This is a genomic window from Pedobacter sp. MC2016-24, assembly GCF_015223055.1.
Classification (GTDB): Bacteria; Bacteroidota; Bacteroidia; order Sphingobacteriales; family Sphingobacteriaceae; genus Pedobacter.
The window spans coordinates 173015-230163 of the sequence record NZ_JADFBX010000001.1 but is presented as its reverse complement, the minus strand read 5'-3'; the positions used below and the strand labels follow the sequence as shown (position 1 = coordinate 230163).

63 protein-coding genes, 1 tRNA gene and 1 pseudogene (2 of these 65 running past the window's edge) are annotated in these 57149 nt (G+C 38.5%); 43 read left to right on the top strand and 22 right to left on the bottom strand.

The features are described 5' to 3' along the window. The 4 genes from IM797_RS01145 to IM797_RS01135 form a co-directional block, all read left to right on the top strand. A protein-coding gene (locus IM797_RS01145; RefSeq protein WP_194125253.1) for a TonB-dependent receptor crosses the window boundary here: on the top strand, positions 1–2117 show its 3' portion. It extends 280 nt beyond the left edge of the window; the window shows 2117 of its 2397 coding nt (coding positions 281–2397); its start codon lies off the left edge, out of view; it ends in the stop codon at positions 2115–2117. A 257-nt stretch (positions 2118–2374) separates the two neighbouring features. Further along, positions 2375–3142, top strand: a complete 768-nt coding sequence (locus IM797_RS01140; protein WP_194125252.1) for a hypothetical protein — start codon at positions 2375–2377, stop codon at positions 3140–3142. 40 nt (positions 3143–3182) lie between these two features. Continuing rightward, on the top strand, positions 3183–3317 hold the full coding sequence (locus tag IM797_RS28485; RefSeq protein ID WP_255526703.1) for a hypothetical protein: 135 nt from the start codon (positions 3183–3185) through the stop codon (positions 3315–3317). Between the two features lie 99 nt (positions 3318–3416). Further along, positions 3417–3812 (top strand): hypothetical protein, encoded by a 396-nt coding sequence (locus IM797_RS01135; RefSeq protein WP_194125251.1) that lies wholly within the window; start codon positions 3417–3419, stop codon positions 3810–3812. Between the two features lie 375 nt (positions 3813–4187). On the opposite strand, the gene IM797_RS01130 is transcribed toward IM797_RS01135, so the two are convergent. From IM797_RS01130 to IM797_RS01105, 6 genes are all read right to left on the bottom strand, one after another. Beyond that, the gene (locus tag IM797_RS01130; protein WP_194125250.1) at positions 4188–4409 is read right to left on the bottom strand and encodes a hypothetical protein; all 222 of its coding nucleotides are present in this window, start codon (positions 4407–4409) and stop codon (positions 4188–4190) included. 1 nt (position 4410) lies between these two features. After that, a complete protein-coding gene (locus tag IM797_RS01125) occupies positions 4411–4896 on the bottom strand; it encodes a hypothetical protein (protein WP_194125249.1) in 486 nt (161 codons plus the stop codon). 93 nt (positions 4897–4989) lie between these two features. Continuing rightward, the gene (locus IM797_RS01120) at positions 4990–5715 is read right to left on the bottom strand and encodes a hypothetical protein (protein WP_194125248.1); all 726 of its coding nucleotides are present in this window, start codon (positions 5713–5715) and stop codon (positions 4990–4992) included. Between the two features lie 169 nt (positions 5716–5884). Then, positions 5885–6631, bottom strand: a complete 747-nt coding sequence (locus tag IM797_RS01115) for a hypothetical protein (protein WP_194125247.1) — start codon at positions 6629–6631, stop codon at positions 5885–5887. Positions 6632–6841: 210 nt separating this feature from the next. Next, positions 6842–7429, bottom strand: a complete 588-nt coding sequence (locus tag IM797_RS01110; protein WP_194125246.1) for a hypothetical protein — start codon at positions 7427–7429, stop codon at positions 6842–6844. Positions 7430–7433: 4 nt separating this feature from the next. After that, positions 7434–8345: a HEPN domain-containing protein gene (locus IM797_RS01105; protein ID WP_194125245.1), complete on the bottom strand. Its 912-nt coding sequence runs from the start codon at positions 8343–8345 to the stop codon at positions 7434–7436. A gap of 375 nt (positions 8346–8720) precedes the next feature. On the opposite strand from IM797_RS01105, the gene IM797_RS01100 reads away from it, so the two are divergent. From IM797_RS01100 to IM797_RS01050, 12 genes are all read left to right on the top strand, one after another. Beyond that, positions 8721–9041, top strand: coding sequence for a hypothetical protein (locus IM797_RS01100; protein WP_194125244.1), 321 nt, complete (start codon positions 8721–8723; stop codon positions 9039–9041). Between the two features lie 22 nt (positions 9042–9063). Continuing rightward, positions 9064–9255: a hypothetical protein gene (locus IM797_RS28290; protein WP_228098667.1), complete on the top strand. Its 192-nt coding sequence runs from the start codon at positions 9064–9066 to the stop codon at positions 9253–9255. A gap of 9 nt (positions 9256–9264) precedes the next feature. Next, the gene (locus IM797_RS28285; RefSeq protein ID WP_228098666.1) at positions 9265–9531 is read left to right on the top strand and encodes a hypothetical protein; all 267 of its coding nucleotides are present in this window, start codon (positions 9265–9267) and stop codon (positions 9529–9531) included. Positions 9532–9567: 36 nt separating this feature from the next. Further along, entirely contained in the window at positions 9568–9870 is a 303-nt protein-coding gene (locus IM797_RS01090; RefSeq protein ID WP_194125243.1) for a hypothetical protein, read from the top strand. Positions 9871–9892: 22 nt separating this feature from the next. Beyond that, on the top strand, positions 9893–10381 hold the full coding sequence (locus IM797_RS01085) for a hypothetical protein (RefSeq protein ID WP_194125242.1): 489 nt from the start codon (positions 9893–9895) through the stop codon (positions 10379–10381). Between the two features lie 65 nt (positions 10382–10446). After that, complete coding sequence (locus tag IM797_RS01080) at positions 10447–10998, top strand: hypothetical protein (protein ID WP_194125241.1); 552 nt, start codon at positions 10447–10449, stop codon at positions 10996–10998. Positions 10999–11165: 167 nt separating this feature from the next. Continuing rightward, positions 11166–12131 (top strand): hypothetical protein, encoded by a 966-nt coding sequence (locus IM797_RS01075; protein WP_194125240.1) that lies wholly within the window; start codon positions 11166–11168, stop codon positions 12129–12131. Between the two features lie 140 nt (positions 12132–12271). Continuing rightward, positions 12272–12943, top strand: a complete 672-nt coding sequence (locus IM797_RS01070; protein ID WP_194125239.1) for a hypothetical protein — start codon at positions 12272–12274, stop codon at positions 12941–12943. Between the two features lie 108 nt (positions 12944–13051). Beyond that, complete coding sequence (locus IM797_RS01065; RefSeq protein WP_194125238.1) at positions 13052–13474, top strand: hypothetical protein; 423 nt, start codon at positions 13052–13054, stop codon at positions 13472–13474. Positions 13475–13489: 15 nt separating this feature from the next. Beyond that, on the top strand, positions 13490–13633 hold the full coding sequence (locus IM797_RS01060; protein ID WP_194125237.1) for a hypothetical protein: 144 nt from the start codon (positions 13490–13492) through the stop codon (positions 13631–13633). Then, a complete protein-coding gene (locus IM797_RS01055; RefSeq protein ID WP_194125236.1) occupies positions 13630–13797 on the top strand; it encodes a hypothetical protein in 168 nt (55 codons plus the stop codon). Before IM797_RS01060 ends, IM797_RS01055 begins: the two co-directional genes overlap by 4 nt. A gap of 16 nt (positions 13798–13813) precedes the next feature. After that, the gene (locus IM797_RS01050) at positions 13814–14107 is read left to right on the top strand and encodes a hypothetical protein (protein ID WP_194125235.1); all 294 of its coding nucleotides are present in this window, start codon (positions 13814–13816) and stop codon (positions 14105–14107) included. 347 nt (positions 14108–14454) lie between these two features. Here the strand turns inward: IM797_RS01050 and IM797_RS01045 are convergent, their stop codons facing one another. Beyond that, on the bottom strand, positions 14455–14814 hold the full coding sequence (locus IM797_RS01045) for a type II toxin-antitoxin system HigA family antitoxin (RefSeq protein ID WP_194125234.1): 360 nt from the start codon (positions 14812–14814) through the stop codon (positions 14455–14457). Beyond that, positions 14798–15175: a type II toxin-antitoxin system HigB family toxin gene (locus IM797_RS01040; RefSeq protein ID WP_228098665.1), complete on the bottom strand. Its 378-nt coding sequence runs from the start codon at positions 15173–15175 to the stop codon at positions 14798–14800. Before IM797_RS01040 ends, IM797_RS01045 begins: the two co-directional genes overlap by 17 nt. Before the next feature lie 793 nt (positions 15176–15968). Here IM797_RS01040 and IM797_RS01035 point away from each other — a divergent pair. Both IM797_RS01035 and IM797_RS01030 read left to right on the top strand, forming a co-directional pair. Then, the gene (locus tag IM797_RS01035) at positions 15969–19061 is read left to right on the top strand and encodes a class I SAM-dependent DNA methyltransferase (protein ID WP_194125233.1); all 3093 of its coding nucleotides are present in this window, start codon (positions 15969–15971) and stop codon (positions 19059–19061) included. 101 nt (positions 19062–19162) lie between these two features. Beyond that, positions 19163–19720, top strand: coding sequence for a hypothetical protein (locus tag IM797_RS01030; protein WP_194125232.1), 558 nt, complete (start codon positions 19163–19165; stop codon positions 19718–19720). A 239-nt stretch (positions 19721–19959) separates the two neighbouring features. On the opposite strand, the gene IM797_RS01025 is transcribed toward IM797_RS01030, so the two are convergent. Then, on the bottom strand, positions 19960–20376 hold the full coding sequence (locus tag IM797_RS01025; RefSeq protein WP_194125231.1) for a hypothetical protein: 417 nt from the start codon (positions 20374–20376) through the stop codon (positions 19960–19962). A gap of 8 nt (positions 20377–20384) precedes the next feature. Next, a complete protein-coding gene (locus IM797_RS01020; protein WP_194125230.1) occupies positions 20385–21239 on the bottom strand; it encodes a ParA family protein in 855 nt (284 codons plus the stop codon). A gap of 363 nt (positions 21240–21602) precedes the next feature. On the opposite strand from IM797_RS01020, the gene IM797_RS01015 reads away from it, so the two are divergent. The 10 genes from IM797_RS01015 (at position 21603) to IM797_RS00970 (ending at position 28544) form a co-directional block, all read left to right on the top strand. Then, positions 21603–22565 (top strand): hypothetical protein, encoded by a 963-nt coding sequence (locus IM797_RS01015; protein WP_194125229.1) that lies wholly within the window; start codon positions 21603–21605, stop codon positions 22563–22565. A 58-nt stretch (positions 22566–22623) separates the two neighbouring features. Then, the gene (locus tag IM797_RS01010; protein WP_194125228.1) at positions 22624–22929 is read left to right on the top strand and encodes a helix-turn-helix domain-containing protein; all 306 of its coding nucleotides are present in this window, start codon (positions 22624–22626) and stop codon (positions 22927–22929) included. Between the two features lie 408 nt (positions 22930–23337). Continuing rightward, on the top strand, positions 23338–23601 hold the full coding sequence (locus IM797_RS01005; protein ID WP_194125227.1) for a helix-turn-helix domain-containing protein: 264 nt from the start codon (positions 23338–23340) through the stop codon (positions 23599–23601). A 1-nt stretch (position 23602) separates the two neighbouring features. Next, a complete protein-coding gene (locus IM797_RS01000; RefSeq protein ID WP_194125226.1) occupies positions 23603–23920 on the top strand; it encodes a hypothetical protein in 318 nt (105 codons plus the stop codon). A gap of 11 nt (positions 23921–23931) precedes the next feature. Beyond that, on the top strand, positions 23932–24480 hold the full coding sequence (locus tag IM797_RS00995) for a BfmA/BtgA family mobilization protein (RefSeq protein ID WP_194125225.1): 549 nt from the start codon (positions 23932–23934) through the stop codon (positions 24478–24480). 3 nt (positions 24481–24483) lie between these two features. Further along, positions 24484–25461 (top strand): DUF5712 family protein, encoded by a 978-nt coding sequence (locus IM797_RS00990; RefSeq protein WP_194125224.1) that lies wholly within the window; start codon positions 24484–24486, stop codon positions 25459–25461. A gap of 479 nt (positions 25462–25940) precedes the next feature. Beyond that, a complete protein-coding gene (locus IM797_RS00985; protein ID WP_194125223.1) occupies positions 25941–26900 on the top strand; it encodes an AraC family transcriptional regulator in 960 nt (319 codons plus the stop codon). Between the two features lie 174 nt (positions 26901–27074). Continuing rightward, positions 27075–27575 (top strand): hypothetical protein, encoded by a 501-nt coding sequence (locus tag IM797_RS00980; protein ID WP_194125222.1) that lies wholly within the window; start codon positions 27075–27077, stop codon positions 27573–27575. Between the two features lie 229 nt (positions 27576–27804). Further along, on the top strand, positions 27805–28101 hold the full coding sequence (locus IM797_RS00975) for a hypothetical protein (protein WP_194125221.1): 297 nt from the start codon (positions 27805–27807) through the stop codon (positions 28099–28101). A gap of 80 nt (positions 28102–28181) precedes the next feature. Beyond that, entirely contained in the window at positions 28182–28544 is a 363-nt protein-coding gene (locus IM797_RS00970) for a hypothetical protein (protein WP_194125220.1), read from the top strand. Between the two features lie 76 nt (positions 28545–28620). Here IM797_RS00970 and IM797_RS00965 read toward each other — a convergent pair whose 3' ends face one another. Genes IM797_RS00965 through IM797_RS00955 form a run of 3 tightly spaced genes read right to left on the bottom strand, consistent with a single transcriptional unit; the run spans position 28621 to position 34498 of the window. After that, positions 28621–29982 (bottom strand): RagB/SusD family nutrient uptake outer membrane protein, encoded by a 1362-nt coding sequence (locus IM797_RS00965; protein WP_194125219.1) that lies wholly within the window; start codon positions 29980–29982, stop codon positions 28621–28623. A gap of 11 nt (positions 29983–29993) precedes the next feature. Continuing rightward, the gene (locus IM797_RS00960) at positions 29994–33194 is read right to left on the bottom strand and encodes a SusC/RagA family TonB-linked outer membrane protein (protein WP_194125218.1); all 3201 of its coding nucleotides are present in this window, start codon (positions 33192–33194) and stop codon (positions 29994–29996) included. Beyond that, entirely contained in the window at positions 33194–34498 is a 1305-nt protein-coding gene (locus IM797_RS00955; protein WP_194125217.1) for a TlpA disulfide reductase family protein, read from the bottom strand. Before IM797_RS00955 ends, IM797_RS00960 begins: the two co-directional genes overlap by 1 nt. Before the next feature lie 817 nt (positions 34499–35315). Between IM797_RS00955 and IM797_RS00950 the strand changes: the two genes are divergently transcribed. From IM797_RS00950 to IM797_RS00940, 3 genes are all read left to right on the top strand, one after another. Next, the gene (locus IM797_RS00950; protein WP_194125216.1) at positions 35316–35705 is read left to right on the top strand and encodes a helix-turn-helix domain-containing protein; all 390 of its coding nucleotides are present in this window, start codon (positions 35316–35318) and stop codon (positions 35703–35705) included. Next, positions 35702–36115: a helix-turn-helix domain-containing protein gene (locus IM797_RS00945; protein ID WP_194125215.1), complete on the top strand. Its 414-nt coding sequence runs from the start codon at positions 35702–35704 to the stop codon at positions 36113–36115. The genes IM797_RS00950 and IM797_RS00945 overlap by 4 nt, the downstream gene beginning before the upstream one ends. Before the next feature lie 368 nt (positions 36116–36483). Then, entirely contained in the window at positions 36484–36873 is a 390-nt protein-coding gene (locus tag IM797_RS00940; protein WP_194125214.1) for a hypothetical protein, read from the top strand. A gap of 121 nt (positions 36874–36994) precedes the next feature. Here the strand turns inward: IM797_RS00940 and IM797_RS00935 are convergent, their stop codons facing one another. After that, on the bottom strand, positions 36995–37384 hold the full coding sequence (locus IM797_RS00935; RefSeq protein ID WP_194125213.1) for a hypothetical protein: 390 nt from the start codon (positions 37382–37384) through the stop codon (positions 36995–36997). Between the two features lie 93 nt (positions 37385–37477). Next, entirely contained in the window at positions 37478–37666 is a 189-nt protein-coding gene (locus tag IM797_RS28620; RefSeq protein ID WP_194125212.1) for a type II toxin-antitoxin system HicA family toxin, read from the bottom strand. A gap of 318 nt (positions 37667–37984) precedes the next feature. On the opposite strand from IM797_RS28620, the gene IM797_RS00925 reads away from it, so the two are divergent. Then, positions 37985–39316: a C10 family peptidase gene (locus IM797_RS00925; protein WP_194125211.1), complete on the top strand. Its 1332-nt coding sequence runs from the start codon at positions 37985–37987 to the stop codon at positions 39314–39316. A gap of 32 nt (positions 39317–39348) precedes the next feature. Next, the gene (locus tag IM797_RS00920; protein WP_194125210.1) at positions 39349–39789 is read left to right on the top strand and encodes a hypothetical protein; all 441 of its coding nucleotides are present in this window, start codon (positions 39349–39351) and stop codon (positions 39787–39789) included. A 195-nt stretch (positions 39790–39984) separates the two neighbouring features. On the opposite strand, the gene IM797_RS00915 is transcribed toward IM797_RS00920, so the two are convergent. The 3 genes from IM797_RS00915 to IM797_RS00905 form a co-directional block, all read right to left on the bottom strand. Then, positions 39985–40521 (bottom strand): ORF6N domain-containing protein, encoded by a 537-nt coding sequence (locus IM797_RS00915; RefSeq protein ID WP_194125209.1) that lies wholly within the window; start codon positions 40519–40521, stop codon positions 39985–39987. A gap of 57 nt (positions 40522–40578) precedes the next feature. Further along, complete coding sequence (locus IM797_RS00910) at positions 40579–41796, bottom strand: site-specific integrase (RefSeq protein ID WP_194125208.1); 1218 nt, start codon at positions 41794–41796, stop codon at positions 40579–40581. 248 nt (positions 41797–42044) lie between these two features. Then, positions 42045–42117, bottom strand: a tRNA-Lys gene (locus IM797_RS00905). Between the two features lie 295 nt (positions 42118–42412). Between IM797_RS00905 and IM797_RS00900 the strand changes: the two genes are divergently transcribed. The 4 genes from IM797_RS00900 to IM797_RS00885 all read left to right on the top strand — a co-directional run bounded on the left by IM797_RS00900 (position 42413) and on the right by IM797_RS00885 (position 48664). Further along, on the top strand, positions 42413–43024 hold the full coding sequence (locus IM797_RS00900) for a TetR/AcrR family transcriptional regulator (RefSeq protein WP_194125207.1): 612 nt from the start codon (positions 42413–42415) through the stop codon (positions 43022–43024). A 111-nt stretch (positions 43025–43135) separates the two neighbouring features. Continuing rightward, positions 43136–44509, top strand: coding sequence for a TolC family protein (locus IM797_RS00895; protein ID WP_194125206.1), 1374 nt, complete (start codon positions 43136–43138; stop codon positions 44507–44509). Positions 44510–44519: 10 nt separating this feature from the next. Further along, positions 44520–45599 (top strand): efflux RND transporter periplasmic adaptor subunit, encoded by a 1080-nt coding sequence (locus IM797_RS00890; RefSeq protein WP_194125205.1) that lies wholly within the window; start codon positions 44520–44522, stop codon positions 45597–45599. Further along, complete coding sequence (locus tag IM797_RS00885) at positions 45596–48664, top strand: efflux RND transporter permease subunit (RefSeq protein WP_194125204.1); 3069 nt, start codon at positions 45596–45598, stop codon at positions 48662–48664. The genes IM797_RS00890 and IM797_RS00885 overlap by 4 nt, the downstream gene beginning before the upstream one ends. A 65-nt stretch (positions 48665–48729) precedes the next feature. Here the strand turns inward: IM797_RS00885 and IM797_RS00880 are convergent, their stop codons facing one another. Then, the gene (locus tag IM797_RS00880; protein WP_194125203.1) at positions 48730–49317 is read right to left on the bottom strand and encodes a DUF4142 domain-containing protein; all 588 of its coding nucleotides are present in this window, start codon (positions 49315–49317) and stop codon (positions 48730–48732) included. Positions 49318–49375: 58 nt separating this feature from the next. Further along, complete coding sequence (locus tag IM797_RS00875; protein WP_194125202.1) at positions 49376–49621, bottom strand: hypothetical protein; 246 nt, start codon at positions 49619–49621, stop codon at positions 49376–49378. A 151-nt stretch (positions 49622–49772) separates the two neighbouring features. Between IM797_RS00875 and IM797_RS00870 the strand changes: the two genes are divergently transcribed. Both IM797_RS00870 and IM797_RS00865 read left to right on the top strand, forming a co-directional pair. Continuing rightward, positions 49773–49997: a CDGSH iron-sulfur domain-containing protein gene (locus IM797_RS00870; protein ID WP_194125201.1), complete on the top strand. Its 225-nt coding sequence runs from the start codon at positions 49773–49775 to the stop codon at positions 49995–49997. A gap of 141 nt (positions 49998–50138) precedes the next feature. Further along, the gene (locus tag IM797_RS00865; RefSeq protein WP_194125200.1) at positions 50139–52358 is read left to right on the top strand and encodes a catalase; all 2220 of its coding nucleotides are present in this window, start codon (positions 50139–50141) and stop codon (positions 52356–52358) included. 61 nt (positions 52359–52419) lie between these two features. On the opposite strand, the pseudogene IM797_RS00860 reads toward IM797_RS00865, so the two are convergent. Next, a pseudogene (locus tag IM797_RS00860) lies at positions 52420–52902 on the bottom strand (ankyrin repeat domain-containing protein); the annotation flags it as partial. A gap of 110 nt (positions 52903–53012) precedes the next feature. On the opposite strand from IM797_RS00860, the gene IM797_RS00855 reads away from it, so the two are divergent. Then, entirely contained in the window at positions 53013–53870 is an 858-nt protein-coding gene (locus IM797_RS00855; protein WP_194125198.1) for an NAD(P)-dependent oxidoreductase, read from the top strand. 79 nt (positions 53871–53949) lie between these two features. Beyond that, positions 53950–54705: a DUF72 domain-containing protein gene (locus IM797_RS00850; protein WP_228098664.1), complete on the top strand. Its 756-nt coding sequence runs from the start codon at positions 53950–53952 to the stop codon at positions 54703–54705. Here IM797_RS00850 and IM797_RS00845 read toward each other — a convergent pair. Beyond that, positions 54702–55598: a LysR family transcriptional regulator gene (locus IM797_RS00845; RefSeq protein WP_194125196.1), complete on the bottom strand. Its 897-nt coding sequence runs from the start codon at positions 55596–55598 to the stop codon at positions 54702–54704. The two genes, IM797_RS00850 and IM797_RS00845, sit on opposite strands and share 4 nt — an antisense overlap. Before the next feature lie 75 nt (positions 55599–55673). Between IM797_RS00845 and IM797_RS00840 the strand changes: the two genes are divergently transcribed. Together IM797_RS00840 and IM797_RS00835 are read left to right on the top strand one after the other, a co-directional pair. After that, on the top strand, positions 55674–56738 hold the full coding sequence (locus IM797_RS00840) for a saccharopine dehydrogenase C-terminal domain-containing protein (protein WP_194125195.1): 1065 nt from the start codon (positions 55674–55676) through the stop codon (positions 56736–56738). 3 nt (positions 56739–56741) lie between these two features. Continuing rightward, positions 56742–57149: the 5' end (the start) of a DUF1338 domain-containing protein gene (locus IM797_RS00835; protein WP_194125194.1), read on the top strand. Its footprint extends 498 nt past the window's final position; the window shows 408 of its 906 coding nt (coding positions 1–408); its start codon is at positions 56742–56744; its stop codon lies beyond the right edge, outside the window.

The window sequence follows — 57149 nt, the reverse complement described above, 5'->3', positions numbered from 1 at the left end:
AGCAACTGGAATTGAATTTTACCTTGAGCGAAAGTTACGCACAATTGCAAGAAGTAATTATAGGCGGCGGCAGAACCAATAAGTTTTCTAGACCGGCTAGTGTAACTGTAGCTAAAATGCCTTTGAAGGATTTAGAAAATCCTCAGGTATATACTACAGTGAGCAGGGAATTGATTATGGACCAAATGATTGTTACTTATTCGGATGTGCTGAAAAATGTACCAGGTGTAATTCTGCAATTGCAAAACAATGGCAATGGACCGGGCGGTACGGTTGCCATGCGCGGTTTTACTGGTGCTTCATATTTGAGAAATGGTGTACCTGGTATGACGGTAGGCTACCTGGATCCGGTAAATCTGGAAAGCCTGGAAGCGATCAAAGGCCCGTCAGGTGCTTTGTTTGGCAGCAGCAGTTTAACGTCGTTTGGTGGCTTGTTTAACCGCGTGACCAAGAAGCCCCATGATGTATTTGAAGGTATAGCAGGTTATTCTATCGGAAGTTTTGGCCTGAGCCGCTTAACTGCGGACGTAAATGTGCCTTTAAATGCCGATAAAACCTTATTGTTCCGGTTATCTGGAGCCAAACATTACGAAGGGAATTTTCAGGATGCTGGTTTCTTGTCTTACGGCTTTGTAGCACCGTCCTTAACTTATAAAGCCAATGATAGGTTGACGCTCACGTTAGAAGCTGAATACATGAAAGGCAAAAATAATGGCTTTTACCGGTTATTTGCGGATGCCTCGAATGCGACAGGCGTACATACCCCGGCCGAACTGAATTTTGATTTTAAGCGCCGATTTGTTGGCGATGATATGGAAAGCAACGTAACCACGGGTAATATGTATGCCCAGGCAGATTATGAAATGGGTGGAGGCTGGAAATCGCAAACTAATTTTTCTTTTTCAAGTACCGATGGTGATGGGGCATCTGCCTACCTGAGTATGGCTGCCGGTAATCTGAGATTAACAAGGAACGCTACATTATCCTTATATAGCAAAAATGCCATGGCCGATTTGCAACAGAATTTCACTACAGAATTTAAGTTGGGCGAAATACGCAACCGGCTACTGATCGGGCTGGATTACCTGCATACTGAAGCCAGGGCAAGTAGTGCATTTGTGGCTTTTGACCAAATTGATGCCATTAATCCGACAGCGGCTGAGTATGGCGCCTTGACTAAGGTCGCTTTGACGGATAAAGTAAAGGGAATTGTGCCAACACGTACACGATCTTCGCAAGACACCTACAGTAGTTATGTACAGAATGTATTGGACCTGACACCGGAGTTAATGGCTTTGCTGAGTGTCCGGGTTGATCGTTTTGAAAATAAGGGTACTTTTAATCTGAATACACGCTTAACAGCAGCGAAGTATGACCAAACTGCTTTTGCGCCAAAGTTTGGGTTGGTTTATCAGCCGGTTAAGGATAAACTTTCGGTATTTGCGAATTATATGAGTGGTTTTCAAAACGTGGCACCTGTAACACAACCAGATCAAACCATTAGCAGCTTTAAACCCAGACTGGCAAATCAGGCTGAAGGTGGGGTAAAATTGAGCCTTTTAGAAGGTAGATTGACCAGTACAATGAGTTATTACTATATTAAAGTAAACAATACGGTGCGGTTGGACCCCGATCGTGCAGGATTTAGTATTCAGAATGGGAATCAGCTGAGTAAAGGTTTTGAGGCAGAACTGGCTTTTAATCCAATTCCTGGTTTTAACCTTATTGCGGGTTATGCCTTTAATGACAGTAAATATTTAAAAGCTGCTGCCAATGTAGATGGCCTGCGTCCTGAAAGTGCCGGACCTAAGTCAATGTTGAATGCCTGGGCAAGTTACCGCATTAGTGAAGGTTCATTGAGGGGGATAGGGATTGGTTTAGGCGGAAACTACGCCAGCAGTAACATTACAGCAATTACCACCACCAGTTTGTTTACTTTACCTGCGTATACAGTCATCAATGCTTCGTTGAGTTATGATCAGCAACGATACAGGTTAGGCTTAAAAGCCAATAACATTACCGATAAAAACTATTTTATTGGCTGGGGAACCACGATTCCGCAAGCACCTGCTAACTTTATTGCAGAGTTTGCCTACAAGTTTGGAGGTGTAAAATAGGAAGCTTGCTTCCTCTCCTGTAACTGGCATCTGCTGCTGTGGTCACAGAGCGGAAGGTACTTTAGAGGAAGCAAATTTTTAGTATTGCCTCATTTTCTGTCTTAGAACAGGAATCCCATGGGCTAAGATTTCCTGGCTTGATAAAACATAGCGGGGAGAACATTGTTATTTTAGAATGAGATGTGCCAGCTGTTGCTCTAATTAAGATTAACTGTGCATATCAAGATGTGATGATCTAAAACACTTAAAAAATCTGAATGTATAAATATCTGCTCTTAATACCTGCTCTTCTACTTTCCCTGGTCCGTTGTAAGGAACCAAAAGCAAGTCCTAAAAAAGCCATTGGGATTGGCTTACTTACTGTTAATACCAGGTATGATATTCCATTGTATAAAGGTGATACGGATCATACGGCATCTGATATCTTAAAATTTGAAGTTGAAAAGTCGGGTGTTACTAAATTCGTCTCCCGGATTAAAATGAAGCCTTATTTGATGAATGCCGGCGATAGTGATGAAGCAGGCCGGAAAGATATCAGTATGGGTTTAATCCGTTTTCCGGCTGAATTGAAGTTCCGGGTGGTGGATACAACTGCAAAGTTTTTTGAGGTCGTTACCAATGAGGATACCTGGGAAACCTTTTTTATCAAAAGAGATGCATTTAGCTCTTATTACACCACTGAGCGGGAGCTCTGGGACAATAACTGTAGCAATTGTCCTGGTTCCAAGTACAATCCCAGGTGGTTTATTTTTGAAACCTGGGAGCGGTATCTGAAAAGGGTGGAGTTTATAACGAAGGATAAGTTGGTGATTTATGATCAGCCAGGTGGTAAAGCTATTTTTGAGCAGAAAGAGCATGACTTTTTACCTTTTGGGGTAGCCGCAGTAAAAGGTGAATGGATCAAGTTAAAAAAGGGTTTCGGTAGGGAATCCAATTTTGATGATAAGATAAATTATGAAGGCTGGACGAAATGGCGGGAGGGGGAGCATATGGTCATCGAAGTTGTAGAACATACCTATGAATAATTTTTTTGCATTTTAACAGCTCCGCATAAATACCATACCAATGAAGACATACGTATTATTACTGTATGATCGAAAGAACAATACGATTTTAATTCCGCTGATCAGTAGCGATGGCAGGGTAACCAAAAGCAAAATACAGTATAAATTTGGCGGAAAGTATTTTGAAAAGATTTAGGACATCTGGCTAAATCAGCATGTATTGCGTTGTGATTTGGGTATTTTGAAATAGATGGAATTTTCGTTACTTTTATCATACACACAAATATTAAATCTTATGATCAAATCAATTTTATGTACCGCTCTGGTACTTTTCCTGACCCATCAGGTGGGAAGGACGCAGGTAATAGTAAATCCGGATGGCAGTCATTCCGTTGTGACAGGAAATGTCATTGTCAATCCTGATGGCACCCATTCAGTTGTGGCGGGTAACGTCATTGTCAATTCAAACGGGACGCATTCGGTGATTGTTGGTAATGTCCTGGTAAATCCAGATGGCAGCCATACAATTCTTCCGGGTGTTGAGAAACCTGTAGATGCAACGAAGCGTAAGTCTTCGCTGAGGTCCTCAAACAGCGAAAAGGGAGATTTTGAAAAATCGATATTTCAGATTTTCCGCAAGGCCCGGAACAGAAATGTGCAAGTAGATACCCTAAAGTTTAGTAATAAATGATGATTCCAAAATAAAAAGCCTCAATTTACATTGAGGCTTTTTAGTGATCCCGCTGGGATGTGAACTTCGTTCAATTTTCAGCGTTTAATGACTATCTGGAAGGTTTTTAAAAAGCGACTCACCGAATTACTCACCTTTTTGTCTGTATTTTTTAGTTGCAATTGCTATCAAGTAAAGCAGCTTTTAAAGGGTTATTGCTCTGGATCATTATCAAGCTTATTTTTTAGGATTTCTATCAGGAGGAGTAGTTCCTGATCCTCTAAGATAGATTTTTCGTCATCCTTGGTCAGTTCATCAAATTTCCTGAACAGTGGCACTAATTGACCTGCTTCCTGTGGATTTAATAACTTTTTTAATTCGTCTAGGCCTTTTTCTCTAAGTTTTGCTATCTGGGCGAGTGCTTTTTGAAAGCGGTCTTTGTTTTCCAGAGCTTAGTTTTGCTGATAATTGTTTGACCTTTATTAAATGTTTATCTACTTGCCTATTTGATTTTTGTTGAAGTTCTTCTAAAACTTCTTCATCTAAACGGTGATAGTTGATCTCCATCATTAACCCGTATAGATTACTCAAAACTTGCTTTGCGTTTAACGTTGCCATGTTAATTTGTTGAAGATTGTGTTTTTTGAACCCGTCGCATTAGCTTTTCTCTTAATTTATCCAGCTGCCGGACATTAATTCCTAATAATTCAGCTATATCTGATCTTTTCTTTCCCTCTTTTAATCCTTCGATCATAAATTCTAAATTTTCATCCCCAGCAGCAGCGTCTTCTATCTGCTTTAATCTATTATCCATTTGCTGGTTTTCATTCTCATCATTTGGAGGTTCTGCTAGATCATAAAATTCTTCTTCAATATCAGTGTATTCTATCTTTAACGCTTGTCCTTTAGGGGATGTTGCTTTAACGACTTCTTTACTGATATAACTATCAGCAATCCTTATCAACTGCTGCGATAAGGTAAACTCGTCTTTCCATTCCCACTCTGCGGTTAGCACTTTCTCATAAGCGATGCCTAAATAATGCTCTATCGGATCAGCGCCTAAGTTAGCTGCCGCATGAGCTCCAGACAGCGTCTTTTGTTTCAACTTCCATTTAATATGCTCTTCACATTTCACCAGCGCAACCTTCCAATCATTATCTGGTGTCTACGCAAAGAATTGTAGTACAATATGGGAAGTTTAGTTTTCCATATCTATAGCCAGAATCTTATCGGCAATCCTTAAGCATTTTTCTATATTTCCTGCCAATCCCATATTGTAGGTTTCAATCTTGAACAAAGTCTTTGCAATGAACATTCTATCAGTATTTGATTTGACAAGACCAAAGATTTGAGGCGTGTAGCTTTGATATTCATCGCTCGGTGCCATATCATTAATTCCTATTGGATCCCAATCGTACCAAAGTATATCGTCTATTTGTTGATAAAGGAGAATCTCTCGCGCTTTTGATAAATCTGTCTTTAGGTTTTTATTTCGGCTAAATAAAAGTAAAGTTGTTTTTATATCCTCTTGAAGCCTTTCATCCTGAAAAAACTCTGCTGCCTTTAGGGCTAAACTTGGAACGTAATAACCGCTATCGAAGTCAAATGGTGCAGGCTCCCGTGATGAATTGTAAGTGATTTTGGCAATACTTTCTGCTAAAAGTATATATTCTTGGGGCGTATAATTTGTGTTGTCCAGTAAAAAACGTCTGATTAAGCCAAATTGTTCATGGGCTTCATGCCAGCGATCAGACTTTTTAATTATTTCAGTTAGTTCTTTTATTTCTGGAATTTCTGTGATATATCTATTGAATTTATTTAAAATTATTCCCGCCCACTTCGGTTTAAGGCTACTTGGAACGGCTTCAAAAATTTGTTCACCTATTTTAATGTTAGTTTTTATATCGTGTAGTTCAGTGTTCATTTCTCTTTGACGTTTGCAGGTTTGCTAATTGAAAGGTAAGCTCACGAATGGCATCAAATACCCTGAAACGTGGCGAAGGTGACATGCTTGCGTTAAATTTTTATTCAATATAACAAGCTGAGGTTAAATTTTCGCAACTTATGCCAAACCGTTGTTACAAGTAAACCTATTAAAATTGAACAGGTATCTCGAAGTCTACCGTTCTGACCCCATTTTCAATTTCTCTTCCTTTCAAACTCATATATGTTTTTCCGTTCTTCTCGAGTTTTCCTATAGTGAGTTTATATTGTTTCATTTTTAGATTATTTAAATCTTTCAGTTCCTCCGGATTTAAATCTTTTGGTTGCTCTAAAATCCAGCTATATCCTGTCCACTTACTCTTTAAAGCGTTTTTATTGGATATTATATTTAAAGTATCTCCAAATGGCAACTTTAAATGGCCAAACAGTACAACATTATTCTTCAAATCTATTTTTAATGAATCTAACAAGGAAAGCTTATTATCTGATTTAAAATGTATTATGTCATCTTTGTTCTGTATTGAAATTTGTTGAGTTCCTGTAGAAATTACTTCTATATTGTCCATAAAACCCATAAGTTCAGCATATTCTTCTTTTGTTACCCCTAGGTTTATGTGATAAGGCATTGGTTGACCTTGAGGAACAGTTTTCATATAATCTACAAACCAAGCATAATTTTGCTTTACAGCAGACTGAAGTTTTTTTGATAATTCAATCTGCCTAGGTTCTTGGAGAACCCCATCCATAACATCCGCATTAATCGTTCCAGTTGGCAACAGAAGCTTCAAGTCGTTTTTAATATTACCTGTTAGTTTTTCGTGTGAAGTGTTTGTTTGAGTATGTCCGCAACTGGTTAATGATACTAATAACAAAATTAAATAAAGTATGCGTTTCATAAATACGTTTTACAGATATGGGTTTTGAGTGGCTTATAAAAAGTGTATTTGAAAATCCTATTGGCCTTGGACATTTATGAACGAATATAGTAGTTTATATTTATTATTGAATGTTCCAGTTGAGCAAGTTAAAAGCTAAAAGTATGATACTTTATTCATGCCCAACATACCGAGCTAAAGTTTGGACGGTTAGAGGCAGTTGAAATGAATTTAAGCGTCTGTCTTGATCCGCTGACTAATCAGCCACCTAGCCTCGAACAGTTTGACCAATTGTTCGTAAACTGTGATTACTTCAGATTTGGACAGGCTTTCTTCCATAAAGGAGGTACTCAGCGCTTCGTGAAGCCATGTGTTCAGGATTTTTTTGTATACGTCCAGTTTATAGATCTTGAACATTTTCTTTAGTACAGATGAAGGCTTTACGATCTCCCGAATGCTCAGATTTTCTGGATAATCCCTTAGCTTCTTCCTTTCCGTTTTGATGTACCATTTTGCGATATTACTTTCCTGTTTGTCATCGAAGTCAAGTCTTCCAAGCTTATGGCTCTTTAATAGCCAGGCGGCCTCTATCAGCTTTATGGTCAGTTCGTAATTATAAACAAGGTAGTCTGGGCTACATTTTTTTGATTCTTCGGATTCAAGTGCTGCATCGTTTCGCCAGCGTTTCAGCATCTTCAAATGATTGGGCAACCATGAGTGACTGAAAAAATCGTATACCACTTTTATCGGATCTGTTATTTCATCATTGTCAAGATAAACAATCCTGTTATCTGATGTATCTTTTGTCTGCTTATTCATATTTTCAAATATTGGTCTGTAATATTTTTTCGATCTGTACATGATCAGCGTTTTTTAAGACTGCATAATCTGATGCCGATTTAGCCAGCAGTTCTATTTTTTCGTTGCACATCTCCTTTGCCAGCAAAAGAAAAGATGCGACCAGTTGATAAAGACGCTCTGCATCCTGCCTGGAAACCGTAAAATCATCTTTATAACGTGAACCAGAATAACTTTTTGCCATTACATCAAATAACCGCTCATCTTCGGGAGTAGACAGGAAAAGCTGAAAAGGCTTTTCAGAAAAGCATTGACACAAACGGAGCAGGCGGTAAAGGTTATGGAACTCCGAACGGTAGGCGATATGAACCCTCACCAGACAGATACAAGTCTGTTCTACGGCCTGATGGAGCATAAAGGCACATATTCCAAACTGTTCCTTCTCCAGACATTCGGATGCGCACATCAGAAATCCGTCAGCCAGCGGTATACGATGTTCATAATGTCTTATTGCCTTGATCGCGCCCTTTGTGGGGATAAACATAGATATTGGATCACTGTCTAACAGTCCATCCTTACTATAGAGCAGTTTTCCATAGGTAAGCACGCTGATAAAAAAGCGGCTGTTTTGCTGTACTGCGTCCATAACGGATTGCCAGCCATGGGAGATCACAGTAATCGTTCCATGCTGGTAATAGCTGTTGGCGAAATCCTGCATTTCATAATCTATTCGGGTTGCAGTTTCGGTAACTACCAATAGGCAATAGTCGCATTTAAAATAGCATTGATTGTCATTAAAGCAGCCTTGGGAATTATTAGTGTAGCTGTTCTGCGAAAAGCTGAAGATCTGTAGCGGTTCGAACTTCTGGGCAAGTCGTTGGATAAATTCCCTGAAATGGACAGTGTGTTCGGCCTCTCGTGATAATTTTGGTTCCATATTGATCTCATTTAAATTTCTTTCGAATGAGTCTTGGAAGTGGACGGCACAAAATAAGGCGTGAAACCCACTTCCCGTCTTAGTGGCCCTGAGAAGCCTTGGATACGGAAAAGCAGGCTCACGCCTATGACGTGAGCACTACACTTACCTCTCGTATCCATTTGAAATTTCTCAGGTTTCTAAGACGAGACTCGAAGTGCGAATGCTTCAATATTTTGTGAAGTAATCGCTAAAAATAATTCTTTATTCTTTCATACCCAAACGTAGTGAAAAGTCCAGACAAAAACAAACTATTCGTATTTTTAAATTTACTAATAGTTCTTTTTTATAAATGAATAGTAATCTATTGACGACTTTAGTTATAAACGTAGTAATATGGCTAATTGGAAAAACAACAATAATAATCCCGAAAAAGACCTTTCGTCAATAGGCGCAATGTTTGAAACCAACAAGATCAAAAAGATGTATGATATTTCTGAGTTGTATCCGACTAAGATTATTAAATTGTTAGGCATCAATTCGGAACGGTATTCTGTAAAGTTGGCTGATCCGGAAAAGTTCACCGTTTCTGAAATACTACGTTTAGCATACATACTAAATATTGACCCAAATCTGATCATCAATGTGATACAGGCAGAAACAGAAAAGAAGATAATCAGCATGATTGGGGTGAATAAGGCTAAGCACACGAAATAGATCAACTTCTTTAATAGAATAAATGGATATTAACTATCTAACGGGCGACGCCACTAATCCTGCATATAGCGGTAACAAGATTATTGTACACGTTTGCAACGATATCGGCGGGTGGGGAAAAGGTTTTGTAATGGCAATCTCAAAACGCTGGAAAGAACCAGAAAAGAGATATCGTGAGTGGTCCAAATCAAAAACTGGTTTCTCCCTTGGCTAAGTCCAGTTCGTGAAAGTTGAAGACGACCTTTGGATTGCGAACCTGATTGGCCAACATAAAATAAACAAAGACGAAATGGGAAATGCACCAATTCGGTACGAGGCGATATCCAAGGGTCTAGAAAAAGTTGCCCAGTTTGCATCTGAAATTGGTGCAACGGTGCATATGCCTAAGATTGGATGTGGTCTGGCTGGCGGTACATGGGACAAAATCGAGCCATTGATCAAATCGGCTTTGGCTGAAAGAAATATTGAAGTAACAGTTTACGACTTTTAGCATGTGGACACCGATTTCATTAGCTGAATTAGAAGAATGGATTTCAAAGGGAGAATCAAACTCGAAGGTGAGCCATTGAAATTTTGGAACCTGATTAAAATTGCGCCCCAGAAATGGCAGGAAAAAGAATATGGAAACGAAGGCGGAGAATTTTGGGTAGTCGCAATCTTCGGTAATGCGGTAGTTTTTTACAATGACATTGAGGAAGGCTTTAACGTCTCAACATGCCAGACTTATGGATATATAAGTGAATATTGGTGTGAGCAGAGCGAACTTGATTGGATAGTTAAACTCGTTTACAGGAGGATCAACGAGGAAAGCAAAAAAAACCGTAAATAACTAACAATAAACCCCTTAAAAAGTGAACTTATTAAACATATTTTTTAGAAACAAACCTCCTGTGGTTGACTGGGAGATGGTAAAATATTCGGATCAGATATATCCGAAACATTCTTTTACCCTCTTAAAGCTAACCATGCAAAATGGCAAGCTAGGCACTGGCTGGGTTGATAAATCATATAGAAAGTACGGGTTCAAAGAATTTTGCCCTTATCATATCGGGATAAGTATTGATCTCACTGATAAAGTTGCCGAGAATAGTCCCGACTTGGATATGGGCACAATTGAGGATTTCTTTTCAGATGAATTGAAGAGGATATGCATTTGCCACTTGGTTTCTAGGCTGGTATCAGATAGAGGAATGGAAATCGAGTGTTATTCGGAAGAGAATGAACCTATCGAGCAATTTTTAAGAAAGGTTAGTCTGGCAGAAAACAGATTGGTATCTTTTACCTACGAAATAGATTTTGACCCGAAGTGGAAGCAAGTTAATACGTTACTTAATATATAACCTATTTTGCTTTTATTGAAGATATCAATAATTGAGCTCCAGTGCCTGAAAAGAGCGATCATACTATGAAAACCGAAATCGACATTTTATCTGATAAAGAATTAGAAATTTGGGACTATGCTGAATCTCAAAATGGAACAATGGACTTTGTAACCGAAAAACTTTCCACAGAAGGAATATTTGAACAATATCTAAATATCCATAGATCTTATCTTGAACTTTATCTTCGTATTGATGATGAAGCAGCAAAGCTTGAAATCTTAAAGCGGCTGATATTTTTAAATTGGTATGCACAGGTGGAGCCCAGTTGTTATACAGGAATTGAAGATCTTGACAATACAATCGTATCTGAATCGTATTCCATTTTAAATCAATATTTAATCGATGGAAAAATCGATTCAGAATTTAATTGGATGTTGTCTTTTTATTCCAGTTGGGACTACACGATACTTCCATTTTCAGAAAATAAACTTGAAGCCTTAACTGCATTTGTAAAAGGGGTAGATACTTCCATTTTAAGCTGTCCTAAAAATCAGTTGCCAAAAGGCGTAATGGATAACAGGGGGCAGATGGGAATTTACTGGATAAGTATGTCGGTTGAAAAGAAGATTATGTGAGCCCCAAAACAAAAAAGATATACAAGTCCTTATGCTTAGCTATAAATTAATATATTAGAGATACAAAACCAGCAAATTTATGGCTCAAATACTACTCCTTACAGCTGCATTGGAGAATGTTTATGCCTGGTATATATAAGTTAGGCACAATATTAAAAGAAAACTGAATGAAGAAATTAATTATTGGAATCTTATTTTTCTCAACTTCTGTTTATGCACAGGAATTTAATTTTGAAATTCACAACACGAAGCTTACTGACTACTTGAAAATGGAAGAAAGATTGGGAAGTAAAAGAATTCCAACAACTTCAAATTATGTTTCTTTTGGTGGAGAAGCACAGCCAATTAAATTTTTAAGAACAGAAAAAATCATTCCTAACTTAACAGTGTATTATTTTTTCAAAAAAACAGACTCAACTATGTCCTATGTTCTTTATGAATGGGACGTGTCAAATTTTGAGAAACAAGATAATAACCAAAAATCAAATATTTTTCAAAAAGCCTTAATTGGAAAATATATAGAACTAAAAAAACATATTTCAAAGAATTTCGGACAGCCAGTGGTAAAAAGAAATTATTCTAATATTAGTCAATTGGATTCTATAAACACATTTGTAGAAAATTCTACATGGAAACCTAACGACAGCACTGAAATAGAAATGTATGCGACTGTTTCTAATTATTACGAAAGAAAAGGTGCAATGACTATTAACCCAGCTCACCGACTAAGACTTTATATTAAAAACCAAGCTAAAGGAAAAGAAAAGGAAGTGCCAAAATTGAACGATAAAAAGTTGTCCGATTTAGAAATAATTAAAACCGAATTTTTCAAAGCCTTAAAAGCAAAGGATTTACCAAAATCAAAATCGTTTTTATCTGACTTAATCCTTGAGAAGGTTACAGACGGACAAATTAATATATTAATTGACAATATTGATTTTGATAAAGAAACTAAATTGGTTTATAGCGGAATTCAAATGGGTCTTGATGGAAGTATGTTTACCCTACTTCAGTATAAATATTCTGACGACAATTCTAATCCTCCAAGTGAAATTATAAAGTTGACTTTTGACGACAAAAACAAAGTTGTAGGAATACAACCGATTAAATTGCAAAAGAAAATTAATGATTAAAAATACTGTGCCTAACAGCGTCTTGGCAGAAGTGACGGAAAATTCTTTTACAACCTTTCGAATCTTTTAGTAATTTTATCAAAACCGCCAACATTCGCAAAGCCACAAAACGTTACCGGTAAGCTTAAGAAGACAATACAGTGGACAACAAAATTGAAACATATTCGACACTTTGGAATTTGGTTGATCTCGACCGGACAGATCATAAACTGAAAGAAATCGCGGTTCTCTTCCTAAATGCAATGAACGACTGGCCGACACAAGACCAGCACAAAATTGCAGACTTTGATAAAGAACTTAAAGAATATTTCGGCTCACCATTGACAATTGAGAAAATACACCTAAAGAAGTTTAACGAAAAAAATGCTTGGCAGGTTGAAGCGGGCAGTTCAATAGTTGAAGTCATTGACACTTCGGCAAGATTTTGCAATGAAAGTAACTTCGATAATATATTAAAAAATATTCTTGATTTCTATGAACAGGAATTTAAGAAGACTGACTTTATTGCACAACTGAAATATAGGACAACAGAACAAGGTGGTAGACAGACTCCAGCTAAAAGCGGTTACAGACCACAAATAAAGTTTGACTTCATAGAAATGCAGACATCAGGACAACAAACTTTTATTAACAAGGAAACTGTTTTTCCTGGTGATGCAGTTAACGCAAAAATTAAAATATTATCACCAGACTATTTTTCAGGTCGTCTGACAGAAGGAATGGAGTTTGAATTTAGAGAAGGTGAGACAGTTATTGGGGCAGGAGAAATAAAATATATCGTAAATGACAAACTTGAAAAAGCCAACAGGTAACAGCACCTACCCAGATGGCGGGGCTTCGTGTTCCTAAGACAGTAATGATGAAAAATCAGTACTAAATCATAAATTGCTTTCAATTAACCACACTTTGTTAGAGCCTGTATGAACAGAAATTATATGTTATTTAAGTATAAATCAGCCAAGCATTTCATAATGCTGTTTTTTGCATTCTTTTTTATTTCATGTGCTACGATTTTCGAAGACAGTCCTCTTACGCTCTTGAAAGAGGCTTATAATCATAAAAAAACAAGAAAAGCCATGGTGTTTATGAACGATGGGAACGCAACAACTGATAATTCGTTACATGTAATTCTGGAAAATGCGGATTTTGAATTAACCGAGGCGGAGTCAGGAAATGTTTTTATCGTAGATTCTGATCATAACTCTGCAAAATTGGATTTAAATGCGATAAACTTAACCTGGTTAAGTGAAAAAACTTTGGAAATCTCATTCGATTCAAAATTGAGGGCATTTAAAAAAGCTGATGAAATAGATGGAGTGAAGATTGTATATAAAGAAAAATAGAAATAACCATATGAAATGTATCTATACATAGACAATGATAAGATTGGTAAAGTTGATTTCAAAATAATTGATGAAAGTATGGGAGCAATATCGGGCGACCTAATTACTAATGAAAATTACGGAAAATACAAACTAACCATCAACAACATTTTCAGTTGAAAGGCATTTCCAATATTGAAGATTTTAATTTCAGAATTATCTTAGAAAATGGAACAGAACTAAATCCCGCAGGTGGCATAGGGGTTATTGATTCCGCAGAATTCAATGAGTTAAAAGTTGAATCGGCTGGGCTGGATTTATCGATTTTTAGAAGTGGCAAATAATTACTGTAGTTTATCTATGAAAATTGACCAAATATCAGAGATTGGAATAGACATCGAAGAAAGGCTGTGCATAAAACCCTCAATAGCTCGTTTTGATCTCATTTATAGAAAAGCAACAGAAGTACATTGGGATGCAAACGGACTTTTCCTTTTTTCACCGAAACCGAGAGAATTGACTTATCTTGATTGGTATATTCACATTGTAGCTGTAGTAAATGATGAATGTGGTTACAAGCTGGTATTGAGTGATAAAACTATTTGGACAAACATTCTTATTGAATTAAAGCAGCAAATTCTAGAGTTGGGATAGCACCAATCTAAAACTCTCTTTAAGGCTCATGCATCAATTCCTTTATAGCAATTTTGTACCTTAATATGATAGAGGTTATCACAATTTGTGATAACCTCTATCAGTATTTTTTAGAATCTAGCGCCCCATTCCTCTGCCACGGTCATTTTTCTGGCTATTTTTTGCTTCCTGAAGCTTACGGTATAATTCCCTGCTTTCTAATACACGGGTATAGTATTTAGTGTGGTTTTCAAATTTGACTCACCGAATCCCTCACCATTTTTTTCGATACGTTTTAGCTGCAATTGCTATAGAATGAGTATAGGGACTTTTGGTCGAAAATTATTTAATTATTCATAATAGAACGATTAATAAGCTTGGATTAGGACTTCAGCTGGTATATGAAGTATATCCGTTAATTTCCGAATCATAGAAAGACTTAGTTTTCTTTTCCCTGATAGGACTTCAGACTTTCTTGAACGTGTACCTAACAAGTCACTTAGTTCATTTTCAGATAAGTTCATTTGTTCCATTCGAAACTTTATAGCTTCTATTGGATTTGGATAAGAAACAGGATAATGTGCCTGTTCATATTCTTTGATTAATAGGCTTAAGATTTCTAATTCATCAGAAATTGCAGAGCCCTCTACGATATCAGTTTGCATCAACTCATATACATGAGCCAGAGCATCATCGTATTCTTTCTCAGTTTTAATTGGTTTTAACATAACTAATTGTTTTAGCGTTTATTTTATCATATTGATTATGCGATCCAAACCAGACAATAAAAACAATTTTTAATCGATATTCTATGTCTACGATTAAGCGGTAACTATTACCATGGATATTAAATACAACTCTTTTTTCATTAAGTATAGAAGCATTTTTATATTGTGCTTTTAATTCATTTGGATTATTCCATAGTGCAGAAGCAGCCTCTTCATACCAGCTTAATAATGCTTGTTCTGCCTGATGGAATTCATCAATATAATCTTTTAGAGTTTTTATTGCTATCACTCGCATATTTGACAAAGATACCAAAACGTTCCCAAAACGGGAACGTTTTGTTTTATTAATTTCTTTTTTCAAATTTATGTATGTATAGGGATAGCGATCTTAAAAACTCAATAATAAAGCTTCTTATTTCAAATGCGAATTTGGCAGAGAAAATAAGCGACAATTTGATCAGAAAAAACAGCACATGGGAGTTAGTCGATCAGTTTTCTAAGAATCAAGAATTAATCAAAGAAATTGATTACAATTAGATTGATTTAAGTTTTACTTAGCTCAATATTTTTTAATGCAAAATGCCCCAATTTGCATTGAGGCATTTCGTGATCCCGCTGGGATTTGCACCTAGTGCTAAAATCAGCATTTAAATAGTATTTGAGGCTGTTTTGTAATTCTACTCATTGAATTACTCACTGTTTTTTTAATACGTTTTAGCTGCAATTGCTATAGTTAAATTTAAGCATAAAATTTCATTATTCAAAAGGTGCAAATTTAAAATAATTTTGAAGACAAATAAATCATTCATTATAAGATAACTGCACATAATCTAGCGTTTGCTTTTGATGAGTGTTTTTATGCGCATATAGATATTGATGAAGTTAATATGTACTTTTGTTGAAAGTACACTCTCAAATTACGGGAGATCCAAATATTAAAATTATATTAAGATATAAAGAGAAATCATTCGTCAAATTAAAACTAAAGTAAATAGCCAAAAATACGATTTACTATTTTTTTTAGTATATTTGATAGGTAGATTCATTATAGAAGAAATGGCTAAGATACGAGATCGAAGATTATTAACAGGAGATGAACCAATAGATGTTATAGGTAAACAAATTAAACTCAACATGAATTAAGCTGGGGCGAAATGAAAAAGTTACAAGAAATATTTCTTAAGCTCGGTTTAGGTCAGGAAAATGGACTTTTTATTACTAAGGATAATAAATGGAAAGCCGAAACATCATTCCCAAATCGAGTAAAAAGACTGCTTGAAAAAAGAATTGAACCTGATGCTATTTTTGTGTTTGATAATAAACCATTGATCTTATTTTTTGATAGTCCAGTTAACAAAACGGTATTACACGAAGCAATATGGAACTTTAACGAATGCCCTATTGCCATAATAGTAGAAAATAATATCGTAGAGATCTTTAACGGATTTTCAATTAATGAAGATACCAAATTATTGAAATCTTTAGGAGGTGAAAGTAAGTTGAATGACTTCTCCTATTTTGAATTAGTAACTGGTAGAACTTGGGAACAATATAAAGATGATTTACATTATAAAAATCGTGTAGATTATCATTTATTACAAAATATAAAAGGCGCAAGACAAGTTTTGGTTGGAAAGGACGAAACTAGAGCTAAACTTGTAAATGCGATGTTAGGTAAAGTTATCTTTATAAGGTATCTTATCGATCGCAAGGTTAAAATGAAATTTGACGGAAAGCTTCGTCCTTGGACTAATTCAGAATTTTGTGATCTTTTAGATCATCCACACCAAGTCCAGCAGTTTTTTAAATATCTAGAAGACAAGGAGAAAGGATTTAATGGAGATTTATTTCCGCTTTCAGAAGCTGATTATCAGAAAATAACAATTGAAGATTATAAGGTTTTAAATAATCTGTTACGTGGATACGATTTCGCAGTAAATCAACCCTCTTTATTTGAGTTATACGATTTCTCGATAATTCCAATTGAATTCATAAGCAATGTTTATGAAATGTTCATAGGAAAAGATAATCAGAAAGATGCAGGGGCTTATTATACTCCTTTGTTTCTCGTCGACTATATATTGAAAGAAACGGTTGAGAAAAAATTATATAAGTCTAATGAGCCGATCAATAATTCTGATGATTATTCATATTGCAAAGTTTTAGATCCAGCCTGCGGATCAGGAATTTTTTTAGTAGAGACCCTTCGAAAAATCATTGAAAAATATATAGATGATACTGGAATTGAAATTAAATCTGAAAAGTTTAAAACGGTTATAAAAAATTTAGCGAAGGAAAATATATACGGTGTTGATAAGGATTTGAGCGCAGTTCAAGTTGCTATTTTTTCAATTTACCTGACTTTACTTGATTATTTAGAGCCGCCTGGAATAGAAACATTTAAGTTTCCAATCCTATTTAATTCGAACTTTTTTGAGGGTGATTTTTTTGACGTAAATGCCCCATTTAACGAAAAATTGAATGAAATCGAATTTAGTTTCATATTAGGAAATCCTCCTTGGAAAGGGAACGGAATGGATAAGGTGGGAACTGATTATTTAAAGATAAGGAAAAGGAGTGAAATAAAGTTAAATAGAAAGTATGAAGTTGCCATCAATAATAATGAAATAGCGGAAGGTTTTGTATTAAGAGCCAGTGATTTTACCAGAAAAAATACACAAATTGCTTTCATTATAAGGAGTAGTAGTTTATATAATTTAGGGTATAAAAAGGATGAATTTAGCGCATTTAGACAGTATTTATTGGAAGAATATTTTATTGATAGAGTTTTTGAGTTAGCTCCAGTAAGACATGAGGTATTTGAAAAATCCAATCAGCCAGCGGTTGCGCCAGCCGCAGTTATTTTCTATCGTTACGCCAACGGAGAAAATACAAATAATCACATTCTCTATCACATCTCTTTAAAGCAAAGCCGATTCTTTTCCCTATTTAAAATCTTTACAATAAATCGGAGTGATTATAAAAAAGTGCAACAGTCAAAGCTTAAACAATTTGATTGGCTATGGAAAGTATTAGTATATGGTTCCTACTTAGATTTTAATTTTATAAGGAGGTTGAAGGAAGACTATTTTAGTATAAAACAAGTTATAAATGATAAAGAAAGATTTATTTATGCAACTGGTTTTCACAGTAGATCAAAACCTTTAGAGAATCCCAAAGACACCTCAAGAATTGAAAATATTCCTTTTATAAAAACAAGTGCTATTGATTCCTTTTTTATCAATTACGAGGACATTGACGTTTTAGAAACTGAAAAGATTGATATTATTAAGGATGCAAGAATTTATGATGCTCCAATGCTATTAACCAGAAAAGGGCTTAATATGAGCACACTTACGGTGAAAAATTCTATTTCTTCAAGAAATCTTCTATTTAAAGATGGCATTACATCGGTAAAAGCCTTAAACGAGGCTGATAAATCGATACTTTTTGATATTTCCTCTATTCTTTCATCAGATTTATTTGCATACTATGCGGTAAATACTTTTGTGTCTATTGGGATCGAAAGAGAGCAAGTTCAAAATTATAATAAATTCAGCTTGCCTTACCTTGAACTAGATACAAGTGAGAATTGCAAAAAAATCGAACAGGCGAAAATGGGAATTCATTTAGCAAAAAAAGAATTCCTTGTCGATAATTTTAAGATCGGGAATTTTGAAAAAGAAATAAGCACAGAATTAGAAAAGATAAACCAGTGTATTTATAGCAGGTTGGATTTAAATGACGTCGAATACTCATTAATTGATTATTCTTTAAAAATCAATAGAGAATTGATTATTGGAAATGAAATGAGTAAAAACCGTCTATTTTCTTATTTATCTTTTGAGGACGAGAGTTTAAATATTTATGCTCAGACATTCCTTAATCGCTTTAAATCTAATCTTGGGAATGATAAAAGGAAGTTCATTGTTGAAATTTGGCATACAAAACAAATTATAGGAATGTTATTTAAAGTAATCCCTGTTGAAGAATATTTAAAAGATATCGTTTGGGTTAATCGACAGGATCAGGATAATACTATTTTGTCTTTTTTAATCAAAATCAGTTCAGAAAAAATAACTGATCAGCTATTCGTCCAAAAAGACATAAGAGGTTTTGAAATTGATCAAAATTATTTTTACATATTTAAACCAAATGAAAGGTGCTTATGGCATAAAGCAATTGGATATTTAGATGTCCAGGAATTTTCTGATGCAATATTAAAAGCTGGGAGGAAGGGAAATTGATGTTTGAGGAAATGAACGCGGCCGGTTATGAGTATAATAGCATTTTCTATAATTCTGAACTAGAGGATATCTTATCGAAGGTAATTATATGTTATAAATTGATGTTAGAGGATAATGTAGTTTTAAGTAATAATGAAAATCGCATTAGGGATGTGCTTTATCTTAACTATCTGAATGAAAACTCAGTAAGAAATAAAATTAAACTTAAAAATTACTATTTCGATAGAGAAATCTTAGAAGATGAAACAAATGGCAGAACAGATATTAGAGTCCTTTCACCATACTCTTTTGAAGATACAAAAGCGTATTATATCCTTGAATGTAAAAGATTAAATGCAATAAATCCAGATGGAAAAAGCGGGCTCAACTCCGAGTATACAAATAATGGAATATGTAGATTTGCTTCTAAAACCTATTCAACCTATTATAAAACAAATGGAATGATTGGTTTTGTTGTTGAAGAAATTGACATACACCAGAATACTGCTTCAATTAATAAATTATTGAAGTCATGCACACAAAGTAATACGTCCCAAGTTTTAAAATTTAGAGAGATTATTCCAGATTTTGAATATACATATTGTTCTAGTCATGATTTAAATGGAGATAATATATTGCTATACCATTTAATGCTTGACTTTTCTAAGCATATTGGATAAGCTAATCTGTTTGACAAATATGGATTTTTAAAATGCTTGATACTGTCAAAGAAGGAATAATAATATTAATTGTGACGAAATGCAAAAAGAGACTTGTTGTCTTAGGGAAATAAGCTACTCCAATTAATTTAAAATTTAAAGCCAGAATCAGACACTGACAGAGAAGCCATTGAAAAAATCGCGATCTCCTCATAATGAGTCATCGGCGACTAAACCAACTATTAACTAAGAAATTGGTTTCATTCGCTCATCAATCCGTTATCCTTGTTCTCAATATTTGATTCTTGATTGGCACCCTGAATTTGAAAAACGTCCGTTTTCCTTTGTTTCAATTGATTAATTATAAATCCTCTTATTTGACTTGTAGATCTTAACTTTGAAGGGCTTCCAAAGCGATATTTTTTCAGAATCTCTCTTAATTCTTTTATATTAAATACTTCTAGGGCTATATCGAGTTCATCCTCAGTTTTTTCTCGAATTAATTTGAATAAATCAATAGAGTTGATTTTCTCTTCATCTATAGATTTTTCCATTTCTATGTTCTGGGATTTGTCTAAAAACTCATCTAATTCATACAAAAATGAAGGATTTTCGTTTAATATATTTCCAAGTTTTATTAAGACTTTACTAACCTGCTTAACCTCTTTTTGTCCCATGTTACTTATTATAGTGTTTTTGTAATAAATTCATCAACTATGTTTCTAATGAGCTGTTGAGTCGCTCTCCAATCTGCTTTCGTTTTAGCAGTTGGGGATGACAAATGTGGTTTGTTATCTATCGGCGATTCCGCGATTGAAATCCTTTGAGGTAACTCATTATTAAAAACAAAGTTACTTAGGTGGTAGGTAGGATCCCTCATTTCGAATTGGGTAGATGCGTGTAAATTGGTTCTATAATCCACCTTCGTGAACACAATACCGGCCAACTTAATTATGCAATCTTTTCTTACCTTTTTAAAGGTGTCAATTCTATTTGAAATAAGGCTTATACCTATTTTTGATAAAATATCAGGTGTAGTTGGGATTACGTAATAATCACTCATTATTATACCATTTAGAGTAATTGCGCCTAAATTTGGAGGACAATCGATCAAGATATAGTCGTACTTATCGACAATTGGAGCCAGTTCAGTTTTTAATACGTCTATGTGACTAACGAATGATTTAGAACCGATCTCAATTATTCTATCTTGAATCTCAACTAAGTTGAGGCTAGAGGGAATAAGGTCTAAATTCTTAATTCCACCCACGTTTTTGATTATAGCTTTGTCTAAATCGAAATCTTTTAGGTTATTCAGTTTATCGTTAAATAAATGAAACAGTGTTTGCTTTTTGATATCATTAATATTTTGCCAATCTGTTTGAGATATCAATGAAACCGTTGCATTTGTTTGGGGATCAAGATCAATGACTAATACTTTCTTGCCATTTATTTTAGCAAGTACAGAGGCGATATTTACTGTTAGTGTTGTCTTACCGACCCCGCCTTTTAAATTAATAAAACTAACTATTTTTGTCATAAGTGCCTTAATTTATAATATCCTGCAATTTAAAAATTAAATACAGCTAATTACATATCTAATGAAGTTATTTAGGCTGGTCAGAAAAAATGTAGAGCTAACACCATATAACTTTTTAATTATTTTTGTCTATCAAAACTATTATTTATGTTTTTTCACCACCTCAAAAATTTCAGTCCTTATTCCGGTCATATATATGATGATATGAAAGTTTCTTTCATCCATAAAAAGTCAGGTCATCTTGGGAAGAAAGACAGCCGTTTTGACTTGATTGATAAATTGGGCTACTTTCCGTTTAGGGAATTGATTAGAGATGGTAAGGCTTATTTTATCAGTGATACAGACCTGTACGATTTCCTGAATATGAACGAAATTACCAGTGTCAATTATACGAATGAATCTTATGGTGAATGGGATATAAAACAAAAAGAAATTTTTGAGCCATGCTTTTTCGATGGTTACAATGAGGGCATTAATGCATTTGAACTTAATCTGGGCGTATCTTATCCGGCACTCCTGCATGAACAAAAAGTGCAGTACCTAAAAGTGTTTTGCCTGCATTGCCTTGATTTTCTATATTTTGATGGTGATCTTGATAAAGATTTGTTTTATAATTTGGGCTATTTGCAAGCCAGCCTGTACAGGGGGTTTATAGAAATCAATAATATTAACAGCAGTCTGCCTGAAGGAAGCCCAGGATTACGGTTACATTTTGACAGCCACCTAAAGGTGCTTGACATTTCAAAAATCCCTGAAACAGAGAAACCCGCTATAATTAAAGCGGTGCCAGTCGAAAAACCTAAACCTGAAAAAAGCACCCCTGCTATAGAAACAAGTCCTTCACTTGCTTTTCCTCGCATTGAACTGATGTGCGATTTGGAAGAGGTCGAGGCAATATGGCGTGTCTTAACTGCACCAATGAACACTAGTAAGGGCAAAGAGGAAGCTGCACTAAGCAATAAAGAACTAACAGATTTCTTAGGATCTGCATTTAGTTCGAATGCATTTCCGCAAATATTAAGGCACCCAGAAAATCCGTTTGTTAAAAGAACGTCAAGGGGTGATATGCGTAGTGTACTGAACGCATTAATGTATAGCACCTACAATTTAAACCATGAATACAACCGGAGCGTTAACCAAATTGAATATGTCACTAGCTTAAAACGGCATTTTTCTGTTTTTGATGGCTCTAAACCGGAAAGTATTAAAAACGTCATATCAGCCAACGCCTTGAAAGGCATGAAGGTTATCAAGGAAAGCCGACCGATAAATCCCCATATCGAAGAAATGCTAAGCATCCTTAAAAAACATAAATTATTACATTAATGTCATCGCTTTTGTAAGGGATTTTTCACCATTCCTTTGTATCCATAAAACAAAATTTATGGAAAAAGAGAAAATCCTATTTACAGCGTTATCTGTCAGCGAACTTTCCAGCCTTATGGAAAATTCTGTCAGGAATGCCATTTCAAGTGGCGACCTGAAAAGGCAGGATGTTGACCAACTGCTCAATACCAGACAGGCTGGCGCATTGATTAATTATAAAGCATCGACGCTTTACGGTCTGGTTAAACAGAACAAAATTCCCTTTTCAAAAACAGCTGGTAAATTGCTGTTTTCCAGAAAGAAGTTATTGGCGTGGGTAGGCGCAAAAGGCGACACTGCGGAGAAAATCCCACCACCAACATAACTACATATCCCTATGGCCAAGCAGATATATCCATATAGCAACATAGATATATATCCAGTTTATGTGTAACAAAAACCACTAGCACAGCATGATAATTCGGGACAGCCCAAAAGGTTGTGGTGCGGTCGTTGGCTGTAGAAAGGCGGTTCAGGCAGTCAGTCCCCTTTTCAGCTGAGCAAGCGGAAGTTGGGCAGTGGCCCTACTTGCTTGCCCTGTGCTAGCGCTACAGGGGTTTCAAGTAGCCTCCGGGGCTACTTGTGGGCTCTGCAAGCCCTTTAAGAACCATAATTGGTATACTTTCAGGTATACCAATTAGCTAGCTAAATAACTAAGCAGTTGGCCAGCTAATTACACATACGATTAGCCAGCTAATGGACTAATTCAGAACATCAGAAAGGAACCAAATTTATGAAGATTGACATCATCACAACCGAAGACCTTCGCCAGTTCAAAATAGAACTGTTGCAGGAAATGAAAGGCATCATCAGCCAGGGGAGGGAAAGCCAGCAGAACGGGGAATGGCTAAGGAGCGCACAGGTGCGCAAAATGTTGAACATATCGCCGGGCACCTTACAGAACCTGCGCATCAACGGAACATTGCCCTTCCGCAAGATCGGCGGAACGATGTACTACAGCAAGGCACAAATAGAAAAAATATTGAAAGGAGAATAACATGAAAAATTATCTGAACATACAACAACATGCCCTTAGCGGTTATTTTGAACGGGTGGCACTGGAGAGCCAATTTTACGCCACCCACATCAGCCTGCTGATGGCCTTATTCTACTATAGCGATAGCGATACACCCGAGAAATCCTTTCAGGTCAGCAGGCCAAAGCTGATGCGGTTCTCCCGTATCAAATCTGTTGCCACCTACCACAAGAACATAAAAGACCTCGTGGATTACGGCTACATAGAATACAATCCCTCATGGCATCCTCAACGAGGTACCCAGATAAGGCTGATTATCAAACCGGCAGGCAACCCTTAAACATCCGGGAGATGGAAGATATCAATACAAAATCGGTGCGCTACCCTGTAGCCACCGATATTAAACTCGATAAAATCGCCCTTAAATTGGGCAGGACAAAAAAGACCACCGTCATACAGATGGTAGACTATTTCTACAGGAGCAAGAAAGACCCCTTAGACCTGAACGATGAACTGCTGAAAAAGGAACTTGTTAATGGGAACAACCGGATCATCGGCTTTTTCAAGACGCAGGAAAAAGATTTCCTGTTGCCCATCTTCAGCGATTCGGGTAAGCTGGTCATCATCGCAAAACAGCACACGTTGTACTTTAAAGAGGTTGGAACATATCTTAAACAGGAAATCGAAAATTCAAAGAAGCTTGCAGAGGGCATGACTGCACTGGAACGTGGCATTGCAAGAACACAAACCCATCTGGAAGACAAAGCGCTGCTCAAATTACGCTTTAGCAAGATACTTGAATATTACATCGCCCAAAGGGAATCACTTGGCTGGACTACGGCCAATGTCAAAAAAGAGGAACTACAGGCACATGTCAGGCAGTCACTGGAAAATCTATAATCTATGTTCATCAACATCACCACATCAGAAACGGGAGGCAACAAGGGCAGCAGCGGGGCGCTGGTCAACTACCTGGAAAAGGAAAACCACATGCAGGTCGATAAAGGCAAGGGTCTGGGGCAGGAAAACTGGTTCAACGGTACGGGAAATGAAATCAGCAGGCAGGAAGTCAGGGTAAAGATAGACCATAACATTGCCAAGCTCGGGCGCAACGATGCTAAATTTTTCCTGATCAACATCAGCCCCAGCCAAAAGGAACTGGAGTACCTCTACCAGCATTTCGGAAAGGAAGGGGCAAAAGAAAAGCTGAAGGAATATGCGGTAAAGGTAATGGATGAGTATGCCAAAAACTTTAAAAGACCAGGGATAAATAGCCATAAAGATCTGCTGTGGTACGGCAAGCACGAAAACTACCGCTATTACAAACATACCGACAAAGAAGTAAAGGACGGCACACGGCAAAAGGGTGAGCGTAAAGAGGGACGGCAGGATCATATCCAGATCATCGTGAGCAGGAAGGACATTACCAATACCGTTAAGCTCAGCCCTCAGAACAAATCGAAGGGAAAGAACAGGGAACATTCCGCCAAGCTTGGCGAATTTAACCGAACGGCCTTTAAACAATCCGGTGAAAGCCTGTTCGACGATTTTTTTGATTTCGACAGAGGTCTGAAAGATACCCTTGCCTATGCCAACACCATGAAGAACGGGACGGTCAGTGAGAAAACGCAGATGCAGTTATTGGACACCGTTCTGCACCAAACTGTTCAATCCGATGCCATCAACGAATTGGGCAAGAACGTAGCGGAAGGACTTTTTGCAAGCGTCGGGGAAATGATCGGTGCAACCGGAAAGCTAGGCGCCACTTTGCTCAGTGCACTTTTGGAGCCTGTCTACATTGCGCCCGAGCAAAGCCCGGCAGAGACACCGAAAAAGAAAAAGAAAAAAGGAAAATCACAGGGATACGGTTACAGCCGATAGCCAATTAAATTTAAATGTGGTAAGTCTTAACTGTCAACTTATGCTCAATCGGTACTTTAACAGTCTTATATTCAATCAAGGAGGCAAGGATTCCGGAAATCTAAAAATAATTTATGTCATGTAAAATCCTTTCTCTTGAAGGCACCAAGCCCGCTTTTGGGGAAACATGACACTTTCTGGGCAGAAAGTGTCATGCAAAATTTTTCTTCAAAAGTTGTTAATTGCATTTAAACAGATCAAGATGGTCTGTTAGATGTAAACGAAAATTAGATTTTCCACAAAGTATTCCGGCACGTATTACCTGAAAAACGCAGGCCTTTTTTTGCTTGAATTGATATGATAGTGGAATATTGATAAGGATAACGAAATTTCTTACCTTCGCTTGTAAGGAATTTTAGAGAAGAAAAAAATGGACATCAACCAGTAAGGCAGGCTTTCAGTTAAATGTGCGGCTTGCCCACAATTAACGAAAACTCAATATGGAAAGACCCGTGACCTACAAATTTAAAACGCCCACCCTCACAATCGATATCACCGGAAACATACCCAACTGGTGCACTTACCGTATCCCTTATGCCAAGGCCGAACAGATCAGCATACAAGAGGGAACTGTGATCTGCCAGTTTCACAGCCATGTCCTATACTTTATGGAAGTGATTGAAATTGACCTACATACCGATCTGGCAGCAAGTTATCTGGTTGAAAATACAAGCCTTTTCCTTTATCTTATGATAAAAGGGGGAATGAGCTTTCTAACTCCTGAAGGAAAACCGATCGCCAATGCGCCAGAAGGGGTATGCTACGCTACCTATAATAAATCCGGTGAATACGTACTTCACTTACCAAAGGGAAAATATCTTATATGCTATCTCTGTCCACGGCCTTTATGGATTTTAAGGAACCTGGATCGTTACCCAAGGCTTAGACCATTTATGGAAAGCATGGACAATAGCGACGACCTGTTTGACCACATGCCTGCTTGCCTGATAGACAGTGATATGAAAGATAACCTGAAACAGTTGCTTGAGGATAAGGAAACTAAGGGTGTAGATCTAGAATCGCTCTTGTCTGGTGATGCTAAAATACTCATTGACGATTATCAGCGGCTTTTAGATGTTAAATTTGCCCAACGTGCCTACCGCATCAAAGATTTCCTGGAGAATAATTTTGCGGACGCCTCGCTGGATAACACCGCTCTTGCCCGCATGTTCAATGTCTCTGAAAAAACCATGATCGATGACTTCAAGGATCAGCTTGGCAACACTCCATACCACTACCTAATACAGGTTCGTATGGTACATGCCAAACGGATGCTGACCATGGATAAAATGCACGTCAAAGATGTTTACATCAAGGTAGGATACAGAGATTTACACAGTTTTCAGGTCCAATACAAAAAGTCAATGGGAAATCCGCCTTCTGACGACGATAAGGGCTGATTTTAACCGTTTTTCTAAGCTCATTAAAGAGTTTTGCGCAAAAAACACACATTTTGAGGCCATTTTTGCCCCGAAATTGGGTGAAAATGGTGTGTTTAATGCTTGCTTGGTAAAAAATCATTATTGAAATTTAGTTTAATAAAAAGAAGATGGTTACCAAACGGATTAGGAAACATGGAAAACACGAACAATATCTATATCATAAAGCCAGTTGGTTATCATGATATGGAGGAGATCATAGCGATATTTGACAACAGGAAAAAGGCCGAAAATTTTATAGACAGGTTTAAAACCCGTCCTACAGATCTTGAAATTGTTGAGGCGCCTATAAACCCCGAATATATCGTCAACAAGCAGGCCGACCCCTATCTGGTAACACTTCGAGAAAATACAAATGATCCGGTAAACCTCGCAGTCAGTGATCTGATTGAACAAGCTGAAGCGGCTGCGAGAGAAGAGTATGACATATTTTTTTACAATGGAGCAAAAAGGTCGGAAGGTGTCTTTAATATTATGCTTTTTTCAGGAAGCGAGCAAGAAGCGCTGTCAAGGGCAATAGAAAAGAGGGATGAAACCGTTGCCTCTGGCGAATGGGACAAAGAATACCAACAAAAACTAAAAAAACAAACAAAGGTGGCAGATCATGAACAAGACTTTAAAAGAATGGGTGGGTAGTACCGTATGACGGCCGTCCATTCCTGACGGTGAAGTGCCAGATACAGGATAGCAGTCCCAGAGACAACAGCTGCTATCCGCAAATGATCCCGGTCGGTACTAGGTAAGAGGATGCCGGATCTGGTACAGGGAAGGTGGGTACAACCTTAAAGTGCAGGCAGTGAATGGGCAGGTGGTGCCAAGGTCGCCCTGCTGGTGTTTAAGAGCAATGAATTAAAAAAGGTAAGAAATGAAAATTGTAGATGCAGCGAAAATGATAGACATTGCCAGGATCATATCCTTAATGGCAATGCTTGCCTATATGGTACTGCTGTTCATCCGTTTTATGAACTTCTACCTGTCAGGAAGGTGGTATATCAATATATCCATTCAGACGATCTTCAAATGCCCTTACGCCCGAAAGAGAGTGGCTAACAGAGTTATTCATGACCATAAAAATGCGGTGCATCGAACAAACCCGGATAGTCGAGACAGGGCTATCCGGGAAATGAAAACCAAAGTATCGAGATACGATGGTAATCAGTGAGGTCTGCTAAAAGACACCCTATAACATTATTACATCATTAAAGGTAAGCATATTGCCTGAAATATATGCGCCAACGGCTTATGGCCTTAACTAAAAAATTAACAGGAGCGATTGTAGCAATTGCTTTTGTTTTAACCGCTCTAATAACTTTTGCTTTTAAAGCGAATGATAAAAGTGAAGCCAGTAAAAGGTTTACCACTACCTGGTATTATAATTCTGACTCAGATGCTTCAGGAGATATTACCGATGGTAGCAAATGGATTAAGGTGAATCCAAACCATACTGGCTGTGTGTCAGCAAACGAGGCACTACCTTGTCAATTGGAGGTTGATAACGCAGTTACCAACAGTTCACAGCTTGATGCTTATTTCACTACCCAATATAGTGATAGCCCAACCGCAATTAAAGCTGCTGCTACTTCCAGAAGACCAATGCCAGATTAAAGATTAAATAATGCAGTTCTGACTGCTCTATTAATCATTTTAAGGTGGGGTTAATATTAAACCCCACCTTTTAAATTTATCTTTTGTTTTGCTCCATCCCAGATATAGAGATAACGTCTTCGGGTATAGGAAGGGCATATCTCAGATCATTAGGTAATAATTTATATTCTTTATTATTAACATTCCTCATAAGTAGGATTTCAGCTCCTTCCTTATTCAATCTTTTAATATCCATCCACCGGATGTCCCGAAACAACAACTCTTTTCTCCGCTCTTTAAGAATGATTGACAAGGCTTCTTCTTTACTAGATGCTGTAAATGGAACAAATGTGCCTGCACGCCAGCGCGCAACCAATAACGTGTTAAGGTCTTTCATCGCTTCGGACAATTTTCCAGCTCTTGCATAGCACTCAGCCCTGGTCAAGTAGACTTCGTTAACAGCCGTACCAGCAAAAAGACTTGCCCCTTCAGTGAACCTTGCTTTATAGCCAGCTGTGCCATCACCATTATCCTTAAATAGGATTGCCTTGCGCAAATCATTTTCGTTATCGTACAATGCTAACAGTTCAGGATTTACCTTGGCTCTGGCCAAGTTCAGGATTTGACCTACTGAAATCTGATTTTCGGAGATAACCTCTCTATTGAACCTATCAATTGGAAGCGGGCTAGCCGAATTAAGACTGTTGTAATCTAACAAGGTATGATAAAGGCGAAGACAGGAATCAGCATACAGCACGGCATTGTTATAATCCTGCATTGAAAGATATGCTCTGGCGACCATCGCATACGCAGCAGGTTTTGACGCTCTAACTTTGCTTAGTGGTATCAGTGGCAATAAGTGAATGGAAACCTTCAGATCATTCAGTATCTGTTGGTATGTTCGCTCCACGGATGAACGTACAGAAGGTTCATTGAAGTTTATATTCAGTCTTAAAGGAAGGCCCAGATCGGTATCCGATGTACTTCTGTCATATGCCAATGCCCAGATAAAACTTGCCTGCAATAAACGTTTTCCTCGAAAATAATATGCCTGACCTTTAATATTGTCCCATTCAGTATTATTACTGTTTGACCTTTTAACCTTCTCTATTCCCTCAATTACCGAATTACAATAGTAGACTGCGGTACTAAATTCCCGCCAGCTATTGTCTTCTGGCCTAAACAAATAATCTTTTTCCCATGTATATGTCCGTCGATCGACGTCCGAAGACAGGCTGAGGTAATGAGCCGAGGTAAGATAGAAATCATCTGAACTCATTTCACCGGAATTAGGCTCAGCGGCAAAGACTGAATAATTATCAAGCAAAGATTGAAAATCTTCCAATTTGGAAGGTACAGCCAATTTTTTATCGGGTTTTACATCGAGATATTTCTGGCAGCTTATTAAACTAATAATTATTGCTGCAGCAATGGAAAAATTAAGATATTTTGTGTTCATAAGAATAAAATTTAAAATTTCGCCCTAATTCCCAATGTCCAATTTTTTGAAGAGGGAATTGCATTAGATTGGGCATAATCAGGATCTAAACTACTTTTATTTGCCTTCCATACTAAGCCAAGGTCGCTTACGTTAGTGTAAAAATCAATTGACTTTATAGGTAGTTTACCGAGATTTTTACCGTTTAGTCGATACTGAAGGTTGAGATATTGTAGTCTGATGTGATCTGCTTTTTCAACCAACGGCTCGCTAAAAGTATAAAGAGCTTGCATACTGCTTGAAAATGGATACTCGAAAGCTGGAACATTTGTGTTTTTCTCATCGCCTGGCAATTGCCACCTTTTACTAAAGTCTGCATGGCCTTGGCCATCGGTATACAAATTGGGATAGTTGATACTTTCTTTTCTGAAATAATAACTCGCTTTATAAGTAATTTGAATGGTCAAACTAAAATTATGATATGCAAAAGTATTTCCCAATGTTCCAAATAATGTTGGAAGTGCAGATCCAAAATATTTAAGGTCTTCAATTTGCGTTCCCGATGAAGTAATTAAATTGTAGTCCTTACTGATCTGATCATTAATGTAACCTCTGGGCTGCCCGTTAGCCGGGTCTAGTCCCGCCCACCTGTAGGCATAAACACTGTAGATTGGTTTACCTTCTATACCTGAAATATTATTACTGTTATTTACATAAAAATTTCCATTTGTACTATTTAGATAATATTGGGTCACTTCATTTTTTGCTATACTAAGATTTAAACTGCTAAACCACTTAAAATTCCCATTTAAATTAGAAGTATTAATTTGTAAGTCCCATCCGCTGGCTTTCATAGCAGCAACATTTTTTATAATAAAAGAACCAATACCAGCCGTATAGTCTATTGGGGTATTACCAAATAAGTCAGTTCCCTTTTTACGGTAATAGTCTAAACTTCCACTTATTCTACCTGAGTTAGTTTTAAAATCTATCCCAAAATTTAATATAGAAGTGTTTTCCCATTTTAGCTCTGGGTCTGCATACTTACTAAAAGTAGAATAAGGCGTTAATGTATTGGAAGAAAGCCGACCTGAATATTGAATGGTAGTTAGCGCACTTTTGCTTGGATCAACATTTCCTGTTAGACCATAGGTTGCCCTGAATTTAAGATAAGGGATCAGGTCGTTTTCAAAAAAATGCTCTTTAGAAATCTCCCAACTCAAACCCGCAGACCATAAAGGTTTCCATTTGTCGTTAGTACTTACACCAAATAAATTAGAAGCGTCCCGTCTAGCACTTAAGGAGGCTGTATATTTATCCTTATAAGTATATGCTGCATTGGCAAATAGAGAAACAAATCTGTTCAATTGCTCAGTTATACCATCCCGGCCTGAAATGAATGATTTAACTCCGCTGATCAAATTAGGGTATTCAGTAGTATAATCCACAATACCCGACGTTGATAAATCTGAGTTGTATCCATATAAACGGCTATAATTCGATGTGTTTTTCACTTGCCTTAATTCCGCACCTGCAATAATATTTAAGCTATGGATGTTCCAATCCTGATTAAAACTTAATTGAGACCGAAGGCCAGTAGATTGCATCAGGTTATCAGTTAAATCCAAAAGACCACCTTTAGGTATTTTGTAGGTAAGCTCTCCAGTAGGAGAAATCTGGGTGTAACCGTTCACAAGGTTTCTGGCAAAATAGCTATCTTCTCCTTGAAGACTATTTACGGAGTTATTCTGACGTTCATATTGGTATTTCAGATCAACATTAAATCCCATTGGTAGGCGATAGCTAATCCCGGTATTAATCACTAGATCATTGATGCTATTCCTATTTTGTACGTTCAGATAATCTGTCAGGGGGTAATATCTCCAGTCGGCAAGTTTACCGTTTCCAACTGTTTCTATGAAAGATAACCTCCAATCCTTGGGGATGGCTACAGCATTTCCATTTTCATCTGCAAATTGAGCATAAGGATATAAGTTGCTATTCCGAGAAATAATTGAGCCATATCCGGGTCTTCCTGATGCCAGTTCGCTTGCATTGAACCAGATTGAAGTTGAAAATTCCAAGGCTTCCAACGGCCGGTAAGTATTTTGAAGTTTTAAACTATATCGCTTAAACTTGTCGTTTAAAACGCTGTTGTTGTGGTCATAGCTACCCGACAATGCCCAAGTAGTTAGTTCATTACCTCCATTGATGTTTAAAGCATATTGTTGGTTGAATGATCTCTGATAGAAATATTTCGTGAAATCGTTCCTAACATCTTTTTTGGTAAGCACTTCGATTTGGCGTTCAATTTCTTGAGCTAATTGTGGTGATGCTGTCGCTCTCTGTGTAAGCAGCTCGATTACAGGGGATAAAGCTGGTTTTGATGGTGAATTAATATCACTATCATAAAAACCTTTTTCATATAGTGTTTTTTCAACTTGGATGAAATCGCTGCTGGGCATTTGATTAAGATAGCCCAGGTCCGGTTTTCCTGTAATAGAGACATTGGAGTTAAAATCAACAGTAAACCCTTGGTTGTATTTCCCTTTTTTACTTGTTATTACAATTACACCATTCCCAGCACGTGTTCCCCAAATAGATGCTGCAGCGGCATCTTTTAATATAGTGATACTTTCAACATCATTTGGGTTAATATTTTTCGGATCACCCTCGTATGGGAAATTATCCAGTATAATTAATGGATCTTTTGGGCCCTGAATGGTGCTAAGTCCCCTAATCATTAATCGTCCATTGCTTCCACTGCTATTTCTGTCAACAATAACGCTGTTTGCAACTGCCTCCAAACGATCCAAAATGAAAGCCCCTGTTTGTTGGTTGATGCTTTTATTATCAATTACCGTAAACGATCCTGTTGAACGTTCTTTTGGAAGTTGCTGGTAACCAGTTGAAATAATTACCTCGTTAAGTTCATGAGCCTGTTCTTCCAATAAAATCTGAATCGGTAGAGGCTCTGCTTGATTAATAATAACTTTTTTATCAGTGTAGCCAACATGGCTGATTTCCAGCATCAAAGGATGACTATGATATTCTATTTTGAAATTTCCGTTTTTATCTGTTTTAATAATTGTACCTTTTATTGCTGTTGCAATAGCAGCCCCTGAAAGAAGTTTCTTATCCTCCGCAGACCTAATCACACCATTGAGCTTATACTGGCTCTTACCTATATTGGCAACTAATACCAAAGCCATCAAAATAATTAACTTTTTCATTATCTTGTCTTATTAGTGGGGTTTGGAAATGGATTGTTTTTGTCTGAAATGACAAGCATATTAATTTCCTTTGATCCTAATGTCAGCACCAAATTTTTTTCTTGAAGTTCCTTTTCAAGCTCATTCATGCTTTTTGCTCGGCTGGCAAGACTTTTAACTTGATCTGTTATTCCGGTTTCGTTAATTACCGGATGGGTGATAAAATCTAAAGAATTAAGTGCATAGGAATAAAATTCCAGATTTACCGCTTGATCTGAATAAACAGATGATATTTTTCTCTTACGGTTTCGGATAGAAAGTAATAAACAATCAACCTTTCTCTTTTCGATACGGGCATAATATGATGTACTAAGGTTCAATCCTGTTAATATTTGCTCATATAGTTGATCAGCTTGATCAACCGGTACCATTACATCGTAGTTGAAACAATGTTCACTTTCCCATTCTTCTTTGTTACTTCGCTTTTTATCAAATTCTAAAGCTTCCGATTTAGCCACCTCTAAGATTAGCCTATTTTCAGTAAAGGCATCATGACGTGACCTGAACAGGTTTAAGGCTGCAACTCTGTATATGGTTAAAAGCGACGAATTTGTAAATACTCTTCGATTGGTTATACCTTGACTTTGTCTGGTGGTCGTTCCTCCCGGCAATCCCGATTGGTACCCTTTTGTTAGAATTGAATAAGCAAGAATATTTTTCGTATTAGCGTCATTATCAATAAAAAGTGGTCTATCCAAGTTAAAATCTGTTTTAGTTGTCAACTCTATACCCCGTTTCATAAGAACCTTCCTTACATTTTGAATATTCAATTCTTCAGCTCCTGTAATCGCTGCTATGGTACCGGATTGATCTATCCATATATAATGTGGAATAAGCTGATGCGGGAATAATTTTTCAAGTAACCTGTCTGTAACTACAGATGCTAGATTTAAAGCTTTGACGGTGGCGTTACTTTTTAAGAAAGCTTCAGCCTTTTTTGCTTCTTCATTTGTTACTGGTAATATTACGAGGCTATCGCTAAGCTTTGTCTGTAATTTATGTGCACTTGGCATGGCCGCAATACAAGAAGAACACCAGGTCGCCCAAAAATCTAGGATGATTAATTTGCCTTTATAGGCATTCAGTGTATTAGCCTTTTTGCCGGTTGGATGGTTAACCACTTGCAAAGCCATGTTCCAAACGTCTTCTGGAATGGCGTCGCCGATGTTTAGGGGCTTTATGTTATTGTCGTCCTGGCTTTGTGCATCCGCCTTAAAAAAAAGGCAAAGCGTTGCCAGTACTATGGTTAGTAGAATTTTTTTCATTAGTTTATTATGAAATAATAAGTTGGTCAGTTGATAAAGAATAGAAAAAAGCACGGCGACGAGCATCTCCCTATATGAAATGCCGCCGCCTGCTGGTTATTTTAATCAGCTAGACTGGTGATTTTATGATCAATTTGAACAATTCCTTTTGAGAAAGGATAGGAACACAAAAATTAGCAAGCACCGTCTTTATTAGGCAGTAATGACTTTGGTGTGTGGTGTTAAGATTTTGGAGTGCTTTTTTATGATAGCGCTTGCAGACTGCTAACGTTATTTTCACATATAAGCAACAACGATTGGCAAGAAATAAATTGGTTGGTTTTGCAGGCATCATAGTTGAGATTAATTGGGTTCAATCTCAAACGAAACGTGCCTTTGTTTAAATGGTTAAGGAGTGGTATGTTCCGTCTTGTACAGATGAGGCACGGCAAAGAGCCCACGATGTATAAGCTGATAGGAACAACCACCCCTTGACCATTATTATATGGAAGGGATAGAGTTGTTCACATATCATCTCACACCGTTTTTGAAAATTTGCCGTTTCCATCTGCGAGATTTGTAGTAAAAACTCCGTCTATAGTAGACCAAATAAAGTTTTCAAATATATCAATACTTTTTTAAAATTAATGTCTCTGTTTCTTTTAGGATCGTTTAGTTATTGCAAAATCTTGTTTTATTATCTATTTTTACGCAGTAAATATTTGATTTTACTAACAAATAGTTATAAACCAAATATATAGCTTATCCGTTTAACTAAAAACCTACTTTTGTTATCCTTGCTAGAGGATTTGAGACACTTTTATACTACATTTATATTATGGGCGCAATTCACAACAAAATAAAAAAACTTCGAGAAGGGTTATTCACCCAACAGGAAATGGCTGATAAGCTCCATATTCATTTAAAAACATGGCAAAAAATCGAGAATGGCATTACGAAGTTAGATGTTGACCGATTGAAAGCAATAGCCGAACTCTTTGAAATGACAATTGAAGATTTGATCAATGTTGAGGATAGTGTTTATATTAGTGAGATTAAAAATAATGACGTAGGATTTAACAATAGTTCAGTTACCATTAATCATAAATCAGAGGTTGAAACACAACTTTATGAACGAATGATAGCCGAAAAGGATAAAATAATAATTGACAAGGATAAAGAGATTGAATATCTTCGGGGCTTGTTGGCTAAAAACATAGGGAAATGACAACAGGAACAAAAATAAGGTTATTACGAGAGCAAAAGCATTGGGATCAGAGCGTTGTTGCTGATGCGCTGGGGGTGACCCAGCCTGCGGTATCAAAGCTCGAATCAGATCAAACCAAACTCTCTTGGGACAGTGCCGTTAAGTTAGCTCACCTTTTCGAAGTCGATCCCGAATACTTTTTCGATTCCAATGTAAATAACTATGTTTATAATAATCAAAAGGTAAATCAATTGTTTAATTCTGAATACTCTGAAACAGATTTAGAGCTTATTAAACAGTTATACAACGAGCAATTAAAATCCAAAGACGAACTGCTACAAGAACGCAATATGCGTATTGCGGAACTTAAAGATAATATAACAGAATTGAGAAAAGAAGTGGCTGAATTAAAAAATCATTCCAAGGTCTGAAAAGTTACCATCAACGTTAAAAAGCTGCTATCAAAAAAGTAGCTTTTTTTTTGCGCTTCGTGAATAACCTTGCAGTTTGCGGTATTGTTAGAGAAAGTTTCATTTTCTAGTTTTATAGCTTGTAATCCAAAGGATTATTGCACGAGCATTGTCGTTATTAATGCCATTATAACCACTAGATATATTCGTATGAATTGAAGTTATATTTAGGGTGAAATCAAATAATTGAAATACTTTATCATCGGAATTTATTAATTTTACCGATGAGAGCGTTAATGCGGGGGTAAGGTCATTCTGGCCTACCTCCGTTTTTTTTGATATCGGAGTACCTACTGGATATACGCTTTTCCAAATTTTTGACTACAAATATGGAGCAGTTTAAAAATGACATATTGTACCATGCCATATGTTCAGAGCAGGAGAGTGATTATTTAGGCTACCTTACTGATCTGGCCAAGTGGAGTATTGCAAACCAAGGCGCATGCGTGAACGAAAAAACGCCAGCCATTCTGCGGGATGATATATTAAACGCCATCGAGCGGGTTAAAAAGCTTAAAGGACTTCTTACCGAATTAGCCCAAAACGGCTATACCATCAGAGGCGGAAATCAATACCCCGACTATGATTTTTACAGTAATTATTTTAAAAAGGCGATAGCTAGCGCAAGAACCATTTTACGAAAGCTCGATCCATATTTGACAACACACAGAAGGGTTGCTGATAGATTTGCGCTTGGCGAGCTAAGCCCGGGATACTGACATTTATTATACCTATCATAAAAAAACGCTTATGCCACAATCCAACAACCTCCACAACCTCCAAGAAATACAGATTTCAAACATCCAAGTGGGTACATTTATTGTAAATTTGGGTGTAATTTTAGAGATCGATCAAAAGGATAATTTTATCAACCTTGTCATTTCCAGAATGAACGAGAAACAGGTGATCAAATTTGAAAAAGATGTATCTCTGATCATTTATTAAACCACTGAAAATGGATTTTGGGCAGGGACTTAGGTATGCATATTTCCCTTTTCCTTCTTCGGCAAGTCTACTGACTAAAATGTCGTTATAGGCTCCGTCATGTTTGATCAATTCTTCACTGCTATAGGAATTGGCCCTAATGGCGTGTCCTTCCCGGCATCTCCGATCGAAATAAATAATACAATGACCTTTAGCAAATGTTTGGGTGTATAGATTTTTCTGATTTGCTTTGGCCAGCGCATCAGTTTCATTTTGTGTTTTGCCACTCGGCATTATAATATCCATATAAAAGAAATTTGTGCATTGGATAACTCTGTTGTCAAATAATAACTTATTATCTAACGTACCCTTTTGTTGTTCTGAATAGGTTCTGCGAGATCACAAGCCCAATCCGGTCAGTTTTTTAATCTTGGCAGCGATCCCATTTGTCACCTCCGTGGAATTATGATCTGGGAAAGTGATTTTTTTAGCGTAGTCCGGACGACTTAATACCTTATGGCTCCCTTTCTGGCTTTTTACAAACCAGCCAGCTTTTTTTAATTTCCTGAATAGTTGCGAACATTTCATCTCTATTCTCCTTTCTCAAATCAAGTTAGCAATTATTTTAAAAAGATGCAAACCAACGAGATACATATCGATTCGGGCTGTGTTTAAATGACGTTGCATTTCTATGTTTAACAAATAGTCGCCTTTTATAGAGCCATTCATAACTTTCGAGAATCACCTTTTTCCAAGAGATTAAATCGAAAGGCCGACCTGCTTATTAATTGTTTTTGATAACATCCTTACCAGGCTTTAAAGCGTTTTACTATTTCGGGATTTAATGTGTATTATAATTTAGAATAATTATAAATTGATATATTTGAGACGATCTAAATATCGATTATGAAAAAAAATCTCTCAATTTTGCTGCTCTCATGCAGTCTAATCCTGAACTTCTCCTGTAAGAAGAACTCCGAAGAACAGACCGATCACTCTCGCCTGGATTCACTAAACAAAATTGCCTTTATCGGGATTGATCAGGCTAAAAATTATGCGCTGAATTTAAATCGCAAGCCAAATAGCAAATTAATGTCAGGTTCCTTTGGATCGGTTTCCAGCATCGGAAGTCGGCAGGGGACTTCAGGTCAGACCAATAGCGTAGATACTGTTTTTACTGTAAAAGACCGGACTGGCATTAACGCTTTCTATATTATAAACTTTAAACCGAGCGGGTTTTGTATCGTATCCGCTGATGCCCGGGCACCTGCGATGCTCGCCTATTCGGAAACGGGAAAATTTGATCAGAAAAAGGGCCCCGAAGGGTTAATGGGGTGGCTCGGTGACGTCACGCACAGTATAGACAACATTCGTGCGAATGAATTTTCGGTGAAGCCGAAAAATCCATCATCAAGCCAGAGCGGCAATAATGCTAAGGGAAAGCTAGCTTGGGTCAACGGAGAATTACCTACTTCTACACCCGACTATTTGTTGGTCGAGTCTAAAGATCCGCTTGTACAAACCTCTTGGGGTCAATCGGATGGATATAATGATCTTTGTCCTCATCAGAATTGCGGCTCCACTTATGCAAGTAATGGCAGAGCACTTACGGGCTGCGTTGCAACGGCAATTGCCCAAATAGCAGGCTATCATAAGTTTCCTGCTGCCTACAACTGGGCTTTAATGAATAACCATTCCGGATCAACTGAAACATCCAGACTAATGTACAATATCGGTATTGCCGTGGATATGGATTACGATTGTGACGGTTCTGGGACTAACGGAGGAACCAAAACTGTAAATGGTTTTACGATGTTAGGTTACAATATGTCTAAAAAAGATTTTGAGGCCTTCACTGCATCCGACCCAACGAATGATTTCTTAGCTGAATTAAGGGCAAACAGGCCATTCATTATTTCCGGAGGTAGAAAAGGCTCGTTCTTGTTCTTTAACAGTTATAAAGGCGGACACGAGTGGGTATGTGACGGTTTCTACAGGTACAAGTTTACCCGTATTGAAGTAATTCAGGTTGACCCTGACTATGCGATTGAACGGGAAGTAATTACCTATCCGACCTTCTACCATATGAATTGGGGATGGAGCGGAAGTTACAATGGTTGGTTTATGATCGGACATTTTGCACCAAGGATTACCAATTTCCGGGATACTTACAGGGACGATCACGAAGGAACCTATAATTACAAAAATACCATGTACTATAATATAACACCACGATGAGAAAGATGACAAGATTAGTAATTTTGATTTTTATGATATACCCGTTGGTCTCCTGCAAAAAAAAGCTGGTGGCAGATGTTGCGGTGGAAACGGGTGTGATGCTTTCTGTTAAAAGCAATGCGCAGACCGATCTTCTGGCTCCTGGTACTGCAAACGGATTCAATGAGCAGAACATACAGGTTTTTAACCTGATAAATGGCACGTATCAGCCCGTAAACAAACCGTCAATGGATCTTCCGAAAAATATTAAAATATACAAGAAGCAGGGTTCAACGGAGTATCAATTAGAATTATTTGTAAACACCGAAGTAGATAAAAGCGGGATAAGTTATACCCTCATTCAGTTCGGTGAAAATAAGCCGGATACTGTTAAGTCAGAGGTCGTAAAAAAAGGGGGATCAATCGGATTGGGAAAGGTATGGCTAAATGACACGCAGATAGACAGGTTTACCCCATCTATTGTGATCAAATAAATATCGAACGGTGCCGTACCGCATGTCATAAAAAACGGGTTGTAAAGGAAATGGTGATGGGTTGTGGGATGGTGTAAATCATCCCACAATACCTCTCTAACTGGCCTCCCCACATTTGCGGCTTGCGGAACGGCCTCGCTCATGGCTTTGGCTGTTCCCGCTTTTGGCATATACGGAGAAGACAGTAACAGGGAACTACAGTTCGTCCGGTTTGAACCCAATGCGCTGCCTTTTTGGTACTGGCTTTTCCTGCTTTTCGAGCAGCTCGTCCAGATAACGGAAAACGATTTCCATGTTTTTGTCCTGGTTGTCCAGTTTCCCTTTGATCTTTTCAATTTCCAGTCTAATCTCCGTATTGTCGGAAAGCACATGGCGCATTCTGGTGAAGATGCGGATGATCTGGATGTTTACCTCGATAGCCTTAGCACTGTTCAGTACGCTGGAAAGCATTGCCACCCCTTGTTCAGTAAAGGCCATGATGTTATATTTGGAATGCGCCCCGTGTCTTAAGGTGCCAAATTGGCTCCTTAAGATTTTCTGTTCATCCGTACTCATTTCAAACATAAAATCTTCGGGAAAACGCTCCAAATTCCTTTTCACCTGTCGTTTTAGCTGTTTGGTTTCCACCCCGTACAGTTCAGCCAGATCGGAATCCAGCATAACCTTATGTCCCCTTACGATGTAGATCTGATTCATAACCAGTTCATCGGAAATATTGATTTTTGTGTCCATTCTTTTTTGATGCATTTGAAAACGGTCGGCAGATAATCGCCGACCGGGTCAGATTAATTAAACTGAGGCGAATAGCTGTCTTAACGGTGCCATGTCGCTGCCAACTTTTTCGTCCAGTATCTTGGCGTACAGTTGGGTGGTGCGGAGGTTGGTGTGCCCGAGCATTTTTGAAACGCTTTCAATGGGTACTCCATTCATCAGCGTTATGGTGGTGGCGAATGTCCGCTTGGCAATACGGTTGCCGAGTGTTTTAGCGACATCTGCAATAGCGGCAATTTCGACCAGATACTCGTTCATTTTCTGGTTACTGGAAACGGGCAATGCTCTGTCATAGTTAATGCACACCGGATGGTCTTTATACCTGTCTAGTATGGCTTCCGCAATTGGGAGCAACGGGATGGCTGCCCTGGTATTCGTTTTCTGTCTGTAGGTCACGATCCAGCGTTCACCGTCAGCGCCAATGCCGATGTCTGATGGCCTGAGTTTGTACACGTCCGCATAGGACAGTCCAGTATAACAGCTGAACAGAAAAAAATCCCGTACCTGCGAAAGCCTTTGGGTGGTAAATTCCTTTTCCGCTATCCTTTGCAGTTCGTCCGCTGTAAGGTAGTTTCTGTGCACATCTTTTGATTTCAGCTTATAGCCGAAGAACGGGTCTGCACTGATCCATTTGTTTGCCATGCAGATGCGGACGATTTTGCCCAAGTTCTTAAGGTGTTTAATCGCTGTGTTGTTGGTATTGGCTTTTTCGGTACGCAGGTAAAAATCGAACCCACTGATAAATTCATGGTCTATCTTTTTAATAGCAATGTCGCTTGTATTGTAGTTAAAAGACAGGAAATTCAGTACGTGCCTTTCAAGCACTTCAAACCTTTTGAGCGTACCACTTGCATAGTCTTTACCTACCAATGCTTTCATGCCCTTGTTATGGACTTTGATGGCCTCGCAAAGGGTATGCGCCTTTTCCGCCTTGCCGAGGAATTTGCACTTCACGCCCTCAGCAGTGATTTCTTCATCTTCCACGCACAGCAGGGTATGGGAGGCGGTAACCCCCGCTTTCATCTTATCAAGGTAAGCATTCAGGGTTTTGGCATCTTCCTTTGTGCCGCACATGTGGCCAGCTTTGGCATTCCATAGTTCTGGTTCGCATTTTCTGCTGGCGGACATTTCCACGGGTTTTCCGTCAACGGTTATCCTTAGATAGATGGGAACGGCACCTTTAACATAGTTTTTGGGTTTCTTCAGGTAGAAGAGCAGGCTGAAATTAGTTTTCATGATCAACTGATTTAAGGTTAACAAAGTTAGCCTTGCAGTTTAATCGTATCAAGTCGTTCAATGATTGAACTTTCTGTAAGTCAATTACTTACATTATTTTTAGTGAGTAAATCGCTTTTCAAAACTACTCACTGAATCACTCACTTTTTTTATGCGATTTATTGCATATTTTGGTATTTCCAGTAAAGCAAAAAAGCCTGCAATCATTTGATTTGCAGGCTTTTACGTAATTTTGATACTATCCTCTGTGATCCCGCTGGGATTCGAACCCAGGACCACTACATTAAAAGTGTAATGCTCTACCAGCTGAGCTACGGAATCATCTTCTGTTTGAAGAGGGTGCAAAGATAGGAATTAAAAGTTTTTACGCAATAAATTTTTAAAAATAATTCCAATTTTATGCCTATTGAAGTTGAAAAACTCATACAACTATTTGATATATTGATCGGTAGATGTTTTTTTAGAGCTTTATTTTTTTTCGATAGCCACCTATTTATAGGAGTATTATATGCGGATATAGAATAGAATTTGATCTCTAAGCCGTTTTATACACAAGCTTGCATTATTATTTGGAATACTGAACAGTGTTCAGTAACTTTGTTTTGTAATTAAAACTATGGGCATATCTGATAGAAAAGAACGCGAAAAGGGAGAGATGAAGAAATTGATCACTGATGCCGCTATGCGTATGTTTTTGGAGGACGGTTATGCAAAAACATCCATAAGAAATATCGCTGAATCCATAGAATACAGCCCAGGTACAATCTACTTGTATTATAAAGATAAAGATGAACTGCTGTACGAGGTGCAGCGACAAGCGTTTTTAAAACTTGTATCTGCCTTTAAAGAGCACGCAACCAGTGCAGATCCCTTGGTTCGCTTATCACAAATGGGGAAAACTTATGTTTCTTTTGGTTTGGAAAATCCTGAGTTATACGATCTGATGTTTATTATCCGCGCGCCAATGAATGTGGATTGTGAAGTGCATGATGACAATGGCTTAGAATGTTTTGGTTACTTGCTGCGTACACTGGAAGAATGTATGGCTAGCGATTTACTGATATTTAAAGACCCCAATCAAGCTGCTTTGCAAGTTTGGTCTATGATGCATGGATTGGTATCGCTGAATATACGCTGCCGGTTAAAAATCATGTTGTTAGATGAATCTTCCATGCAACTGGTACTTAACAATGCAATAGATGAATATATTACTTCTATTATAAAATAGTTTTTTTTGCCATTTTACTGAACGATGTTCAGTCTATATACAGTACTTATTACTTTGACAATATTTATAATAAAGCACATTTTTTTTGACCACAAATAAACACCGTTCATTATGTATACATCATTTATTAAGGCTTCAGCTATTATGTTATGGCTAGTAATATCTTCAAACCATGGAATCGCGCAGCAGCGCAACCAATTGGATGAATACATTACCCAGGCTTTTAGTCAAAATCAAAGTCTAAAGCAGCAGCAGTTTGATCTGGAGAAAGCAATGTTTGCTTTAAAGGAGGCGCAAGCCATGTACTTACCTACCGTAAGTGTATTGGGGAGTTACACCAAAGCGGCGGGTGGAAGAACAATTGATGTCCCTGTTGGCGATTTGGTAAATCCCATATATCGGGCACTGAATGAATTGACCGCATCAAGTAAGTATCCACAACTTGAGAATCAATCGTTTTTGTTGAATCCCGATAATTTCTACGACATGAAAGTCAGAACCTCTTTGCCATTAGTCAATGCAGAAATCCGGTATAACAAATTAATTAAAAAAGAATTGATCAGCAGTCAACAAGCTAGCTTTAACGTCTATAAGCGTGCGCTTGTAAAGGATGTAAAGCTAGCATATTATAGATATTACCAGGCTTTACAAAGTATTGAAGCTTATGAAAGCGCAAAGCACCTGATCACCGAAAATATTAGGGTAAATACAAGCCTTCAACGCAATGGCGTGAGAAATGGAACGGCTTTGTTAAGAGCGCAAACTGAACAGGAGAAGAATAATGCGGCTTTGGTTGATGCGCAAAAAAATGCAGATAATGCCCGGGCATATTTCAATTTCTTATTGAACAGGCCATTACAAGACAGCATTGTAATAGATGCGTCTAGTCTGTTGAAACCTGCTACAGATCTGGATTCTAGTCTGGATGTAAACGGGAGAGAGGAGCTGAGTCAGTTGAAATCAATGCAACTGATTAACCACCTGGATTATAAATTACAGCGCTCAAATTTAATTCCAAAGCTGAGTACATTTTTAGACTTGGGCTCTCAGGGTGCAGATTTTAAAGTGAACAATAAAACCAGCTATTACTTATGGGGTGTCAATTTACAATGGGACATCTTTACAGGCGGAAGGAACAAATACAAAGCTGCACAAGTTCAGTCCAGTTTAAAGTCAACAGCCGAGAAATTAGACGAGGCAGAGCAATCCTTCAAAATGCAGTTATTGCAATCGCAGAACAACTATCGTGCTGCTAAAGCCGCATACGAAAGCACTAAAGCCGGTTTAGACCTTGCTGCGAGATATTTGAAAGACCAGAATAAAGCTTATAAAGCCGGTCAGCTCTTGTATCTGGAATTAATTGATGCACAAAACCAATTGACTCAGGCGCAGTTGAATATGGCTGGCAAGCAGGCTGAATTACAAATTTCGCTGGCTGAGTTAGAACGTAACCAGGCCAGCTATCCAATCGATAACAAACATTAGAAATAAAATTATGAAACGAATTTACTATTTACCAGTATTGTTATGTATTCCGTTTTACTATTCCTGTAAAAGTCCGGCAACAAAAAATAACGTAGCTACGCTGGGAGATACCATACCGGTACAAATTGTTAAACTGGACAGGCAATACGGCAGTACGCCAATTGCACTTTCCGGCCAGTTTACCACAGATGATGAAGTGATGCTGTCCTTTAAAACAGGTGGGATCATCAACAGTGTATTGGTAAAAGATGGCGACGCAGTAAAAAAAGGACAATTGCTCGCTACTTTAAACCTGACAGAGATCAATGCACAAATGCAACAAGCCAAATTAAACCTGGAAAAAGCGACCAGGGACCATCAGCGGTCTAGGAACTTATATGCCGATAGTGTTGCTACTTTAGAACAATTGCAAAACAGTAAAACAGCCTTGCAAATTGCGGAACAGCAATTAGATCTGGTTCGTTTCAACAGGAAATATTCCGAGATCAGGGCAGAAAAAGATGGGTATGTATTGAAAAAAATGGCTGATGTTGGTCAGCAGATCGCTTCGGGAAGCCCGGTATTACAAACCAATGGTGCACATGCTGGCAAATGGTTACTTAAGGTTGGCCTTAGCGATCAGGAATGGGCAGTTATACAGGTAAATGATCCTGCAAAGATTGAAACTTCTGCGTTACCCGGGCAATTTTTAGATGGCACTGTTATCCGGAAGTCGGAAGGCATTGATGCAGCCACGGGCACTTTTACAGCTTACATTTCACTTTCCGGGAGTAAACCAACCGCTGTAGCCTCTGGAATGTTTGGAAAGGCAAGTATTAAACCTTCGCTAAAAAGCAAAATGAATGCAGATTGGAAGGTTCCCTACGAAGCATTACTGGACGGGGATGGGACCGAAGGCTATGTTTTCATCACAAATGACAACAAGACCGCCCGAAAGGTAAAAGTTACTGTCAGAGGAATTGAAGATCACATGGTAAACATCAGTGATGGGTTGCAAAACGCAGCAGCGTTAATTATTTCTGGTTCTGCTTACCTGACCGACAACAGTCCGATAAAAATTCAATCCCCTAAAACTGCGGCCAAGCTATGAAAATATCAGATTATGCCGTAAAAAACGGGCAGTTTACCCTGGTAATCTTTTTGATGGTTATTGTATTGGGGCTGACAACCATGTTCAATATGCCCAGGTCGGAAGATCCGGAAATGCATGCGCCTTCTTTCTCTGTGATTATTGTGTATCCGGGTACAAGTCCAAGGGATATTGAAGATCGGGTAGTGACTCCTCTTGAAAAAACCATTTCAGGTCTGGACGACATCAAAAGATTGCGTAGCAACATCTCTAACGGGGTAGCTGTTTTACACGTGGAATACAAATACAGTAGTAATGTGGAAGCTAAATACCAGGAGATTGTCAGAGAAGTCAATAGCAAGCGGGCTGAATTACCAGCGGATATTTATAGCATCGAAGTTCAGAAGCAACAACCTTCGGACGTAAACATTATACAGATTGCATTGGTTTCTGAGAATGCTGCCCGCAATAAAATGCAGTACTATGCAGAGAAACTTCAGGATGAGTTGGAAAAGGTCCAGGCACTAAAAAAGGTTTCTATATTTGGCTTACCTGGTCAACAGGTAAGGATAGAGCTTGATCTGGAAAAAATGGCCTCCATGAACCTGCCTTTGGCTGCTGTAACCAATAGTTTGCGTAGTGAAATGGCAAATATACCAGGCGGAAGTGTAGACGCCTCAAAACAAACCTTTAACATCGTAACCAATGAATACCGCACTTTGGAAGCCGTTCAAAATACAGTTGTATACTCCGCTGCTGGTAAAAATATCTTACTCAGGAATATCGCGAAGGTCTATTATGGCTATGAAGAAGAAAGATACATTACACGGTTAAACGGACACCGGTGCGTATTTGTGACGGCGGCACAAAAAGAAGGAGAAAACATCAGTAAAACGCAAAAGGCCTATGCTCCAATACTTGAGAAGTTTAAAAAGACCTTACCAGAAAACATTGATCTGGTGCAGAATTTTGATCAGGCAGATAATGTGAACAGACGCTTGTCCGGATTGGGCCTCGACTTCATCATTGCCATCATGCTGGTGGCTGTTACTTTATTGCCCTTAGGCATACGACCGGCTATTATTGTCATGATTTCCATTCCTTTATCTCTAGCTATAGGCATCGTATTGTTACAACTTTTTGGCTTCAATTTAAACCAGCTGAGCATTGTTGGTCTGGTGGTCGCTTTGGGATTACTGGTTGACGATAGTATCGTAGTCGTAGAGAATATTGAGCGCTGGATGCTGGAAGGACATACCAGGATGGAAGCTACACTGAAAGCTACCAAACAAATTGGATTAGCCGTAGTGGGTTGTACGGTTACACTAATTATCGCTTTCATGCCCCTGGTATTTTTGCCTGAAGGCTCAGGCGATTTTATCAGGTCTTTACCTTTGGCCGTGATTTTTAGCGTAATAGCTTCGATGCTGGTCTCACTTACCATCATTCCGTTTTTATCCAGTCGCCTTTTAAAAAATCACACTGGAAATCCGGATGGGAATATCCTGATGCGGGGTCTGAAAAGATTGATTCATGGCAGTTATGCACGGTTGTTAGACCAGGCCTTAAAAAGGCCTAAACTGACCATTACCGTTGCAGTGTTGCTATTTGTAGGTTCAGTATTTCTATTTAAAGCGATTGGGTTTAGTTTGTTTCCCTCCTCTGAAAAACCGCAATTTTTGATCAATGTAACTAGCCCAAATCAATCCAATTTATCCTACACCAATCTGATCACAAAAGAAATAGAGAAAGCGTTAAAATCGGATCCACAGATCAGGTACTTTTCTACCAACGTAGGAAAAGGAAATCCCCGGATTTATTATAATGTGATTCCCGAAAACAGCCGGGCTGATTTTGCCCAGATCTTTGTACAACTGGCTGAAAATACATCACCAAAAGATAAGCTCGAACTCATCAAGAAATTGCAGCACCGTTGGGCTAGCTATCCAGGAGCCAAGGTGGAAGTGAAGAATTTTGAGCAAGGGCCTCCTGTAGCCGCCCCAATAGAGGTTAGACTTTTTGGAGATAATTTAGATACTTTACGTAACCTTTCTTTTCGGGTAGAAAAATTATTGCGCCGAAGCCAGGGAACCATGTATATCAATAATCCGGTCAGCCTGCTTAAAAGCGACATCAGGATTGTCGTAAACAAAGAGAAAGCCCAGTCCCTGGGCATCCCAACGTTAAATGTCGATCAGACAGCCCGACTTGCCGTAACCGGAATAAGTATGGGAACCTTTTATAACAATGACAATAAAAATGGCTATGGCGTATTGCTAACCCGCATTAAAGATGGCAAACCTGGTCTGGATGCTTTTCGCAACCTGTATATAGATAATGCCTCGGGTAAAGGCTTACCAATGAATCAAATCGCTGATTTAAAACTAGAGGCTTCGCCAGCTGTCATTAATCACCAGGAAAAGAAAAGGGTAGTATCTGTTCGGGCCAATGTTCAGGATGGCTTCCTGGTCAACCGGGTTATAGATGATGTAATAGTCAAAATGAATGAATTGAAACTTCCGGAGGGTTACAGTTATGAGATGGGAGGTGAAGTAGAGTCGAGGAACAATTCCTTTGGTGGTTTTATGAGTATTATCCTGGTTACAGTTTTCCTGTTCATTGCCGTATTGATTCTACTGTTCAAGACGTTCAAAAGCACGCTTATTGTGCTTTCTGTTATACCTCTGGGAATCGTCGGCGCTGCTGTCGCCTTATGGATTACTGGAAATTCCCTATCTTTTGTAGCCATTATCGGATTGATCGCCTTGGCAGGTATCGAAGTGAAAAACACCATCTTACTGGTCGATTTCACCAATCAGCTTAGACAACAAGGAATGAGTTTGGAAAAAGCAATCCGCGAAGCTGGAGAAGTCCGTTTCCTTCCTATTGTACTCACCTCACTTACTGCCATTGGTGGTCTGATACCCATAGCGATATCTACAAATCCATTAATTGCACCGCTTGCCATCGTATTAATTGGCGGCTTAATCAGTTCTACGTTATTGTCCAGAATTGTAACGCCAATTATATATGAATTGATGCCACCTGCTGTAGCAGTGGTCATACCACAGCAAGATCCAGCATAAAAATTATGGCATAAAAAAAGAGGTTATCATTGATGACCTCTTTTTTTATATAGTTACGATGATTGTTATTTCATCCCATCGTGGATTTTATTGATCATGGTTAAATGCGATTGTACCGTTGGCGCTGTTTTAGCGGCAAATGCTTTCAAATCAACATCTTTACCATCTTTAGCTTCATCATTCATCAATTTGAGTGTACTTTTATGGCCATCTACCATTGCACTCACATAATCCTTATCAAAATCGGCCCCTGTTTTTTTAGCAAGGTCATCCATTTTCTTCTGATGATCCGCGTCAACTGTCATTGGCAAAGTGATATTTTTCATTTTAGCTATCGCCATGAGCTCTTCATTTACTTTTCCGTGGTCAGAAACCATCATGGTGGCAAATTCTTTAACCTGTGCATTGGTGCTTTTCTCTAATGCCAGCTTACCCAAAGCAACTTCTGCCATACCACCCGCAGCAGCGGTTGTTGCAAATTTTGCGTCTGCAGCATCAACAGCGATGCCGCCCGTTGCCATTACATTTGATGTCGTGTCTTTAGCTTTGTTCAAGCTGTCTGCCGTATCTTTGGCATCTTTTGTTCCGCCATTACATGCCTGGAAGGTAAATACCACTGCAGAGATCGCGGCTAAATAAATTAATTTTTTCATATGGTTAGATTTTAATTTATTCTATAACACGCTTTAATACAAATGGTTTGTAAAAACTTTATTTAGGAGAATTCTCCAGGTAAGTTTTCAAGATGCTAAGCAAATACAAGTCTGGCTTAGGCATTGTAATTACGGTACCCGGCTCTTTGTCCTGCGACTGCTTGATGTAATTGGCCTTAATCTTTCCCCAATCTTTAGAATACAATTGGATGAAGGTATCCACAAATTGTTTTTCCGTATAATCTTTAGGAAGTTTACTCAACACAACTTCTATTTTCTCTTCTTTTCTATGTAATACTGCCATCTATGTTTTTTTGCTCAAAGCTACAAACAAAAAAACGTTATTTAGCAGTGCTGAATTGCTGCAATACAAGGAACGTTTCTAAATAGAAATGAGATGCAGTAATCTCAGCGCATTATTTTAGTTTTGCCCGAAACACAGTAATACAATACACATGTCAAAAACAAAACTTACAATTAATAATAACGGTTCAGTAAAAATAGAAGGCGATTTTGAAATCGTTGACAGAAATGGTGAAGCTTATGGTTTACAGGGCAGAACCACATTGTCTATCTGTCGTTGCGGTTTATCTAAAAACAAGCCTTTTTGTGATGGTGCCCATAATGGACATTTTGAGCACGAAGCTATTGCTTTTGATCTTCCGCCAAAAAAGGTATAAGAAACCTCATATACTTACAAAAAAGCCGTACAAATCTAATGTATGGCTTTTTTTATAAGCCTTAAAAGACAACAGCTTCAATGTAATTTAATAATAGAAACAATTGCCAGCAGGGAATGTTATATGCAAAAAAACACTCCTATGTCAACAACACAGAAACCTTCAAAAAAAAGCGCAACGGAAGCGCCTCTTGACAAACCACTGCCACAACAGGAAACTGCAAAAACAGATTTGCTAAATGCGGATACTGCTGATGCCAGCGGAACACCTATGACAACCAACCATGGCGTAAAGATTAACGATGACCAGAATTCTCTCAAGGCTGGTGATCGTGGCGCAACATTGCTGGAGGATTTTATCCTAAGGGAAAAGATCACTCACTTTGATCATGAGCGGATTCCAGAACGAATTGTACATGCCAGGGGATCAGGCGCCCACGGTATTTTTAAACTATATAAATCTCAATCCGAATTCACCAAAGCTCATTTTTTAAATGATACAACTGTTGAAACACCTGTATTTGTACGTTTTTCTACAGTTGCAGGATCAAGAGGTTCTTCGGACTTAGCAAGGGATGTGAGGGGATTTGCGGTCAAATTTTATACGCAAGAAGGAAATTTTGATCTGGTGGGTAACAATATGCCTGTTTTTTTTATCCAGGATGCCATGAAGTTTCCAGACCTGATTCATGCGGTAAAACCTGAGCCTGATAATGAAATACCTCAGGCAGCTTCAGCTCATGATACTTTTTGGGATTTTATCTCATTAATGCCTGAATCTACACATATGATCATGTGGGCCATGAGTGATAGGGCTCTACCGAGAAGTTTAAGGATGATGGAGGGCTTTGGTGTACACACTTTTCGCTTAATCAATGCAAAAGGGGAGGCCTGTTTTGTTAAGTTCCATTGGAAGCCTTTGCTTGGTGTTCATGCTGTAGCCTGGGATGAAGCACAGAAAATATCCGGAAAAGATCCTGACTTTCACCGGAGAGATCTTTGGGATGCCATAGAATCTGGCGCATTTCCCGAATGGGAACTCGGCCTTCAAATTATTCCAGAGGCAGATGAGCATAAATTCGATTTTGACCTGCTTGACCCTACCAAACTGATCCCTGAAGAATTGGTTCCTGTACAGCGTATTGGAAAAATGACGCTAAACCGAAATCCTGATAATTTTTTCGCAGAAACAGAGCAGGTTGCTTTCCACGTCGGACATGTAGTTCCCGGGATAGATTTCAGCAATGACCCATTGATGCAAGGCCGTTTGTTTTCTTATACGGACACGCAATTGATCCGTCTAGGTGGGCCTAACTTTCATGAAATACCAATAAACAGACCGGTTATCCCTGTACATAATAATCAGCGTGACGGACACATGCGTCAGACAATCAACCGGGGTAAGACCAGTTATAGCCCAAATTCTTTAGGTGGTAACGATCCGGCCCAGGTATCGGTTGCCGATGGCGGGTTCAGTAGTTATGCTGAGCGAATCGATGCTAAAAAGATCCGTGCCAGAAGTAAAAGCTTTTTTGATCACTTTAGTCAGGCACGTTTATTTTTAAATAGCCAGTCAGAACCTGAGAAAAATCATATTGTCGATGCATTTACATTTGAGCTTGGTAAAGTGAAGACCGTTGCCATTAGAAAACGTATGCTGGGCATATTGGCAGAGGTTGATGCCGACTTAACAGCTAAAGTAGCCTACGGATTGGGACTTGAGGCACCCAAACAGGCAGAGAAACCAATCAACAAAAGTGTTCCGGCAGATGGGAAACAGGCTGATTTTGAGCCCTTAAAAATTCAGGAGCCAATAGGTGCTTCTTCCGCGCTTAGCATGGCTGAAACCGTAAAAGACACGGTTAAAAGTAGAAAGATAGCTGTTTTGGCCGCTGATGGGGTAAATGCGGACAGTTTAAATAAAGTGAAAACTGCGTTGACTAAAGCTGGTGCTGTAGTAGAAATCATTGCACCGAGATTGGGTCAGCTCAAATCAGCTCAGGGATCCGAAATTCAGGTAGATCAGAGTTTCCTTACTGCTGCGTCTGTACTGTTTGATGCAGTTTATGTTGCTGGTGGAAAAGACAACGTTGCAGCAATCAAAGCAGAAGCGAATGCAATTCATTTCTTGAATGAGTCATTTAAGCATTGCAAAGCCATTGCTGCTGATTCGGATGCATTAGAAGTCCTGGAAGAAACGTATTTCGGTAGAAAAGTTAAAACCGGGGATAGCTCAGACCAGGGAATGGATGATGGGCTGATCATTAGCGATAACGCTGATAAATTAGCTGACCAATTCATCAGCGCTATTGCTCAACATCGCTTTTGGGATCGCGAAAAGCCAAGAAAGGTGCCAGCTTAAGGCCAAAAAAATAGGCTGTACCATCATTATTGGTACAGCCTATTTTTTTATTGCGTATATTTTAATTTCCAAGTATAGCGATCGCTTCTGCATTGCCTTGCTGAGCAGCAAGATCGTAAACGGAATGCCCCCTGATATCTAACAAAGTTTTATCTGCTCCAGCTGCCAGAAGTGCTTTAAGCAGATCATGGCGACCGAACATGGCTGCAAACATCAAGGCCGTACCGCCATTTCCATGTTGCAGGTCAAGTTGTGCACCATTTTCAATTAAAAGCTGGGCGATATCAGCATAACCTTTGAAAGCTACACCCATCAGTGCAGTATTTCCTCCAAAATCCTGTGCATTAACATCTGCTCCGGCTTGTATAAGCAGCCTCGCTGCTTCATAGCGATTGTTGTAACAGGCAATAATCAGTGGCGTATATCCTTTTTCATCCTGTGCATTTAAATCAGCCTTCTGGCGAATGAGTTCCTGCAGAACCTCTATGTTTCCAAGTCGGGCTGCGTGAATAATAACTTGTGAAGTGTTTGTCATGACGATATAATTTTTACTTGACTGGTTATATTTAACAAGCCAGGTCGAAAAAAGTTTGGGATAATTGTAACTTAGGTATCATCTACTGACATTATAGAGATCCATTCAAAATCAAGATCATGAATAAACTTAAAATAGGCTGGGCCGGACTAGGAAACATGGGTAGCCCAATGGCATTAAATTTAATAAAAGCGGGTTACGAATTAATTGTTTACAACCGCAATCGGGAGAAGGAAAAAGAACTGTTGCTTGCAGGCGCAACATCAGCAGCAGACCTGCCTAATCTGGCAGCTGAAGCCGATATTGTATTTACCATGCTGGCAGATGATGCAGCAGTAAAGTCCGTTTACAATGAGCAGGATGGCTTGCTGGCCGGGGCTCAGGCTGGGAAATTACTGATTGACATGAGTACGGTAGCACCTGAAACCTCGAGGTATCTTTCCAAACTTTGTGCAGATAAAGCAGTTGCTTTTCTGGAAGCCCCGGTTTCTGGTAGTGTCCAGCCGGCAAGAGAGGGTAAATTGATTATTCTGGCAGCAGGGGCAGTACAGGATTTTGAAAAAGCAAAACCATTACTGGATTCATTAGGTAAATTAACGCTGCATTTAGGGGTTGCAGGCTCAGGAAGTTCGGCTAAAGTCGCGATCAATTATTTATTAGCCATCAATGTCCAGGCCCTTGCCGAAACCGTACTCTTCGCTGAGAGAAATGGAATAAGTAACGCGGATATGCTCACCATCATCAATGAAGGCGCCTGCGGAAATGGCATTATAAAACTCAAAACCCCCGCCATCCTGGCCAATAATTTTCCTCCTGCTTTTGCTTTGAAATATATTGTGAAAGATTTAAAACTAGCCAAAGGGGCAGGTCTGGATTCAGCACTCTCAAATCCGCTTCTGAGTACTTTCGAGGCAGCTGCAGCAGATGGCCTGGGAGACGAAGACCTGATGGCAGTAATTAAATATTTAAGAAATTGATGGCTATTGTTTATAAGATTGTACACTAGCTTAAACAATGCATAGGCGATTTGCGTTGTATTCTGAAATCAAATCGCCTATGCAATACTATTCCGGTACTAGTGGACTGTTGTTACCCGTCCCAAATAAGTCCTTTTATCCGCCAGCATATAAAGATAAAAGCAGATTGAGCTATTACAGCACCTTATTTAATAGTATTGAAGTAAACAGTTCCTTTTATAAGGTGCCATTAGCTGCTACAATTAAAAAATGGGCTTCAGAAATTGAAACGGAAGATTTTAAGTTCACATTCAAATTATCACGCGAGATTACGCATCAAAGAAATCTTTTGTTTTCAGAAGATGCTGTATTCGATTTTATATCTCGTATTGATCAGGTTGGTGACAAGAAAGGAAGCTTACTGGTCCAGTTTCCAGGGAGTATTAAAATATCGCAAATTAGAAGGGTGGACTATTTATTATCCATTATTAAAGCGGCAGACCCAACAACAAGCTGGGATGTTGCTGTTGAATTTCGCGACCAGTCCTGGTACATTGATGACGTAGAGGAGATGATACACAGTTATCAAATGGGATTGGTTGTTCATGACATGCTGCCCATTGCCACCTCGTTTCGTGACACAGGTACAGATTTCGTTTACCTGAGATACCATGGGCCTGATGGCGATTATAAAGGAAGTTACGAGCATGCCGAATTGTCGGAATATGCCGCTTACATCAGCGAATGGCTGCAGGAAGGGAAAAAGGTTTACACCTATTTTAACAACACCATTGGAGATGCCATTTCTAATCTCTCAGCCTTACGCCAGATCGTATCGGACCTGTCCGGGAACTAAACGTCAGGTAGCATTTCCAGTAAATAAGGTAAAGCCGGATTGGGATTATCTTTTTTCCACACAGCATATAAAGCCGTTTTTTGAGGCACATTTTTCAGCTCAATAAATTTAATATTGGGATTATCGCTTGTAGCAAGCGAAGTGGGTATGATGCTCAAGCCCATTCCATTCTCAACCAGGCGAAAAATAGTTGGCGCATGGATTGATCTGTGGGCAACCTTAGGTGCAAAACCCTGGTCTGCACAAATGTTGATGATCTGCTGGTAGTACAATTGGCTTTGTTCATTTGGGAACAGGATAAAAAACTCGTCTTTCAGTTCGCCTATATTTTTAAACTTAGCCGCTTTCATCTGGTGCGTTGTCGGAAGGACCAGGGAAAAGGTTTCAGTATACACTTTTTTACTTACAAAACCTTCAGGTACGTGGTTACTGCGCATAAACCCAAGGTCTAACGATTCGTTTTGCAAGGCGATCAATTGTTCGCTATTGCTCAATTCGTCCAATTGAAATTTAATATTGGGGCAATCTGTATTGAATCGTTTAAGCAAATGTGGAAGAAGAGACTCCATGGCAGATGCAACAAAACCGATTCCTATTTGCCCGGTATTGCCGGCCTGATAAAGTTTTAAATGTGTTACCGCGGTCTCAACTTTATTTAAAATTTGTTGTGTATCCTGATAAAAAAGCTTTCCCGCATCTGTTAAACTCACCTTCTTGTTACTCCGATCAAAGAGCGACAGGTTAAGGATTTGCTCCAGTTGCTTAATTTGCTGACTTAATGCCGATTGCGAAATAAACAACAATTCAGATGCTCTCCGGTAATGGAGTTCCCGAGCAAGGACCTTGAAATAATTGAGGTGTCGGAGCTCTAATTGATTAGCTATACTTATCATTTCTTAATTAATCTATATCGTTTGCTAATGGTAAATATAAGGATATTTGGGTGTTGCCCTAAACTAAATATAAACATGATTAAAAAAGTACTTACACTTGGACTCGGTAAAGTAGGCACACTGGTTGGCGTGCTGCTCAGTAAGCAATTTGAAGTTACTGGTATGGACAAACAAGAGCCTCACTATCCTTATACACTCCCTTTTAAAGTAATTACAGGCGATGTAACGGATGTAGCACTGATGCGAAAACTGATTTCAGAACATGATGCAGTAGTGTCGGCATTACCTTACTTTCTGAATAAAACCATTGCGCTGCTTGCGCATGAGGAACATAGCCATTATTTTGATCTGACAGAAGATGTAGCAACCACAGCGTACATTAGAAATCTCAGCACAACTTCAGAAATTGTAATGGCGCCGCAGTGTGGACTGGCTCCTGGAATTATTGGCGTCATAGGGGCACATCTGGTTCAAAACTTTGAAAAGATCAGGTCTATAGAAATGCGTGTTGGTGCATTGCCAAAATATCCAAACGGAAAAATGGGTTACTCTTTTAACTGGTCAGCAGCAGGGGTGGTTAATGAGTACATTAATGACGCAGAAGCCATCCATGACGGACAGAGAAAAAAGGTTATTTCCCTGCAGGGTAAAGAAGCGATCAATATTCAAGGTGCTGCTTATGAAGCTTTCTATACCTCTGGTGGTTTAGGTACCATGTGTGAAACTTATGAAGGTAAAGTAGATAAGCTGGATTACAAAACCATTAGATATCCGGGTCACTGTGATCTGATGAATTTTCTGATTCATGAACTGCACCTGAAAAACGACAAACAACAACTGGAAGACATCCTTAAAAATGCGAAACCGGAAGTTGAAGAGGACGTTGTATTGATCTACGCTGCGGCTGAGGGTTGGAAAGACGGACAGCTGAAACGCAATGAGTTTTATAAATCCTGTGCACCAATTGTATTGGATGGACAAACCTGGAGGGCAATTTCCTGGACCACCGCTGCAAGTCTGGTGGCCGTGATTGAAATGGTTGCTGAAGGCACACTCCCTGCAAAAGGCTTCATTAAACAGGAAGAAATTTCATTTGAGGCACTACTAAACACCAAAACTGGTGGATTATTTAAATCTTAAGCTATGAATTTCGAGCAGAAAAAACCGTTGGACACCTTTTTGAACATTTTATTTGAAAGGTATGAGGCTAAGGTGCCCGCAGTAAAAAAAATCACCAATGCCCTGATTGAGCTTGGCGTAGTAGCCAATCAGCAGGAAATTGTAAATGATCACATCGCTTTCAGAACGCTGGGCGTTCCGCATCTTGGCATTGCTTCTTCTGAAAAGATATTTCTGCATTATGGCTATGAAAAACGCGATTATTATTATTTTGAAGGTAAGAAACTCAATGCCTATTGGTACGCACCGCCATCACCAGAATATCCGAGGATATTTATCAGTGAGTTGCGGGTTGCCGACCTTTCTGCCCAGGCGCAGGCTGTAATTGGCAAGTATACCAGTGCAATAACGAAAGATCCTGTTGATGCGCTT

Excerpts from the sequence above, each read along its gene's own strand:
- IM797_RS00925 (WP_194125211.1), top strand. The coding sequence starts at position 37,985 with ATGAAAAAAAATCTCTCAATTTTGCTGCTCTCATGCAGTCTAATCCTG.
- IM797_RS28290 (WP_228098667.1), top strand. The coding sequence starts at position 9,064 with ATGGATATTAACTATCTAACGGGCGACGCCACTAATCCTGCATATAGC.
- IM797_RS00895 (WP_194125206.1), top strand. The coding sequence starts at position 43,136 with ATGTATACATCATTTATTAAGGCTTCAGCTATTATGTTATGGCTAGTA.
- IM797_RS00920 (WP_194125210.1), top strand. The coding sequence starts at position 39,349 with ATGATATACCCGTTGGTCTCCTGCAAAAAAAAGCTGGTGGCAGATGTT.
- IM797_RS01090 (WP_194125243.1), top strand. The coding sequence starts at position 9,568 with ATGGATTTCAAAGGGAGAATCAAACTCGAAGGTGAGCCATTGAAATTT.
- IM797_RS00945 (WP_194125215.1), top strand. The coding sequence starts at position 35,702 with ATGACAACAGGAACAAAAATAAGGTTATTACGAGAGCAAAAGCATTGG.
- IM797_RS00955 (WP_194125217.1), bottom strand. The coding sequence starts at position 34,498 with ATGAAAAAAATTCTACTAACCATAGTACTGGCAACGCTTTGCCTTTTT.
- IM797_RS00890 (WP_194125205.1), top strand. The coding sequence starts at position 44,520 with ATGAAACGAATTTACTATTTACCAGTATTGTTATGTATTCCGTTTTAC.
- IM797_RS01110 (WP_194125246.1), bottom strand. The coding sequence starts at position 7,429 with ATGAATAAGCAGACAAAAGATACATCAGATAACAGGATTGTTTATCTT.
- IM797_RS01020 (WP_194125230.1), bottom strand. The coding sequence starts at position 21,239 with ATGACAAAAATAGTTAGTTTTATTAATTTAAAAGGCGGGGTCGGTAAG.
- IM797_RS01135 (WP_194125251.1), top strand. The coding sequence starts at position 3,417 with ATGATCAAATCAATTTTATGTACCGCTCTGGTACTTTTCCTGACCCAT.
- IM797_RS28620 (WP_194125212.1), bottom strand. The coding sequence starts at position 37,666 with ATGAAATGTTCGCAACTATTCAGGAAATTAAAAAAAGCTGGCTGGTTT.
- IM797_RS01015 (WP_194125229.1), top strand. The coding sequence starts at position 21,603 with ATGAACGAAATTACCAGTGTCAATTATACGAATGAATCTTATGGTGAA.
- IM797_RS01010 (WP_194125228.1), top strand. The coding sequence starts at position 22,624 with ATGGAAAAAGAGAAAATCCTATTTACAGCGTTATCTGTCAGCGAACTT.
- IM797_RS00970 (WP_194125220.1), top strand. The coding sequence starts at position 28,182 with ATGGCCTTAACTAAAAAATTAACAGGAGCGATTGTAGCAATTGCTTTT.
- IM797_RS01100 (WP_194125244.1), top strand. The coding sequence starts at position 8,721 with ATGGCTAATTGGAAAAACAACAATAATAATCCCGAAAAAGACCTTTCG.
- IM797_RS01080 (WP_194125241.1), top strand. The coding sequence starts at position 10,447 with ATGAAAACCGAAATCGACATTTTATCTGATAAAGAATTAGAAATTTGG.
- IM797_RS01050 (WP_194125235.1), top strand. The coding sequence starts at position 13,814 with ATGAAAATTGACCAAATATCAGAGATTGGAATAGACATCGAAGAAAGG.
- IM797_RS00900 (WP_194125207.1), top strand. The coding sequence starts at position 42,413 with ATGGGCATATCTGATAGAAAAGAACGCGAAAAGGGAGAGATGAAGAAA.
- IM797_RS00915 (WP_194125209.1), bottom strand. The coding sequence starts at position 40,521 with ATGGACACAAAAATCAATATTTCCGATGAACTGGTTATGAATCAGATC.
- IM797_RS00965 (WP_194125219.1), bottom strand. The coding sequence starts at position 29,982 with ATGAACACAAAATATCTTAATTTTTCCATTGCTGCAGCAATAATTATT.
- IM797_RS00950 (WP_194125216.1), top strand. The coding sequence starts at position 35,316 with ATGGGCGCAATTCACAACAAAATAAAAAAACTTCGAGAAGGGTTATTC.
- IM797_RS01045 (WP_194125234.1), bottom strand. The coding sequence starts at position 14,814 with ATGTTAAAACCAATTAAAACTGAGAAAGAATACGATGATGCTCTGGCT.
- IM797_RS00880 (WP_194125203.1), bottom strand. The coding sequence starts at position 49,317 with ATGAAAAAATTAATTTATTTAGCCGCGATCTCTGCAGTGGTATTTACC.
- IM797_RS00960 (WP_194125218.1), bottom strand. The coding sequence starts at position 33,194 with ATGAAAAAGTTAATTATTTTGATGGCTTTGGTATTAGTTGCCAATATA.
- IM797_RS01130 (WP_194125250.1), bottom strand. The coding sequence starts at position 4,409 with ATGGCAACGTTAAACGCAAAGCAAGTTTTGAGTAATCTATACGGGTTA.
- IM797_RS00995 (WP_194125225.1), top strand. The coding sequence starts at position 23,932 with ATGGAAGATATCAATACAAAATCGGTGCGCTACCCTGTAGCCACCGAT.
- IM797_RS00910 (WP_194125208.1), bottom strand. The coding sequence starts at position 41,796 with ATGAAAACTAATTTCAGCCTGCTCTTCTACCTGAAGAAACCCAAAAAC.
- IM797_RS00850 (WP_228098664.1), top strand. The coding sequence starts at position 53,950 with ATGCAATACTATTCCGGTACTAGTGGACTGTTGTTACCCGTCCCAAAT.
- IM797_RS28485 (WP_255526703.1), top strand. The coding sequence starts at position 3,183 with ATGAAGACATACGTATTATTACTGTATGATCGAAAGAACAATACGATT.
- IM797_RS01060 (WP_194125237.1), top strand. The coding sequence starts at position 13,490 with ATGTATCTATACATAGACAATGATAAGATTGGTAAAGTTGATTTCAAA.
- IM797_RS00980 (WP_194125222.1), top strand. The coding sequence starts at position 27,075 with ATGGAAAACACGAACAATATCTATATCATAAAGCCAGTTGGTTATCAT.
- IM797_RS01140 (WP_194125252.1), top strand. The coding sequence starts at position 2,375 with ATGTATAAATATCTGCTCTTAATACCTGCTCTTCTACTTTCCCTGGTC.
- IM797_RS00845 (WP_194125196.1), bottom strand. The coding sequence starts at position 55,598 with ATGATAAGTATAGCTAATCAATTAGAGCTCCGACACCTCAATTATTTC.
- IM797_RS01075 (WP_194125240.1), top strand. The coding sequence starts at position 11,166 with ATGAAGAAATTAATTATTGGAATCTTATTTTTCTCAACTTCTGTTTAT.
- IM797_RS00875 (WP_194125202.1), bottom strand. The coding sequence starts at position 49,621 with ATGGCAGTATTACATAGAAAAGAAGAGAAAATAGAAGTTGTGTTGAGT.
- IM797_RS01065 (WP_194125238.1), top strand. The coding sequence starts at position 13,052 with ATGAACAGAAATTATATGTTATTTAAGTATAAATCAGCCAAGCATTTC.
- IM797_RS01005 (WP_194125227.1), top strand. The coding sequence starts at position 23,338 with ATGAAGATTGACATCATCACAACCGAAGACCTTCGCCAGTTCAAAATA.
- IM797_RS01030 (WP_194125232.1), top strand. The coding sequence starts at position 19,163 with ATGTTAGAGGATAATGTAGTTTTAAGTAATAATGAAAATCGCATTAGG.
- IM797_RS01035 (WP_194125233.1), top strand. The coding sequence starts at position 15,969 with ATGAAAAAGTTACAAGAAATATTTCTTAAGCTCGGTTTAGGTCAGGAA.
- IM797_RS01025 (WP_194125231.1), bottom strand. The coding sequence starts at position 20,376 with ATGGGACAAAAAGAGGTTAAGCAGGTTAGTAAAGTCTTAATAAAACTT.
- IM797_RS00840 (WP_194125195.1), top strand. The coding sequence starts at position 55,674 with ATGATTAAAAAAGTACTTACACTTGGACTCGGTAAAGTAGGCACACTG.
- IM797_RS01105 (WP_194125245.1), bottom strand. The coding sequence starts at position 8,345 with ATGGAACCAAAATTATCACGAGAGGCCGAACACACTGTCCATTTCAGG.
- IM797_RS01000 (WP_194125226.1), top strand. The coding sequence starts at position 23,603 with ATGAAAAATTATCTGAACATACAACAACATGCCCTTAGCGGTTATTTT.
- IM797_RS00985 (WP_194125223.1), top strand. The coding sequence starts at position 25,941 with ATGGAAAGACCCGTGACCTACAAATTTAAAACGCCCACCCTCACAATC.
- IM797_RS00990 (WP_194125224.1), top strand. The coding sequence starts at position 24,484 with ATGTTCATCAACATCACCACATCAGAAACGGGAGGCAACAAGGGCAGC.
- IM797_RS00975 (WP_194125221.1), top strand. The coding sequence starts at position 27,805 with ATGAAAATTGTAGATGCAGCGAAAATGATAGACATTGCCAGGATCATA.
- IM797_RS00870 (WP_194125201.1), top strand. The coding sequence starts at position 49,773 with ATGTCAAAAACAAAACTTACAATTAATAATAACGGTTCAGTAAAAATA.
- IM797_RS00885 (WP_194125204.1), top strand. The coding sequence starts at position 45,596 with ATGAAAATATCAGATTATGCCGTAAAAAACGGGCAGTTTACCCTGGTA.
- IM797_RS00865 (WP_194125200.1), top strand. The coding sequence starts at position 50,139 with ATGTCAACAACACAGAAACCTTCAAAAAAAAGCGCAACGGAAGCGCCT.
- IM797_RS01115 (WP_194125247.1), bottom strand. The coding sequence starts at position 6,631 with ATGAAACGCATACTTTATTTAATTTTGTTATTAGTATCATTAACCAGT.
- IM797_RS00935 (WP_194125213.1), bottom strand. The coding sequence starts at position 37,384 with ATGGATATTATAATGCCGAGTGGCAAAACACAAAATGAAACTGATGCG.
- IM797_RS01120 (WP_194125248.1), bottom strand. The coding sequence starts at position 5,715 with ATGAACACTGAACTACACGATATAAAAACTAACATTAAAATAGGTGAA.
- IM797_RS00855 (WP_194125198.1), top strand. The coding sequence starts at position 53,013 with ATGAATAAACTTAAAATAGGCTGGGCCGGACTAGGAAACATGGGTAGC.
- IM797_RS00940 (WP_194125214.1), top strand. The coding sequence starts at position 36,484 with ATGGAGCAGTTTAAAAATGACATATTGTACCATGCCATATGTTCAGAG.